Annotated in this window: 35 protein-coding genes and 1 pseudogene; 12 read left to right on the top strand and 24 right to left on the bottom strand. The window is 62.2% G+C overall.

What is annotated here, in order from left to right; all coding sequences use genetic code 11:
- Window positions 1-389: 389 nt before the first annotated feature.
- Window positions 390-1,031 (bottom strand): cold-shock protein, encoded by a 642-nt coding sequence (locus E4K09_RS30675; protein WP_134498479.1) that lies wholly within the window; start codon window positions 1,029-1,031, stop codon window positions 390-392.
- A gap of 333 nt (window positions 1,032-1,364) precedes the next feature.
- Between E4K09_RS30675 and rpsU the strand changes: the two are divergent.
- Window positions 1,365-1,523 (top strand): annotated as a pseudogene (gene rpsU / locus E4K09_RS15460) (30S ribosomal protein S21); the annotation flags it as partial.
- A 364-nt stretch (window positions 1,524-1,887) separates the two neighbouring features.
- Here rpsU and E4K09_RS15455 read toward each other — a convergent pair.
- The 13 genes from E4K09_RS15455 to E4K09_RS15395 form a co-directional block, all read right to left on the bottom strand.
- Entirely contained in the window at window positions 1,888-3,042 is a 1,155-nt protein-coding gene (locus E4K09_RS15455; protein WP_134498477.1) for an ABC transporter substrate-binding protein, read from the bottom strand.
- Between the two features lie 34 nt (window positions 3,043-3,076).
- Window positions 3,077-3,433 carry a PaaI family thioesterase gene (locus E4K09_RS15450; RefSeq protein WP_244610516.1) on the bottom strand — a complete coding sequence of 119 codons (357 nt, stop codon included), beginning with the start codon at window positions 3,431-3,433 and terminating at the stop codon, window positions 3,077-3,079.
- A 157-nt stretch (window positions 3,434-3,590) separates the two neighbouring features.
- Window positions 3,591-4,775 (bottom strand): CaiB/BaiF CoA transferase family protein, encoded by a 1,185-nt coding sequence (locus tag E4K09_RS15445; protein WP_134498475.1) that lies wholly within the window; start codon window positions 4,773-4,775, stop codon window positions 3,591-3,593.
- A gap of 9 nt (window positions 4,776-4,784) precedes the next feature.
- A complete protein-coding gene (locus tag E4K09_RS15440) occupies window positions 4,785-5,603 on the bottom strand; it encodes an SDR family NAD(P)-dependent oxidoreductase (RefSeq protein WP_134498473.1) in 819 nt (272 codons plus the stop codon).
- 14 nt (window positions 5,604-5,617) lie between these two features.
- The gene (locus E4K09_RS15435; RefSeq protein ID WP_134498471.1) at window positions 5,618-6,700 is read right to left on the bottom strand and encodes a CoA transferase; all 1,083 of its coding nucleotides are present in this window, start codon (window positions 6,698-6,700) and stop codon (window positions 5,618-5,620) included.
- 5 nt (window positions 6,701-6,705) lie between these two features.
- Window positions 6,706-8,040, bottom strand: coding sequence for a phenylacetate--CoA ligase family protein (locus tag E4K09_RS15430; protein WP_134498469.1), 1,335 nt, complete (start codon window positions 8,038-8,040; stop codon window positions 6,706-6,708).
- Window positions 8,037-8,684, bottom strand: a complete 648-nt coding sequence (locus E4K09_RS15425; protein WP_134498467.1) for a TetR/AcrR family transcriptional regulator — start codon at window positions 8,682-8,684, stop codon at window positions 8,037-8,039. Before E4K09_RS15425 ends, E4K09_RS15430 begins: the two co-directional genes overlap by 4 nt.
- Window positions 8,684-9,883 (bottom strand): acyl-CoA dehydrogenase family protein, encoded by a 1,200-nt coding sequence (locus E4K09_RS15420; protein WP_134498465.1) that lies wholly within the window; start codon window positions 9,881-9,883, stop codon window positions 8,684-8,686. Before E4K09_RS15420 ends, E4K09_RS15425 begins: the two co-directional genes overlap by 1 nt.
- 3 nt (window positions 9,884-9,886) lie before the next feature.
- A complete protein-coding gene (locus E4K09_RS15415; protein WP_204985737.1) occupies window positions 9,887-10,879 on the bottom strand; it encodes a branched-chain amino acid ABC transporter permease in 993 nt (330 codons plus the stop codon).
- On the bottom strand, window positions 10,876-11,742 hold the full coding sequence (locus tag E4K09_RS15410; protein ID WP_134498463.1) for a branched-chain amino acid ABC transporter permease: 867 nt from the start codon (window positions 11,740-11,742) through the stop codon (window positions 10,876-10,878). The genes E4K09_RS15415 and E4K09_RS15410 overlap by 4 nt, the downstream gene beginning before the upstream one ends.
- Complete coding sequence (locus E4K09_RS15405) at window positions 11,739-12,479, bottom strand: ABC transporter ATP-binding protein (protein ID WP_134498461.1); 741 nt, start codon at window positions 12,477-12,479, stop codon at window positions 11,739-11,741. The genes E4K09_RS15410 and E4K09_RS15405 overlap by 4 nt, the downstream gene beginning before the upstream one ends.
- On the bottom strand, window positions 12,476-13,252 hold the full coding sequence (locus tag E4K09_RS15400) for an ABC transporter ATP-binding protein (RefSeq protein WP_134498459.1): 777 nt from the start codon (window positions 13,250-13,252) through the stop codon (window positions 12,476-12,478). The genes E4K09_RS15405 and E4K09_RS15400 overlap by 4 nt, the downstream gene beginning before the upstream one ends.
- A gap of 10 nt (window positions 13,253-13,262) precedes the next feature.
- Entirely contained in the window at window positions 13,263-14,423 is a 1,161-nt protein-coding gene (locus E4K09_RS15395; RefSeq protein ID WP_134498457.1) for an ABC transporter substrate-binding protein, read from the bottom strand.
- A gap of 210 nt (window positions 14,424-14,633) precedes the next feature.
- On the opposite strand from E4K09_RS15395, the gene E4K09_RS15390 reads away from it, so the two are divergent.
- Genes E4K09_RS15390 through E4K09_RS15350 form a run of 9 tightly spaced genes read left to right on the top strand, consistent with a single transcriptional unit; the run spans window position 14,634 to window position 22,701 of the window.
- Entirely contained in the window at window positions 14,634-15,416 is a 783-nt protein-coding gene (locus E4K09_RS15390) for an enoyl-CoA hydratase/isomerase family protein (protein WP_204985736.1), read from the top strand.
- A complete protein-coding gene (locus tag E4K09_RS15385; RefSeq protein WP_134498455.1) occupies window positions 15,417-16,007 on the top strand; it encodes a hypothetical protein in 591 nt (196 codons plus the stop codon). It begins immediately after the preceding gene.
- Window positions 16,004-16,393: a Zn-ribbon domain-containing OB-fold protein gene (locus E4K09_RS15380; protein WP_134498453.1), complete on the top strand. Its 390-nt coding sequence runs from the start codon at window positions 16,004-16,006 to the stop codon at window positions 16,391-16,393. Before E4K09_RS15385 ends, E4K09_RS15380 begins: the two co-directional genes overlap by 4 nt.
- A complete protein-coding gene (locus E4K09_RS15375; protein ID WP_134498451.1) occupies window positions 16,390-17,541 on the top strand; it encodes a thiolase in 1,152 nt (383 codons plus the stop codon). Before E4K09_RS15380 ends, E4K09_RS15375 begins: the two co-directional genes overlap by 4 nt.
- 20 nt (window positions 17,542-17,561) lie before the next feature.
- Window positions 17,562-18,476 (top strand): SDR family NAD(P)-dependent oxidoreductase, encoded by a 915-nt coding sequence (locus E4K09_RS15370; RefSeq protein ID WP_134498449.1) that lies wholly within the window; start codon window positions 17,562-17,564, stop codon window positions 18,474-18,476.
- 3 nt (window positions 18,477-18,479) lie between these two features.
- Window positions 18,480-19,343, top strand: coding sequence for a MaoC/PaaZ C-terminal domain-containing protein (locus E4K09_RS15365; protein ID WP_134498447.1), 864 nt, complete (start codon window positions 18,480-18,482; stop codon window positions 19,341-19,343).
- Window positions 19,344-19,356: 13 nt separating this feature from the next.
- On the top strand, window positions 19,357-20,517 hold the full coding sequence (locus E4K09_RS15360) for an acyl-CoA dehydrogenase family protein (protein WP_134498445.1): 1,161 nt from the start codon (window positions 19,357-19,359) through the stop codon (window positions 20,515-20,517).
- An 8-nt stretch (window positions 20,518-20,525) separates the two neighbouring features.
- The gene (locus E4K09_RS15355) at window positions 20,526-21,647 is read left to right on the top strand and encodes an SDR family oxidoreductase (protein ID WP_134498443.1); all 1,122 of its coding nucleotides are present in this window, start codon (window positions 20,526-20,528) and stop codon (window positions 21,645-21,647) included.
- 31 nt (window positions 21,648-21,678) lie between these two features.
- A complete protein-coding gene (locus E4K09_RS15350) occupies window positions 21,679-22,701 on the top strand; it encodes a cyclase family protein (RefSeq protein WP_134498441.1) in 1,023 nt (340 codons plus the stop codon).
- 316 nt (window positions 22,702-23,017) lie between these two features.
- Here the strand turns inward: E4K09_RS15350 and E4K09_RS15345 are convergent, their stop codons facing one another.
- Both E4K09_RS15345 and E4K09_RS15340 read right to left on the bottom strand, forming a co-directional pair.
- The gene (locus tag E4K09_RS15345) at window positions 23,018-23,449 is read right to left on the bottom strand and encodes a hypothetical protein (RefSeq protein ID WP_134498439.1); all 432 of its coding nucleotides are present in this window, start codon (window positions 23,447-23,449) and stop codon (window positions 23,018-23,020) included.
- Window positions 23,446-23,658, bottom strand: a complete 213-nt coding sequence (locus tag E4K09_RS15340) for a hypothetical protein (RefSeq protein ID WP_134498437.1) — start codon at window positions 23,656-23,658, stop codon at window positions 23,446-23,448. The genes E4K09_RS15345 and E4K09_RS15340 overlap by 4 nt, the downstream gene beginning before the upstream one ends.
- 332 nt (window positions 23,659-23,990) lie before the next feature.
- Between E4K09_RS15340 and E4K09_RS15335 the strand changes: the two genes are divergently transcribed.
- Window positions 23,991-24,986: a phasin family protein gene (locus tag E4K09_RS15335; protein WP_134498435.1), complete on the top strand. Its 996-nt coding sequence runs from the start codon at window positions 23,991-23,993 to the stop codon at window positions 24,984-24,986.
- A 115-nt stretch (window positions 24,987-25,101) separates the two neighbouring features.
- On the opposite strand, the gene E4K09_RS29815 is transcribed toward E4K09_RS15335, so the two are convergent.
- The 3 genes from E4K09_RS29815 to E4K09_RS15320 all read right to left on the bottom strand — a co-directional run bounded on the left by E4K09_RS29815 (window position 25,102) and on the right by E4K09_RS15320 (window position 29,047).
- Entirely contained in the window at window positions 25,102-27,051 is a 1,950-nt protein-coding gene (locus E4K09_RS29815; protein ID WP_204985735.1) for a PAS domain-containing protein, read from the bottom strand.
- Between the two features lie 698 nt (window positions 27,052-27,749).
- Complete coding sequence (locus E4K09_RS15325; protein WP_134498430.1) at window positions 27,750-28,181, bottom strand: anthrone oxygenase family protein; 432 nt, start codon at window positions 28,179-28,181, stop codon at window positions 27,750-27,752.
- Between the two features lie 410 nt (window positions 28,182-28,591).
- Window positions 28,592-29,047: a carboxymuconolactone decarboxylase family protein gene (locus E4K09_RS15320; RefSeq protein WP_134498428.1), complete on the bottom strand. Its 456-nt coding sequence runs from the start codon at window positions 29,045-29,047 to the stop codon at window positions 28,592-28,594.
- Between the two features lie 175 nt (window positions 29,048-29,222).
- Between E4K09_RS15320 and sigJ the strand changes: the two genes are divergently transcribed.
- Window positions 29,223-30,158: an RNA polymerase sigma factor SigJ gene (gene sigJ, locus E4K09_RS15315; protein ID WP_134498426.1), complete on the top strand. Its 936-nt coding sequence runs from the start codon at window positions 29,223-29,225 to the stop codon at window positions 30,156-30,158.
- Between the two features lie 583 nt (window positions 30,159-30,741).
- On the opposite strand, the gene E4K09_RS15310 is transcribed toward sigJ, so the two are convergent.
- The 5 genes from E4K09_RS15310 to E4K09_RS15290 form a co-directional block, all read right to left on the bottom strand.
- The gene (locus E4K09_RS15310; RefSeq protein WP_166802343.1) at window positions 30,742-31,944 is read right to left on the bottom strand and encodes a TolC family protein; all 1,203 of its coding nucleotides are present in this window, start codon (window positions 31,942-31,944) and stop codon (window positions 30,742-30,744) included.
- 157 nt (window positions 31,945-32,101) lie between these two features.
- Window positions 32,102-32,494, bottom strand: coding sequence for a hypothetical protein (locus tag E4K09_RS15305; protein WP_134498422.1), 393 nt, complete (start codon window positions 32,492-32,494; stop codon window positions 32,102-32,104).
- A 113-nt stretch (window positions 32,495-32,607) separates the two neighbouring features.
- Complete coding sequence (locus tag E4K09_RS15300; RefSeq protein ID WP_134498420.1) at window positions 32,608-33,786, bottom strand: beta-barrel domain-containing protein; 1,179 nt, start codon at window positions 33,784-33,786, stop codon at window positions 32,608-32,610.
- Window positions 33,783-35,924: a type I secretion system permease/ATPase gene (locus E4K09_RS15295; RefSeq protein WP_425293851.1), complete on the bottom strand. Its 2,142-nt coding sequence runs from the start codon at window positions 35,922-35,924 to the stop codon at window positions 33,783-33,785. Before E4K09_RS15295 ends, E4K09_RS15300 begins: the two co-directional genes overlap by 4 nt.
- Before the next feature lies 1 nt (window position 35,925).
- On the bottom strand, window positions 35,926-43,351 hold a 7,426-nt coding region (locus E4K09_RS15290; RefSeq protein ID WP_166802342.1), incomplete at its 5' end, for a beta strand repeat-containing protein.

Here is a 43,351-nt window from a genome sequence, read left to right as displayed (position 1 = left end):
ACCTGCGCGAGCGGCCTGAGGTAAGCACTACCGCAAGCCCCGGCTGTGCCTTGAGGGCCTGGTGGGCGAGATCGCATCCATCCCGCCCTCCTAAGTCAATGTCCGAGAACATCCTCCGCGCCCGCACACGATTATGTCCGGAAAGGGTCAAGGTGTAACGTTGGGCTGACTAAATCAAGGTTCGCTTGTCGCACCTTTACTGAAATTTGGCTTACTTTCGGGATGTGCCGTTTCCAGACCTTCGTCGGCAAAGATCAGCACGTCTTTCTCGCCAGCGTCAGGACGAAGCCGGACAGGTGGTGATGCGGGGCGCTCTCTCGCTGGTCGTGCAGAACCGGTGCAAACCTCATGATTGAGGCTGCTTCCGGTCCGCGCGACCTAGCTCGCTCTCAAGCGAGTTCGATGGCCCCGACTTCACGGCCCTTGCGCCCCTCCACGATCGCGACGCGAACCGTCTGCCCTTGATCCAATCGGGCCAGGCCAGCGCGTTGCAGAACCGAGACGTGAACGAACAGGTCCTTGCTCTCGCCCTCCACAGCGACAAAGCCGAAGCCCTTCACCTCGTCGTACCACTTCACCGTCCCCAAAGCGTCTGGCGAAGCGACGGGTGCCCCTGCCGGGCGGGGGTGACCCGGACGTCCTGCCGGACGTGGCCCACGCCGCGGTGGCTCAGGCTCTGCCGTGCTGGTGTCGACATGCAGGATCTCGTTAACCTGAGGGCCCTTCTGGCCTGGTCCAACCTGGACAGCCAGGGTCGTGCCGGAGGGCAGATTGCCATGGCCCGCGGCCTCAACCTGCCTGATGTGCAGAAAGGCCTCGCCCGAGCCATCCGTCAGCTCGACGAAGCCAAACCCCTTCTCGGGGTTGAACCACTTCACCCGCGCCTGGGTCTCGCGGCTGGACGATGCGCGTGAGGTCTGTGGGCGCGGCGTCCGGTCATGGGACGGTGGCGGGGCATAATCGCCCCAAGGATCGGCTGGTTGAGCGCCGAATTGGCGCTGGCGGCTGCGGTGCTCGTTACCCCGGCCCATTGGTCTGCCTTCTGACGTCTATTGTTGGTTTCCACCTAGAGGCGTAGCGCTTCAGCCACGTCAGGGCAAGATGCTTGCCGGCCCACGATGAGGTCTCGGATGAGGTATCCAGAGATCGGTGTCCCTATGCCGCGTCGCGGTTGTCTCTTAAACTGTTGGGTAGGGATTGCTTTTTGCTCGTCTTGGACGAGGAAATCCATCACACGGCGTAACATCATGCCAAGGTCGGGCCTCGCCAGGAGGGCGAAAGCCCCCTCTTTCCAGCCGACCACCATCGCCCGCAGCATGCGCCAGGTCCGCCGGCCCGTTCACAGCAAGAGATTGGACGCCGTTTTGCAGGTATTGGTACGCGATAACTATGTCGATCAGGCACTCAGGGCGCTCAAGAGGAAGATGCAGCGCGAAGGCATCTTCCGTGAGATGAAGCAGCGCAAAGCCTACGAGAAGCCCTCCGAGCGCAAGACCCGTGAAAAGGCGGAAGCAGTTCGGCGCAACGTACAGTCGTGATGCACGATCTCCACCAGCGACGGTCAGCTCGGACTCCGCCTCTGAAGCCCCCCTGCCCATTCTGAAGGTCTGCTGAGGCGCGGCGAGCGGACCAAAGCATTACTTCGGCGCCGTGCCAGGAGCCGACATAGCCCACCGGCAGGTCAGCGGACTTTGGCGGAGCGACCTATAACAGAACGGGCCTCGACCCCACCCTGACATACCGGAGGTTGGAGGTTCAGTATGTTGGAGGCAGCCCCTGTCTGACGATGCTGCTGTCGCTGTGCAGCGATACGTTTCATCCGCGCCGGAGCTCGACGTTGATCGGCGGCATCGTGTGGACGTCGAGGCCGGCGCGGAGCGCATTGAACTAATTGCTTTGAGCCAGATCCACTACGATCTTCTGTTCCTGAACGGAGAAGGTATAGATCCGGGATTTGAGCTGCCCATTAGTCTCGAACGTTGCATCGCCAAAGATCGTGTTCTTGAGGCTTCCGCCGCGGATGCGCTTAGCGAGAGGCTCCTTATCGAGGGTCTTCAGCTCATTCGCCGCCATAGCCCAGACCTGCAACGCAAAGGCTCCCACCGCCATGAACTTGTCGGGAGTATAATTGAACAATTCTCTCGTCTTTGCTACGAACTTCCTATTCACCTCATTCGAGGCGAATGGCTCCACGTCGGGAAAGTATATATCGGTTCCCATCAGGCCATTGGCCGCATCGCCAGCAACAGAGATGACGCTTGGCGCAACAGTGCCTAACGCTGCCAGGAGCTGACCCGGCAATCGGATCTGGCGCGATTGGCGGATGAGGGCTGGCATCCCTAAACCTTCATTCGCGTTGATGGCGACAGTGACATCAGGGTTCGCGGCCTTGACGTTAGTCAGAGCCACCCGAAAGTCCGATTGGGTGAAGGGAAATTTCTCCTCTGCCACTTTTTCATACGCGTATCCAAGCCGCTTCAACTCAGCTTCAATAGAAGCCTGGGTGCCATTCCCATAAGCGTCGTTCTGAGTCAAAAATGCGACGCGCTTTGCCTTTAACTTGTTAGCTATGACAGCAGCAACGGCAGCTCCACCCTGAGAGTTCGAGGCATTGAGCCGTATCGCAAGAGGATTCCCTTCACCGGAAAGAATGGCATCCGCACTTGCAAACGCTGTGATATCAAGAATGCCTGCACGGCTGATGACGGGCTGCATGGCTAGCGCCACCGGGCTGTTCCACCCCTCGATAATCACCGAGACACCTTGGGTGAGCAACTCATTCGCTCGAGAGACACCGATCGCCGGCGTCGATTCATCGTCTCGGCTCAGGATCTCGATTGGTCTGCCCATAACGCCGCCGGACTCGTTGATGATCGCCGCCATAGCCTGAATGGCTTGGGTCACATGCTGGCCTTGAGGTCCTGCTCCGCCACTCAGCGGCAGGATCACGCCGACTTTGACCGGGCTTTGCTGGGCATGCGCGCTAGCCCCCGCGAATGCGCTTAATGCAGCTAACGCAAGTGCTTTTAGAGTGGTCTTCATGGCTTCCTCCCTGGGATTCCCTTGCTGGATCAACTCAGTCTTTCGAGAGCACCTTCCATATCCCTTGCGAGGAGGCGACAGAGCGCTCGCCGACTCGCAGCGTCCCGCGCATGAACAGGATCGAGCGCGTGCGCCGGACAACCTCGGCCTTAACGCTGATAAACTCTCCGGCAACGGCCGGAGCGATAAAGTGCGTATCGAGCTGGATCGTTGCCTGGGGTAAGCCGCCTGTGAGCTCTCTGGCAGTAAGCCCGAGCGCCTGATCGGCGAATGCCATCAGCATGCCGCCATGCACCACACCCCGTCTGTTGAGGTGCTTGTCCTCCGCAAGGAAGCCAAAGGTGAGATCCTGTCCGTCGCCCTGCTGCCACAAAGGGCCGATCAGCACCATGAAACCGGGCTCGTCCTCCCGGATGATCCAACCCTCTCGAGCAGGATCGAAGACACTAGGAGATCCAGGCTCCGAGAATGTGGAAGGCATACCGTTCACCCATCTTTCCTAGCGCGATGTCCCTGATCACTGTCGAGTTGTAAGATCTTTTGAATCCTTAGGTTGGCGCTTTGATCCGTCTGATTTCCTCTTCGCTCATCCCGAGCTCTCGCTTGAGGACCTGGCCGGTATGCTCTCCGAGCCGCGGAGGTGCTGCCGGCGGCCGCACAGGCGTTCCTGAGAACCGCAGGGGCGAAGCGGTCATTCGCAAAGTTCCGTGCCGCTCATCCGGCACCTCAGCCACGATCTCGCGTTCCGCCACTTCGGGGCTGGAGAAGACTTCGGACACTTTTCGAACCTGCCCCGCAGGAACGCCAGCCTGCTTGAGCAGCGTAATCCAATCTGCCGTGCCGCGTGTGCGGAACACCTCCGCAAGGGCCGGGATCAGGTCACTCCGGTTCAGAACGCGATCACGGTTCTTCTTATATCGTTCGTCGGACCAGAGATCAGGACGTTCGAGAACTAGAAGGCACAAGTTCTTGAACTGAAGGTCATTGCCGACCGCAAGCGCCAGCACTCCATCGGCGGTGTCGAAGAGTTGATAAGGCACGACCGTTGCATGCGCGTTGCCGTACCGCCTGGGCTCGCTTCCCGTTGCCAGGTACCCTGAGCCGACATTGGCCAGAAGGGCGACGGCGGAGTCGAACAGGGAGACGTCGATGAGTTGCCCCCGCCCGGTCTTTTCGCGCGCAAGGAGCGCCGCCAGAATCGCCTGCGTGGCGTTCATACCAGTCACGATATCGGTAATCGCAACACCGTGCTTCATCGGCGAGCCATCCGGTTCGCCTGTGATGGCCATGAGGCCGCTTTCCGCCTGGATCGCGAAGTCGTAACCAGCCTCCTCGGCGCGGGAGCCGGTGCGGCCATAACCCGAGATGGAGCAATAGATCAGGCGCGGATTGACCGCCGCGAGTTGCTCATAACCGAGCCCAAAGCGGTCGAGCGCCCCTGTCCGGAAATTCTCCACCAGTACATCCGCCTTCTCGGCCAAGCGGCGCACCGTGGCCCGTCCTTCAGGGCCCTTCATGTCGATGGCTACCGATTGCTTCGAACGGTTGCAGCACAGGAAATAAGTGGACTCGCCGTTGATCTCGGGCGGCATCCAGCTTCGCGTGTCGTCACCCTTGGTCGGCTCCTCGATCTTCCATACATCGGCCCCGAGGTCGGCGAGAGTCTGTGTGCACCATGGTCCCGCAAGCACCCGCGACAGATCGAGAACCTTTATTCCCTCTAAGGCCAGCATAGTGCGTTCCTACTCGGCAGCGATCATGTGAAGGCCAGGTCCAAGATGTGCGGCGCCGTCGATCTGGATGAGTTGGCCGGTCATCAAGCGTCCGGCGGGGCTTGCGAGGTAAGCGACGAGTTCCGCCACCTCCTCGACCGAAGTTGGAATGCCCATGGGCGTGGCTTCCACCAGCCGCTCAAGCATGGGACGCGCTGCCTCTCCGGCGAGACCTTCCGTGACCACCGTGCCGGGTGCGATGCAGTTGAGCCGGATGCCGTCCTTCGCCCATTCGAGCGCGAGCGACCGCGTCATGCCGAGAACGCCCGCGCGCGCGGCGATGGAATGCGCGAGCCCCATGGACCCTCGGTCGACGCCTGAGAGCGAGATGCTTGCCACGCTGCCGCGGCTGACCTTGAGGTAAGGATAAGCCGCCTTCGTGACGGTGAAAACCGCACTCAGATTCAGGTCGATCACCGCGTCCCAGCCCTTACGGCTGATCGCGGTAGCAGGCGCGAAGAACTGCCCGCCCGCATTGTTGACCAGAAGGTCGATCCCCCGGCTCTCGCCGGCCTCACGGACAAGCGCCTCGACGGCGTCCGTGTCGCGAACATTGCAAGGCTTGTAGGTGAACTGCCCGGCCATGCCTTTCGTGAGGCCCGCCGTCTCCTCCAGCATCTCGACGCGGCGGCCTGTGCCGAAGACGTGCATGCCGAGCTGCACGAGGCGAAGCACGATGGCGCGGCCAATGCCGGAGCCTGCACCGGACACGAAGGCCGAGCGGTTCACGAGAAGACCCTCGCGGAGCACGGAGGCGTCATAAGGATCGTTGAAGGAGGTTGAGGACATAGCGTTGCTCCGGGTCAATCGGCTCGGCGGCTGCCGCCGAGCGTTGGGGCTGGCGAACGGTGGACACGTTCGCCGTCGAACAGGGCGGGAAAGCTGGGCACGTGCTCGCCGGTCTCGAGCCGGCGACTCACCGCGCCGTCGCGCAAGTTGCGGATCATCTCCACGGCGTTCATGGGGTCGCGCACGGAGCCTGCCGGAATGGCGAGTTCATTCATGACGGAGAGCACGGCCTCGCGGGTATACTGCGATGTCCATGCGCTGACTTGCCGGTCGAATTCCTCCGCCTGGGCGAGACGTTCGCCTGCAGGCGCGTCGCTTCCGCCGACGATGCCTTTCAGCTTTGCCCAATAAGGGTCGAGCCCCCCATAGATGTAGACGTAGCCGTCCTGGCACGGATAGATGCCCGAAGGAGCCGAGGCGCGGTCGCGGTTGCCGGTGCCGGGCGCAGGCGTACCGCCTTCAGAAACCAGAAGGGCTGCGGGCCCGAGCAGCATGGCGGCGGCGATCTCCATCATGGAGATGTCGATGATGCAGCCCTCGGTGCGGTTGGTCTCCGCCAGAGCCATGGCGGTGGAGAGGGCCGCGTAGAGACCTGAGAAAAAGTCGGCGGGCCAGCTCGTGGAGATGCGCGGACTGCCGTCCTCGGCTCCATTGAGCCATGCGAAGCCGCTCTCGCATTGAGCGATGGTGTCCATGCAGGTCCGGTCGTCCTGTTGGCCGTAGCCGGACACGAGCGTGGCGATCAGGCGGGGGAACCGGTGGCGAATGGATACCGCGTCCAGTTCGAGGCGCCTCAGGGCACCCGGCGCGAGGTTACAGACGAGTGCGTCCGCATTGTTCAAAAGGTCGAACAGCTTTGTGCGATCCGCCTCCTGGCGCGTGTCGATGATGAGGCTCTCCTTCGACGTGTTGAAGCTGCGCGTATAGACGCTGCCGAACGCGGTGCCCGGAAGCCCGCGCGACCCGTCGCCGGCCGGAGCCTCGATCTTGATGACCTCGGCCCCGAAGTCCGCCAGAAGTTGCGCCGCTGTCGGTCCGGCAATGAACTGCGACAACTCGATAACGCGTTTACCTTCAAGCGGACGCGGCGCTGCCATGATGCCTACTCCGTGATAACGCGCTTGGCCTTGTGGACCGTGCGAGGCAGGGAACCTGCCGGCAAAACCTCGACTACGAAGCGGACCTGCAGGCGCTCGCGCAGCCGGTATGAGAGCTTCTCGCCCAAATCCTCGGGCGCATCATCCGTGCGCTCGACGCGCAGCTTCACGCCCGTAAGAAAGCCGGACTTCGGATCCTTCACGGAATCGTCGATAACGAGGACGTATTCGTTGGTCGTGCCCGGGAAAGCGCGCACGATGTCCTCGACGGCGCTCGGAAACAGATTGACGCCCCGAACGATGAGCATGTCGTCCGCGCGGCCCAGAACGCCGCCTCTCAGGGTCGCGTGGGTACGTCCGTCCGGTGTCGGCGCGCGGTCGCGGACGACCACGTCGCCCGTCCACCAGCGCACGAGCGGACAGGCCTCCTTGTCGAGGTGGGTAAGCACGAGAACGCCGCGCTCGCCGTCCTCGACGGGTTCCAGAGTATCCGGGTCGAGAATCTCCACATAGATGAAGTCCTCGGCGATCTGAGGCCCGAGCTGCAGGGCGGTGTCCCAGCCGATGGGCTGGCACTCTAGCGCGCCGTAGCAATCGAACATCTTCGCGCCCCACATGCGCTCCAGACGCTCGCGGGTGCCGGGGATGCTCGCGCCGGGCTCGCCACCGACGCACACCATACTGACCGTAGAGGACGCGAGATCGACGCCCATCTCCTCGGCTGCTTCCGCCACATGGGCCATGAAGGACGGCGTGCCGATGACGCACTTGGTGCGGTATTCCTTGATGGTTTCGATCTGCCGCTTGGTGTCCACCGAGCCGCCGGGGATCACCAGCGCGCCGATATGTTGCGCGGCAAGCGTCGCACCCAATCCCCCAACGAACCACGAGTAGTTGAACATGCACTGGAACACGTCGCCGGCGCGCAGCCCCTGGGCGTAGAGATAGCGGGCATAGAGATCGGCCCAACGTTCGATGTCGCGCTTCGACCACAGCACCGGCGACGGACGCCCGGTCGTGCCCGACGAGAAGTGCACGCGCACCGCCTCGTTCAGCTCCACGGCGCGCATGGTCCCGAAAGGCGGATCCTCCTGAAGGCCCGCCACGTAGTCGGCCTTGCGGGTGATTGGCAAACGGCGCAGATCCTCAAAACTCTTGAAGTCCCCAGCCGAGAACCCGACCTGCTTGAAGACCTTCTGGTAATAGGCGCTCTTGGCTTCAACGCGGGCGAGCTGCGTCTTCAGGGCATTGAGCTGCAACTCCTCGATCCGATCCCGGGACCATGTCTCGACGGGATCCCAGACGTCATTGGAATACGGTCGGATAATTTGAGCATTCAAGGGTGAGCTCCTTTAAGAATTCCGCGCATGGCGCATCCGGTCAGGGTACGGGCAATCTCGGCAATGTCCTCCACCGTCTGCAGACGGCGCGGCACGTACCAAACCGTGAGCCAGTTCAGGGCTCCGAAGAACGGCTTGGTCGCAAGGCGCGGCGGAAGATCCACGAACAGACCGTCGCGTATCCCGTCGTCGATGACCTCGGCGAAGATCTGCTCGTAGTCGTCGCGCAGGCGGATGATTGAGCGCAGGGTCTTGGCATGCCGTGCGGCGACTGCGCCGAGAAGCTCCCGCTCCAGACCCCGAACGGCGACCTTCTGCATCGAGAGATCTTCCATGAGGATCGTCGTGTGACGCAACGCCATCGCCTCGAGGCGCTCAGCGGCGTTGCCCGACCCTTTGGCGATTGGCTCGATCTCACGGATCAGCTTTTCCATAGCGGCAATCTGCACGTCGAAGTATAGCTCCGCCTTGCTGCCGTAATAGTGATAGATCCGTCCCTTGGTCGCTCCCAGCCGCTCGGCCACGGCGTCGATGGACGTAGCCGCGAAGCCGAACTCCATGAAAACTTCGGCTGCGGCGCGGACGATTTCGTCCCGCGCCTCGTTGCCGGTCAGCGATAGAAGGGAAGAAGTATTTGCCTCCATCAGGCGCTCCGTCTCTGCGAGGTTTCCCACTGCCCTGCGGCAGCGGCATCCTCGACTTCCTTGCGCACTGCGCGCGCCAGCACAAGACGCTGGACCTCGGACGTGCCCTCATAGATTTCCAGAACGCGCTGGTCGCGATAGAGCCGCTCGGCTACGTTTGGCTTGCAGTAACCGAAGCCGCCCCAGATCTGCACCGCGGCGTCGGCCGCCCTGTGTGCCACTTCCGATGCATAGAGCTTGGCCATTGCTCCGAGATTGGCGACGTCCCGTCCCTCGTCATAAGCCTTGGCGGCCTCGTAGAGCATCATGCGGGCTGCGGAGATCTCGACAGCCATGTCCGCGAGCTTGAAGCCAATACCCTGGTTATCGATGATCACCTGCCCGAAGGCCTTGCGTTCGACGGCCCGCCGCGAGGCCTCGCGATAAGCGGCGAGCGCCAGCCCGAGGGATTGAGCGGCCACCATAACGCGGCCTACATTGAGAGTCTGGAAGGCCAGGCGCAGGGCCCGATTGACCTCACCGATCCGCGCCTCGTCCGGCACGACGATGTCGAGCTTCAGGTTCGATGTCTGGGTGCCGCGAATTCCCATCTTGTCGGAGAGTTCGTCGACGACTGCGCCTTCCTGCTCCTTGTCAACCATGAACGCCGAGATGCCCCGGCCGCCCGCGGCCGGGTCGGTCTTGGCGAAAACCACGTAGTAACGAGACGCGCCGCCGTTGCCTATCCAGTACTTCTCGCCCTTGATACGCCAGCCGTCGCCTTCGCGAACGGCGGTCGCCGCAATGGCGGCGGCATCCGATCCCGCCTCGCGCTCCGACAGGGCGAAACTGGTAGCGACGCCCCTGGTCATCTCGCCCAGATAGAGCTGCTTCTGGTCCTCGCGGCCTGCGAGCAGAACCGGGAAGGCTCCGAGCTGATATGCGCATAGGATGGCGGCCGTGGACGAGCAGCCCGACCCGACGCGCTCGACCACTGCGACCGTCGATGTCAGGCTCGCGCCCTCGCCGCCGTAAGCCTTCGGAATGAAGAGACCGGCCAGCTTGTTGTCGACGAGCCGGCGCACGTTCTCCCACGGGTAGCGCTGCTCCCGATCGAGTTCCTCCGTCAAAGGAGCGAAATGTTCGTCGGACAACTGCGCGGCCAGAGATTGCCAGCGTTGGGCTTCAGCGTCCAAAGCAGGCTGCCAGATGACCGTCATGACTTAGCTCCTTTCAGGAATGGTTTTGCCGACCGGAGTGGCGCGGCGGATGAAAAGATTCCGCAACGGCGCAACAACTCCGAAAAGGCCGTTGGGCAGGAAGGCGAGCGTGAGAATGAGGACACTGCCGAGGATGATCTTGTCCACGTAGCCGCCGAAGGAGAAGAACTTTTCCTGAATCTGGATCAGCGCGACGCCGAGCAGCGGTCCGAGCAGAAGACGGCGGCCCATCACCACGACAGCCGTAAGCATCAAGATGAGGAAGTAGGTCTCGAGCACGTCCGCGCTGATATAGGCCCGCTGGTAGGCATAGAGCCACCCGGCCGATGCGGTGATCGGGGCGGAGACCAGGAAGACCTGAAGCCTGATGCGTTGCGGGTCGACACCGGACGTAACCGCGAGGCGCTGGTTGAGATGCACCATCATGGCTGCCTGCCCCAGCTTCGAGCGACGGAAGGCAGACACGAGATAGATCGCAACGAGCAGCAGCAGATAGGCGACGGGCCAGAGCTCCTGATCATTGCGGGCCTTGAAACCCAGCCACGATAGCTCGAAGGCCGGAATGCCACGCAGGCCGTCGGAGCCGCCAAGGAAATCCCAGTTCTGGGCGATGGTCGCCGCCACCACCGCGACCGCATAGGTCACGAGGGAAAACACAAATTCGCGAAGTTGCAGCGTCACGAATCCGAGCGCCGCCGCGACCAGCAGCACCATGAGGATCGCACCCGCAAGCGACAGGACGGGCCCAAGGCCTGCACTGACCGACAGCAATGCCGTCGTATAGGCCCCTACCGCGAAGAAGACCGTGTGAGCCAAGCTGACTTCGCCAAGGTCCGACACCACGATGTCGAGTCCATAGGACATGACCGCAAAGATCGCGATCAGCACGCAGGCTGCATAGACTGCGCCGGAGCCACCGAGCAGCGTCGGGACGAAGAAGCCGATGACGGCAAGCGCAGCGAACAGGACAGTCTTGATCCCGGAATTCATGCTCATCGTCCTCCTGGGCTGACGGCAAGGCCGCCAGGCCGGACCACCAGAACCGCGATCAGAACTGCGAAGGCGGCGGCGGTCGCGTAGGCGGGTGAAACGAAGGCTCCGAAGAAGGCCGTGAAGAGACCGAGCGCCAAACCCGCCACATAGCTGCCCGTGACGCTGCCGATGCCGCCGAGAACGACGACCACGAAGGTGATGATCACCTCGTCGAAGCCCATCGATGTGAGGATGGGCGTGCGGGGAGCCACGAGCGCGGCGGCCAGAGCGACTGCTGCGCCTTCGAAGGCGAAGACGCCCAGATACACGCGGCGCACATTGACGCCTGCGAGTTGGGCCAATTGCGGATCCTCGGCCACCATGCGGGCGAGCCTGCCGATCCGCGTCCGGTCGATCACATATTTCAGGACCGCGAAGAACAGGATTGCCACGATAACGATGGCGATATCCTGATAGGTGAACCAGAGATCGCCCCAATAGATGTCCTTGGTTGAGAACGGCGTCTCAAGGATCTGGCCGGTGGAGCCGAAGAACAGGGCTGCCGCGCCATGGAGCACATAGCCAAAGCCAAGGGTGACGATCATGATCGACACCAGATCCTGCTTCAGGGTGAGCTGGAGCATGACCCTCTGCATGACATAGCCGACCGCGACGCCGACCAGCATGGCCACAGGAATGGCCACGAAGTACGGAAGCCCGAGCCGGGAGACCCCATACCAGGTCACGAAGGCTCCCAGCATGTACATCTGGCCGTGGCCGAAATTGACCAGCCGAGCGACGCCCAGAAGCACAGTCCAGCCAATGGCGATGAGCGCATAGGCATGGCCGAGGACGATTCCGTTGACGAGTTGCTGCGTGAAATTCATGCCACATGCGCTCCGAGATAGGCTTCGGCAATCCGGGGATCGTCCCGCATCTCCGATGCCGGACCTTCGGCGATGATCCGTCCGCGTTCGAGCAGGACCAGACGGTCGACCACCTCGATCGCGGCCCTCACGTTCTGCTCGACGAGGAGCACGGTGAGGCCTGAATCGACCAGGGAACGAACGGTTTCAAGAACCGTAGAGACGAGCCGCGGCGCGAGGCCGATGGAGGGCTCGTCCAACAGCAGCGCTCTCGGCCCGAGCCTGAGCGCCCGCGCGATGCCGAGCATCTGGCGCTCACCACCGGAGAGCTGCGAGCCGAGATGGTGCCGGCGTTCGTAAAGGCGCGGGAAGAGCGTATAGACATCGTCGATGGAGTAATGACGCCGCCCCTGACCGTCATGAGGCGCATTCACGCTCGCCGCGAGATTTTCCTCGACGCTCATCTGGGTGAAGACGAGCTTGCCCTCGGGGATGAGAAGCAGTCCGGCCTTGACCCGCTCATGAGGCGGAAGACGGGACATGTCCTTCCCGTCCAGCATGACCTTGCCGGAGACTTTCGGCGAACCGCGCGACCAGCCCAGAAGACCGTTCACGAGGGTGGACTTGCCTGCCCCGTTTGCCCCGACGACGCCGACGAGTTCCCGCTCGCGGACCGCAATGCGCGGCACATCGAGGGCGATGTTGCCGCCATAGGCGACCCTGAGATTGGTGGCTTCCAGAACCGGACGGGTGTTCATTGCGCGCGCCCCAGATAAGCCTCGAGAACCCGTGGATCAGACTGGATCTGATGCGGCGCTCCGCTGGCGAGCAGCCTGCCCTGCTCCAGCACCACAAGCTGGTCCGCAACCGACATGATCAGATCCATGTGATGTTCGATGACGACCACAGCCAAACCTTCCTTCTTGAGTGAGATGAGAAGATTGATCAGGTGGGTCATGTCTGCGCCGCCGAGACCGGCGGCGGGCTCGTCGAGAAGCAGGGCCTTCGCCCCGCTCCCGTAAGCCAGCGCGATGGAGAGCATGCGCTGCGTGCCATAGGGAATGTTGGTCGGCTTGAGGTGGTGATAGGCCTCGGGAATGCCAAATCGGATAAGGCGCTGCCTGGCGTCCTCCACTGCGTCCGCCCTGCGGCGCACTTGCGTGAAGGGCAGCAGGGTCGTGGCCAGCAGGCCCGTCCCGTATTGGTCCTGGAGCACCGTGACCATATTCTCCAGAACCGTCAGTTCGTGGAAGAAGGCGTTCTGCTGGAAGGCCCTTTTCAGACCCCGCTCAGCGAGGAGATGAGGTGCGGTGTCTGTCACCTCCTCGCCGTTCAGAAACACACGTCCTCGCCGTCTGACGAGGTGGGTGACAGCATCGTAGCATGAGCTCTTTCCGGCGCCGTTGGGGCCAATGATCCCGAGGATCTCGCCTGCGCCGACACTCCAGGTAACCTCGTCGAGGGCGACCAAGGCGCCATAGGTGACGCCAAGACCCTCGACGCGAAGAACCGGACTCAAACCGCCGGACATCTCACCACCCTCAGTTCGAAACCGGACGGACGACGATCTTCTGGTTCTCGATCGTGAAGAGCTTATGGTTCGACTCGAGCTGACCGTTCGCCGCAAAGGTAACATCGCCGAAAATGGTTCCCTTGAAGCTGCCGCCGCGGATGCGCTTGGCGACCGGTTCCTTGTCGAGGCTTTTCACCTCGTTGGCCGCCATGGCCCAGACCTGGAGCGAGGTCGCACCGAGTGCCATGTACTTGTCGGGCGTGTACTTGAACATCTCCTGGGTCTTGGCGACGAACTTCTTGTTCGCCTCGTTCGACGCGAAGGGCTCCACATCCGGGAAGTAGATGTCAGCGCCGATCACGCCGTTGGCCGCCTCGCCCGCTACGGAGATCACGCTCGGCGCGACGGTGCCGACTGCGGTCACGAGCTGCCCTGGAAGACGGCTCTGCTTCGCTTGGCGAATGAGCGCCGGCATGCCGAGACCCTCATTGGCATTGATGGCGATCGTCACCTCGGGATTGGCGGCGCGCACATTGGTCAGCGCGACGCGGAAGTCGGCCTGGTTGAACGGGAACTTCTCCTCTGCCACCTTGTCATAGGCGTAGTTAAGCTTCTTGAGCTCGGCCTCGATGGATTCCTGCGCGCCGTTTCCATAGGCGTCGTTTTCCGTCATGAAGGCAATGCGCTTGGCCTTGGTGCCAGCGATGTATTTGGCGATCACCGCGCCGTCCTGCGAGTTCGAGCTGTTGAGGCGCACCGCCAGAGGATTGCCTTCGCCCGACAGGATCGGGTCCGCCTTCGAGATCGCCGTAATATCGAGAATATTGGCGCGGCTGATCACCGGCTGCATGGCGAGCGTCACTGGGCTGTTCCAGCCTTCGATGATGAGCGAGACACCCGACGAGATGAGCTCGTTGGCGCGCGACACGCCGACGGCGGGCGTTGATTCGTCGTCCCGGGAGAGGATTTCGATCTGGCGCCCCATGACGCCACCCGCTTCGTTGATGATCGCCGCCATGGCCTGGATGGCCTGGGTGACGTGCTGCCCCTGGGGGCCCGCGCCTCCACTGAGCGGAAAGATCACGCCGACCTTGATGGGCTGCTGGGCTTGGGCATGTCCCTGAGCGGAAAGGGCGAGCGCGCCAAGCGACGCGATAGCGAGAGTCTTAAGGGTCTTGGTAGCCTTCATGAACCTTCCTCCTGATTGTGCGCCGTTACCGGTCTTCTGGTTATGGAAGGTAAGATACCGACGGGTATGTCTGAATGTCAACCAAGCAATCTTGTATCTCATTAGCTAGTATAAAATCCGCGTCCGAGGCATTTCCGAAGCAAAGTTCAAGACCTACTTGCGAACATACCACTGAGTATGTAACCTTCCGTTCAACCTTCGGGAGCTGCCATGACATCAAACGAACCCTCTTTCGTGAAGGCAGAGCGCAGGGGCACTGTCATGCTCCTCGTCATTGATCGCCCAGCCGCGCGCAATGCGCTCAATCCGGCCATCCTCACGAAGATTGCGGAAGAGCTGACAGCGGCCGATCGGGATCCGGCGATTCACGCGGTGGCGCTGACCGGCGGACCGAAGAACTTCTCGGCGGGCGCCGATATCGACACGCTTTCGGGCCATTCCCCTGCAAGCTACCTCGCCTCCCCGACCCGCCGAGCCTTCGAGAGCATTTACGGCACTTCGAAACCCATCGTGGCCGGCGTAGCGGGCTTCTGCCTCGGCGGCGGATGCGAACTTGCCCTTTCGTGCGACCTGATTGTCGCAGGCGACAATGCGGTCTTCGGGCAGCCCGAGATCAATCTCGGCATCATTCCAGGCGCCGGCGGCACGCAGCTCTGGCGGGAGCGCACGGGCGCTGGCCCGCAGGTGGAAGCCGCCCTGCTCGGCCATCTCGTCGACGCATGGACGGCCCGGCGCATGGGGTTGGCGGACGAAATCGTTCCTGCAGAGCGGATAATAGAGGCCACTCTCGACAAGGCCTTGGCCATCGCATCGAAAGCGCCGCTTGCCAGCCGCACGGCGAAAGCCGCCTTGCGCGGCGCCGGAGCCATGAACCTGCACGCGGCGCTCGCCCATGAGGTCGGCCTCATGGCGGGGCTTCTCGGAACCGAGGATGCGCAGGAGGGCACGCGGGCCTTCCTCGAAAAGCGCCGCCCTCGATATCAGGGGCGTTAAATGAGCACAGCACTCCACAGGCTAGAATTGCCAGACCGGACAACGGATGCGGATATCCTTGCCCAGGTGAAGCGCAGCCTGCGCGAAGCGGAGCAAGCCACGGCACTTGTCATCTCCGGCTCGTTCGCCGGGGAGGTGACGGACGCCAAAGCCCATAGCGATATGATCGGCCTTCTACTCGATGCCCCGCTCCCCGTCTTTGCCCTGCCCTCCGGCCCCATCGGCTCACGCGGTCTTGCGCTCCTGCTCGCGGCGGACCGCACCGTCCTCGGGCCTGAGGCGAAGACGGGCGGCGATTGGCGCACGAGCCCCGGGCTTGCCCCCCTTCTCCGTCACAGACTCGGCTCCACGTTGACGGGTGCAATCATCTTCGATCCATCGGCGGACCTCCTCGCGCGTGTCGTGGACTATGGACTCGCGGTTCGCGTGAGCAATCCTGACGCCCATGTTGAGGAGATTGCGGCCATCCTTGGAGACGGCATCGGACGGCGCCTCAAGCGCGCCCTCAAGGCCTCGGGCGAACTGCCCCTGAAAGAGGCCATCGGCTTCGACCTCTGGTTTGCCAAGCCCCAACCCATGAGCGCTCCATGAGCACGGATTCCCGCTTCGACGGTCCCGGACCGGATGAGATCTGGCACTCCTCCCTGGCGGAAGGCCGTTTCATGCTACAGCAATGCCGCCGATGCGGGACCTGCCGCTTTCCTCCTGCTCTCGTCTGCCGCGAATGCGGCTCGGCGGATCTCGCCTGGAAGGAGGCGACCGGACAAGGCACGGTTTATTCCGCCACTACCGTGCGCGAGCGCGAGGGCAACTACAGCGTCGCCCTTATCGATCTCGCAGAGGGCGCGCGCATGATGAGCCGCGTAGAGGGAATCGCTCCCGATGCGGTTCATATCGACTTGAAGGTCGAGGCGCGGATTGTCGATGGCCCAGAGCCAATGGTCGTGTTCGTTCCCACTAAGGGAGACGCCTCATGAGCCATCCGCTTCGCGGCAGCGCCGCCATCGTCGGCATCGGCAACACCAAGCGCTGGAAGGCACCCGGGCGCACACCCTTCGACCAGTTGCAGGAAGCAGCGATCCTTGCGCTGGAGGATTGCGGACTCGGCCTGAAGGATGTGGACGGCCTCTTCTGCGCCATATCTTCCTCGGGCCTGCCAGTTCTCAATGTGGCCGAGCGTCTTGGAATTTCCGTCCGGCATGCGGACGGCACCATGGTGGGGGGCGCCTCGTTTCTGTTCCACCTGCAGAGCGCCGTCGCCGCCCTGGAGAACGGTTTGTGCGATGTGGCGCTGATCTGCTACGGCTCCAATCAGCTCAGCGCGGGCGGGCGGCTCGTCTCCATGCCCGATCCGCAGCCTTATGAGGCTCCCTACAAGCCCCGCTACCCGATTTCGAGCTATGCGCTCGCAGCCGCGCGGCACATGCACGAGTTCGGGACCACCCGCGAGAACCTCGCCGACGTGGCGCTCGCTGCCCGGGCCTGGGCCAATCTCAACCCGGATGCATTCGCTCGAGGGCCTTTGACCCGCGATGAAATCCTGTCCTCTCGCATGGTGAGCGATCCCATCACGCGGGCGGATTGCTGCCTTGTCACCGATGGCGGCGCAGCCCTTGTCGTGACTCGAGCCGACCGGGCGCGCGACCTTGCCAAGCCGCCCGCCTATGTTCTGGGCACCGGCGTCGCCGTCAGCCACAGACAGATCGCCGCCATGCCGGACCTCACCACCACGGCGGCCGTGGAATCGAGCCGCAGGGCCTATGCGATGGCGGGCGTCAGCCCGACTGATATCGACCATGTGATGGTTTATGACGCCTTCACGATTACAACGCTTCTGTTTCTCGAAGACCTAGGCTTCTGCCCCAAAGGCGAAGGCGGAGCCTTCGTTTCGAGCGGAGCCATCGCGCCCGGCGGCCGTCTGCCGGTGAACACGAATGGCGGGGGTCTCTCCTGCAATCATCCGGGAATGTACGGCTTGTTTACGATCATCGAAGCCGTGGAGCAGTTACGCGGCGCCTGCGGCGCACGGCAGGTTCAGGGAGCCGAGATCGCTCTTGCCCATGCCAATGGAGGCGTTCTCTCCAGCCAGGCGACAGCGATCCTCGGCTCGGCAGCAACACTTTGAGACAAAGGGAGGAAACCACCATGCCAGGAATGCTGGAGGGCAAGGTTGCCATCGTCACAGGCGCAGGCCAGGGTGTCGGGCGCGCGATCGCGGAAGGGCTCGCCAAGTCAGGCGCCAGCGTTGTCATCAACGATGTGGGCGTCACGCTCACTGGAGAGACCGAGAACGCCTCCGCAGCGGAAGAAGCAGCGGCCGCCATCCGCGATGCCGGAGGTCAGGCCGCGGCCAATCGCGAGTCCGTAGCGGACTGGGCGAGCGCCCAACGCATCGTGCAGACGGCACTCGACAACTTCGGGCGCGTCGACATCGTCGTGAACAATGCCGGCATCCTGCGGGATGCGATCTTCCACCGCATGGATCCGGATGAGTGGCGGGCCGTGATCGACGTGCATCTCCACGGCAGCTTCAACATCAGCCGTGCGGCCGCCACTCATTTCCGACAACAGCAGTCGGGCTCCTACATCCATATGACCTCGACTGCGGGCCTCGTGGGCAATTTTGGTCAGGCGAACTACATGGCCGCCAAGCTCGGGATCGTCGGCCTCTCTCGCGCCATCGCCATGGACATGCAGCGCTTCAACGTTCGCTCCAATTGCATCGCACCCTTCGCATGGAGCCGCATGGTCAGCTCCATTCCGACCGAGACCGAAGCCGACAAGGTGCGCGTTGCGAAACTCAAGCAGATGACGCCCGAGAAGATCGCCCCCATGGTGGCCTTCCTGGGTTCTGATGCGGCCAAGAATATTTCGGGACAGATCTTTGCGGTGCGCAACAATGAGATCTTCCTCATGAGTCAGCCGCGCCCGGTTCGGTCGCTTCATCGCGGTGAGGGCTGGACTCCCGAGGCGCTGGCAGAACAACTGCCCGGTGCTTTCGGTCCGTCGCTCACACCACTTGAGCGCTCCGCAGATGTTTTCTCCTGGGACCCGGTCTGAGCCATGCCAATCGATCCTGAAAAGCTCTTTGCTCTGCAGTTCCCCGAAATTCGTCAGACATACACTTGGCGCGACAGCGTCCTCTACGCCCTGGGCACCGGATACGGTGTCGACCCCTTGGACGAGCGGCAGCTTCGCTTCGTCGACGAGGCGAAGCTTAAGGCGGTGCCGACCATGGCGAATGTGCTGGCCTATCCGGGCTTCTGGATGCGCGATCTCGACACCGGGATCGACTGGGTGAAGGTGGTGCATGGCGAGCAGGCCATGCGCCTTCACCGCCCTCTGCCGCCCGAAGGCGAGGTCGTTGGACGCACCCGCATCGTCGATCTCGTCGACAAGGGACCGGGCAAAGGCGCGCTCGTCTATGCGGAGCGTGTGATCTCCGATGCGGCGACGGGCGAAAGGATGGCAACCCTGCTCCAGACCGTCTTCTGCCGTGGGGATGGCGGGTTCGGCGGCAAGATCGAGGCTCCGCGCACGCCTCACCCCGTTCCGGAGCGCGAGCCCGACCTGACCATCGATATACCGACCCATTCCCAGATGGCCCTGATCTACCGCCTCTCCGGCGACCTCAACCCGCTGCATGCCGATCCGGGCTTCGCGAAGAAGGCTGGATACGACCGTCCGATCCTGCACGGCCTGGCAACGTATGGAGTGGCAGGCCATGGCCTCATGGCGGCACTCTGCGATTATGTGCCAGAGCGCGTGATCGCGCTCGAAGGACGCTTCTCCGCGCCTGTTTTTCCGGGCGAGACGATCAGTATTGACATCTGGCGAGAGGAGCCGGGCCGGGCGGCCTTCCGCGCCCGCATCTCAGCCCGCAATGCCGTCGTGTTCAACAACGGCCTTTTCGAATACGCGGCTTAAGGAGAGACGAGCCATGGACTTCCGCCTCACCGAGGACCAGCGCGCCCTGCAGGAAAGCGCCCGCCGCTTCGCACAGAACGAGCTGCCGAAGCTCGCCGCTGAGATCGAAGAAACCTCGCATCCGGTGCCCCACGGCTGGTTGAAGCGCTATGCCGAAATGGGATTTCTCGGCGTCAACGCCGATCCAGACCTGGGCGGCCTCGGCCTCTCCCATCTCGACGCGTTCTTGGTGATGGAGGAGTTCGCGAAGGTTTCCGTCGGCGTCGCCTTCCCGATCTTCGAGTGCTGCGCGGGCCCGGTTCGAATCGTCGAGCGCCTCGGCCACCCGTCCCTGCGCGAGCGCGTGGTGCCCAAGGTCGTTTCAGGCGACATGCTGGTGGCGATTTCCATGTCCGAGCCTGATGCGGGTACCGCGCTCACGGATCTTCGCACCCGCGCGCGCATCGACGGCGATACGATCGTGATCGACGGATCCAAGCGCTGGTGCTCCGGCGCGGGGCACTCGGAAGGCTATGTGGTGTTCTGCCGGTTCGACGGTACGCCCGGCGCGAAGGGCATCGGGGCGGTGTTCGTGGACAAGGACACGCCCGGACTTACCTTCGGGCCGCAGGAGCAGCTCATGGGCTTCCGCGGTGTACCGTCCGCCGATATGACTTTCGAGAACGTGCGGGTTCCGCGCGAGCATCTGCTCGTCGGTCCGGGGGGCTTTTCGAGCCTGATGGGCCTCTTCAACATCGAGAGGCTAGGCAACGCCACCATGGCGCTCGGCGTCGCGGCGGGCGCGCTGGAATACGTGGCCGCCTATGTCCAGGAGCGCAGGCAGTTCGGCAAGCCGATCGTGGACTTCCAGGCCGTGCAGATCCGTCTGGCCGAAATGGCCATCAAGGTGGAAGCCTCGCGCCTCCTGATTCATCGCGCGGCCGCCAATGCGGAACAGGGCCTGCCCAATGCGCGCGAGGCCTCCATCGCCAAATGCTACGCCAACGAGATCACCCGAGAGGTCACCGCAGCCGCGCTTCAGCTCATGGGCGGTTATGGCTATGCCAAGGAATATGGCATGGAGCGGCGACTGCGTGACTCCTTCGGCTGGGGCATCGCAGGCGGAGCCATCGACATCCAGAAGGTCAACATCGCGGCCGAACTCGTCGGCCGCCGTTTCGATCAGAGAAAGTGAGGCACGCGATGGCGGCCAAGACCGTTCTGATCGCCGGAGCCTCGGGCGTTGTGGGACACGCCGCCGTGGAGCATTTCACCGGCCTCGGCGGATGGAACACCCTTGCCCTCTCCCGCCGCCGTCCCGAGATTTCGTCGGATCGTACCTGCCAGCATATTCCGCTCGATCTGCAGGATGCCGAGGCCTGCCGCGCCGCCGTCGCGGCGATGCCGGAGGTCACCCATCTCGTCTACACGGCTCTGTATGAAAAGCCGGGTCTGGTCGAAGGCTGGCGCGACCCGAAGCAGATGGCCACCAACCTCGCCATGCTGCGCAATCTGCTCGAACCGCTCATGGAGAGATCCGGCAGCCTGCAACATGTGAGCCTTCTGCAGGGCACGAAGGCCTACGGCGTCCACATCCATCGGATCGCTGTTCCGGCCCGCGAGCGCTGGCCGCGCGACCCCCACGAAAATTTCTACTGGCTGCAGGAGGATTATCTGCGCGAGGCGTCGTCCAGGCATGGCTTCGGCATCACGGTCTTCCGACCGCAGGTGGTTTTCGGCGACGTGGTCGGAGTTGCGATGAATCTCACGCCCGTCATTGGAGCCTATGCGGCGATCTGCCGGGAAGAGGGCCTGCCCTTCTCCTTTCCAGGTGGACCGGCTTATGTGCTCGAGGCCGTTGACGCCCGCCTCATCGCGAAGGCCCTTGCCTGGGCGGCCGAAGCGCCGAGCGCCCGGAACGAGACCTTCAACATCACCAACGGCGACGTCTTCGTGTGGCAAAATGTGTGGCCCGCCATCGCCGCCGAACTCGGCATGGAAGCGGGACCGGACGAGCCGCGCTCCATGGGTGAGTTCCTGCCCGCGAAGGCGAAGACCTGGGACCGCATCGTCGAGAAATATGGCCTGAAACCCATCCCGCTTCCGGCGCTGCTTGGCGAATCCCATCACTATGCCGATTTCACCTTCGCCTATGGTGCGCAACACAGACCGCCGCCTGCCCTGGTGAGCACCATCAAACTCCGGCAGGCCGGTTTTGGCGATTGCATCGACACTGAGGACATGTTCCGCGACCTGTTCCGCAGCCTCGAGGCCAAACGCATCCTGCCACCCACGCGCGGCATGCAGGTACTGTCTGCCCGCTGATAAAACAATGTGAGCAACGAGGGAGGGAAGCATGACGGAGAAGCGCTGGGTTCGACGGCCCGAGGGCTCCAACTGGGGTGATTTCGGACCTGACGATCAGGTCGGACGCATGAACCTCCTGACCCCCGAGCGTCGCCTGCGGGCGATCCGCGAGGTTACGCATGGCCAGACCTTCACCTTGAGTCTCCCGCTCGACTACCCGGGCGGCAATGCGCTGTTCGAGTTCCGCAAGGAGCCGCGCTTCTTCTACGAGCGCCGTGGGCCAGGGCATAACTACAATTTCCGCCTCAGCAATGTCTGTGGCTGCTTCTCCGACATCGTGTCCGACGATGCGGTGCTGCTCTACACTCAATATTCCACACAATGGGACGGCCTGAGCCACGTAGGCCAGCTCTTCGACGCTGACGGCGACGGGATGGTTGAGAAAGTCTATTACAATGGTTACCGCGGCGGAATTGACATCGTCGGACCGGACGATGCGGCGGAGGCCTCCGGCGCGAAAGCCCTCGGTATCGAACATCTTGCCACCAGCGGGGTTCAGGGCCGCGGCGTTCTCGTCGATCTCGAATCCCGCCACGGCCGCAGCCGCGCCGTTGTCGGTTACGACGAGCTGATGCGAATTCTCGATGAACAGCGCTCGCCCGTGGAGCCTGGGGACTTTCTCTGTCTCTATACCGGATTTGCCGACCTAATCCTCGAAATGGGCAAGAAGCCCGACGGGCAAGTTCTCCTGTCGTCCTGCTCCGTGCTTGACGGCCGCGATGAACGCTTGCTCAACTGGATCACGGATTCAAAGATCGTGGCGATCTGCGCCGACAACTTCGCGGTGGAGGCCTATCCGGCCAAGCCCGGTCCCGGCGACACCTATGCCGGCCTGCCCTTGCATAACCACTGCCTCTTCAAATTAGGCGTCCATCTAGGAGAGCTCTGGTACTTTGCCGATTTGGCCCGCTGGCTCCGCAGCAATGGACGCTGGAGCTTCCTCCTTACGGCCCCACCGCTGAGGCTGCCAGGTGCCGTTGGATCCCCGGCAACGCCGATTGCCACCGTGTGAACGCGGCGGCTCACGCCGGCCTAGAGCATCGTGCAGAGAAGTGGACCCGGTTTCACGGACGTGGCCCTTCGGGTCTGCGTCGAATGATGCGCTCTCCCATGGTGGAGCATCGGATTGGATCCCAAACGTGGATCCACTTGTGGGTCCGATGCTCTAGTGTCCCTCTCAGATGCTCGATTGGTATTCTAAGTTCGTTCAGTCGCGTGCTGATCTGCTTGGAACTCACGTCATACTGATCTCGAACGTACTTCCCAGATGTGCCAAATCCGGTCGTTCGCTGCGGTTACCGAGGCATCCTATGCCCGGCTAGACGACCTCAACTCTTTCGAGATGTCTCATCCTCTGGTGGCACTTGAAGTGTCTCGGTTGAAATCCACCCGATGCAGGTTCTCAGGATCGGCGCCAGATAGGCTTGGCTGCCTCGAATTTCCACCACCCGACACGCATAGGCTCGCTGGTCGCCGGCGGGCCGGTAGATCACCGTTGCTCCAGGTCGGAGGTCAGGGACTGCATCAGCCAGGGAGAAGTTATCAACCTTGCGGTTCTCATCCAACGTGGGATCCGGACAGACGGCGGCCTCGGTGCCGGCTCGCATGCGCTCAAGGGCTGCAATGACAACACGGGCCTGCTCCCGATAGCGCTCTGTCACCTCCCTCAGGAGCGCCCCCTGCTGGCGCCCCGGATACCAAGCCGTCCCGCCAATCTTCGCCAGTTCCTCAGCGACGAGCTCGACTTCCACCTCACTCATGCCGCTCTGTTCCTGGTGGTGTTGCGGGTCTGCCCAAGCTCATGCATCGTGCGCAGTCTCTGGAACAGGTAAAAGCCATTCAACCGAATACCGGTGACAGCAGCATGCTCACGGAAACCCGGCGGCGCAGGATCTGAAGGACCCAGCGAGCCTTCAAGCAGCCACTGCTCCGGCAGCAGAAATCCAGGCAGCGGGCGCTCTGTCGCCACGGCACAGATCAATTGAGGCCGCTGCTGATTGCGGAAGAGACGATAAGTGCACTCGCGCTTGGTGCCGCCTGGCTCCTGAGTCCTTGGCAAGGTTCTTCCCCATGGCTGATGCTCTTTAAGCTTGGCAAGTCGCCGCTGAGCAGCATGCACCACCCCGGCCAGATGTCATGGCGGAACATCCCGACGTAGAAACCCGATGCCCTTGTCCCATCCAGGCCGTTAACACAGGTTAATCCGACCGGATCGAGTTAGCTCCGGCATCACCAGTACTCAGTTCATGTTGTTACGGACGCCCCGCATCGGGGCGCCATTTTGATGAATTGCGAGACACAATGGCAAGCAAGGGACGATTCAACCTAACGCCACCTGACAGGGCGAATGAGCTCTTCGAGAGGCTGCTCGCCACCTCGGACAATGCCGTCAAGAGCCGCGAGCGGCTGTTGGCCGACCTGAAGGTGGAGCTGGAGCTCCTTGCGTCTCTCCAGGAGGAGCATCTCTTCCCGATCCTGACACGGCATGGGATGCACGATCTTGTGCGAGACGCTGCCCGTGACAACGAGGAGACCAGTGCCCTCCTGACGAAACTGGAGCGCATGCCGAAGAATGCTGCTGGATTCATCGGTCAGGTAACCGAGCTCAGGCGAACGTTCCAGCAGCACATCCGCGACGACAGGAAGGAGCTGCTTCCGGCTGTGCTCAAGGTCCTGAGCGACGAGGAAGTCAACGCAGTCATCGAGAAAGTGGAGGATGAAATGGCAACCATTGACGAGACCAAGCGAGCCGATGCCCGGCGTGCCCGTGAGCAGGGTGAAGCCGTCCAACGGGTGACGGAAGGCGTCGCGGACACCATGAAGGCAGGAGTGGAAGGCGCTCAAACCATGGCGAAGACCATGCAGGAGACTGTGGGGAACAGCCTTGGCACCCTCTCGGAGATGGCGCGTCGCTCGACTGAACAGGCTGTACGGCTCTTTGGTCTTCCATCCGGGAATGCCGAGGACCTGACTAACCAGACCTCGGAGAACCTCCGCGCTGTGACCCAATCCGGCACCGCTCTGGCGCGTGCTTTGCAGGATGTCTCCCGCGAGGTGTTCGAACTGAGCCAAAAGCGCCTGCAACGGAACCTTGATGGTCTCAACCAGATCGCCCGCTGCCGGTCAGTCGCCGATTTGGTGGCGGCTCAGAGTTCTCTCCTTCGCGACAACCTGGAACAGACCCTCGACAACAGCCGCCGGATAGCTGAGCTCACGATCCAGGTGACCGAGGAGGCGACCAGAAGCGCGACGGTGCAGACCCAGCAAACAGCCCAGCGCTCCAGCCGCGCGGCGTAAGCCTCTATCGGCGTGGTGATGATGTGCTCCTGGCTCGCGGCCAGGAGCACATGTTTTCCGAGATGCCACGGCTGAACATCACCGCACAGCTCACTGCGCTCAGCTTAGCGCCGGTTCACCGCACGGGCGGTTTGGCTTGCTGACCGGCCATAACAGCAATCTGCACCAGTTCCGGCAAACTTTGGGCCCCCAGCCGCTCCATGATGCGGGCGCGGTGCGCCTCGACCGTGCGTGGGCTGAGGCCAAGGTCCCGGGCAATTGTCTTGTTGGTGCCCCCGGCCAGAAGTCCGTCCAGCACCTCCCGCTCACGGGGCGGCAACGCCGCAATGAGCGCCTTCACCCGCTCGGTGGCTTGATCCTGCTCGGCCCTCTCGCGGATGGTCGCCTGGGCTGAGGCGAGCGCATCCAGCACCTGTTCGGGTTGAAGGGGCATATCGAGGAAATCAACGGCCCCGGCCTTCATTGCCTGGACCCCGACGGCAACATTCCCGCCACTGTCGCCCAGCACAATGACTGGCAGCCCGGCCCGGCGCGCCTTCAGCTCCCTCGGGATCGTCAGTCCGCCGGCTCCGGGGCTGCGCGTATTGAGCAGCACACAGCCGGGCACCAGCACCGGCGCCACCTCCAGGAAGGATTGCGCCGAGGCAAAGGATTTCACCTCGTAGCCGACACCTTGGAGCACAAGGCATAGGTTCCGACGGGAGGCCTCATCGCCATCCACCACATAGACGATTGAGCCGTCGTGCTGAGTAATATCCTGGGCGATGCCGCCCACCCGCCGGATCCGTCCCTGCTCATCGCGGATCGGAAAGAACGTGTCCCGAATCCAGCGCACGCCGCCGTCAGGCCGGATGATGTGGTACTCGTGCGTGCCCTCCTCCCCGCGTTGGACGCGCTCGAGGGTGGTGCTCGCCCGGTCACGGTCATCGGGGTGAAGGGCCTTGGCCCAGTGACCCGGATCGCGTAACGCGGCCTCCACAGGCTCGCCCCAGATCGCCTCGTAAGCCGGGCTGACGTACTCCATCTTGAGGGTGTCGAGATCCTGGATCCACAACACCGTGGAGGAGTGCTCGGCAAACTGCCGGAAACGCTCCTCACTATCCCGGAGCGCCGTCTCAGCCCGGGCGCGCAGGATCGAGGTCCAAGTGCGCTCCGCCACTTCTTGGACCAGCGAAACCTCGTCATCGCGCCAATGGCGCGGCTCGGTCTGATGAACATAGAGGGCTGCGACCAGCCGACCGTCCCTGATCAGGGGCGCAATGATGGTGGAGCGCTTTCCCGCCCGGAGGAACTCGGCGGCGCCGGGATTGTCCGCGGTGAGCGGATGCGTCAAGGCATCATCGATGCGCACGGTGCGACCCGCCTTCAATTCATGATCGATCAGGGGGCCAAAGTCACTGATGCGGTGCTCGCCGGCAAAGCTGGGCGTCGTGGCATCGGTCCAGTCGCGCTCAACCGCAAAGGACTCACCGCTTTCGCCTAGTTCATAGTACCCGGCGCGGTTCGCCCTCAGGTGGCGTCCCAGCATCTCCGCGGCCGTGGCCATGACCTCGCGCGCCTCGGCCACCCTACGTAGGCGTGTGCTCAGATCGACCAGAAACCGAAGTCGCTGCTCGGTGAGCACACGCTCTGTCGTCTCCTGCAAGATAATCAGAACACCACCAAGCTGGTCAGTCCCATCCATGACAGGGCTGATTGAGCCGGTCCACCAGGTCTGCTCGGGGTAGCCTCGTCGCTGCACGATGTCGATGGGCACATCTTGAACATAGGTCGTCTCGCCACGAAGCGCTCGCGTGACCATCGGCGACACGATTTCCCAGATCTCGGTCCACGCCTGTGGCAGAGGCTGTCCAAGTGCCTCTGGCCGCTGCCCACGTAGCTTGAGGGCGGGATCATTGTAGAAGGTGATGAGGTCCGCTCCCCATGCGAGATAGGTCGCGAATGCGGAGTGGAGCAGGTTGCCGAGCGTGACCCGGAGCGCTTCCGGCCACGTGTCGATGGGACCAAGCGGCGAGCCTGACCAGTCGTACGCTTGGATGCGGGTCCCCATGGTGCTGCCCTTCAAGAATCGCATCGTGTGCAAGCCGCCGTATCCCCGTCGTTCACCTGTGATCACGACTGGTCAATCTTGGCTATAATAGGTCTGCACCTCAACCCAGGCGCATCAGTCGTGCTCATTGACCATTCTGCTCCATCCGAGACGCCGTATTATCATGACGCAGGTTCACATTGAGCGGCTGGAGGGTATTTCTCCGTCGTAGTGTGCCGACATGACAACGCGGATGCGCCCGAATAGATAAACCATACCGGCACCGATACTTTTGCCCCTACGGGCCGGACCTTGGAGCGCCCCCTGGAACAGAGGGCGCTTTCTCTTTTTAGGGGCGGGATCTTCAGGAAACTTGTCTCGCAGAACGCTAGGCTCCGCTAGGAGCCGGACCTCAGAAGCAAACGCCGGTCCAAGCAGCCTTTGCCGCCTTTGCCCATCACTGCTGTCATCGTCCCGAACGGCAACGCCGACCTGGTTAATTAGCATGTCGAGTGGTGTGCTTTTTCCAGGCTGCGTGCACGGGAAGGGCTGCTCTGGGTCAGGCAACGAAATTCGCGGTCGTCGAGGAACGTCCGGCTACGTGAGGATTGCTGCCCTCAAGCTCTGGTCGCCGGGGGTGCCAGAAGGCGACGTTCCAGGTTAGGGAATTTCGCGCAAGGCCGTTTATGGCACAGCACCCCAGCGGGATCGGGTTTCTTCAGCCGGGCGCATGCTCAGGAGAGGGAGGCCCACAGGAACGCAAGGGATGCCGTAAAGCCGAGTGCGGTTCGCACCGCGTGAAGCGCCCCCCACCGCTTGATCATTGCTCGGCTCTCGGGACCAGCCGCCGCAGGATCGATTGCCATCAGCCTATTGTTTGTGGGCATGATGGCGAAGAACGTCACGGGCCAGTTCGCGACCATGAGCACCCCCCCAATGGCCCAGCCGACGTGTCCGGTCTGCCACCATGCGATGAGACCGAGCAGGAATCCCACGATCGCAAGCGGAGCCTGCATAGCCAAGCCATGCTTGTAAGATGGCTTCCATTCGGTCAGTAAGGATCGGTCGTCTAGCCCCAGGCGGGCGGGCTGCTCGGCCACGTTGATGTAGAGGGCTGCGCCAGAGAAAACGGCGGCGACAAAGAGTGCAAGTTGACCAGTGAGCATGTCCGTTTCCCCTCAGGCGTCGCTCATCATAAAGGCTCCCAGCAGATTGAGCATAGGTCGCACGCCTGTGCGACTATCGCCCGGGAAATTCGCAGGGGCCGTTTATGGAACCGCTCGCTCTATATGACGGGGTCGCCGCCTCATCGGTCCATTTGGACAGGCTCTATCGGAACAGAGCGGCCAGTGCGCCCGATGCCGACGGCAGCTATGGGTGGAATGCGGACTGTCGACTTTCGGGTCTGAGCGGCCTCGCAACGGACGCTGGTCCCGTCTGTGTAGCCAGCTGCGAGGTGTGGACTGAAGGACTGGGCCAGTGTCTCGCAACGCGATGCTCACAGCCATGGGCTGGATCCGGAATGGTGGAAACGGAACGGCGCCGGGGCCGTTCCGTGACGATGCGAAGAAGAGGATCAGGCCTCGGCCTTGACCGGGAGCCGAAAGGGCGCGCCCAGCCGGTTGAACGCGTTCATGGCCGCAATCGTAATCGTCAGGTCCACGAGATCCTTGGGCGCGAAAGCCGCGCTTGCGGCCGCATAGGCATCGTCGGAGGCGTGCGTCTCGCTGACGAGCGTGACTTCCTCCGCCCACGCGAGCGCGGCGCGGTACTTGTCGGGAAACAGGTGAGGCACCTCGGCCCAGACCGGAACGAGGGCGACCTTCTCGAACGGCATCGTGTCCAGGAGGTCCCGGGTGTGCAGGTCGATGCAATGCGCGCAGCCGTTGATCTGCGAAACCCGCAGGAAGACGAGGTGGATCAGTTCATGGGGTAGGTTGGTGCCCGTGGTGATGTAGTGGTGGATGCCGAAAAGGGCCTTCGCACCCTGTGGCGCCACCTCGTTCCAGACCAGCCGTTTGTTCTCGCTCATGATACGTCTCTATGTTCGGAACGCCGGAGATCGACGTTCGAAGCCATGACGGGCCAAGCGGTCAGGGTGTGACATGCCACTCAGCATTTCCGCTCGAAGCGGCCGATGTCACATCCGGGCACGTCCGATCGTCTTATCCTCGGGTTCGGGATGCGCGAGCGATGGGAAAGCGGATATGGTCGGCGAGGAAACGGGGCGGATGGAGGCGATGGACGATCGGCGGACCACCGAATTCGAGGCGGAGCGCAGGCGCCTGACACGCCTGGCCTATCGGATGATGGGCTCGCTCACCGAGGCGGAGGACGTCGTGCAGGACGCATGGCTGCGGTGGGTTGGGGTGGAGGGTGGCATCGATTCGCCTCCCGCCTATCTAACCCGCATCGTCACACGCCTGTGCCTCGACCGACGCCGCTCCGCGCGGGCCCGGCGGGAAACCTACGTTGGACCCTGGCTGCCAGATCCTCTCGTGGGTTCCGTGGAGCCGGACGAGACGGTCGCCGACGACGTCACGGTCACGTTGATGCTAGCCCTCGAGCGTCTGTCGCCTCTAGAGCGGGCCGCTTTCCTTCTCCATGACGTCTTCGACGTGCCGCTGACCGAAGTGGCCATCACCCTCGACCGCGAGCCGGCCGCGGTTCGTCAGCTCGCGGCGCGCGCCCGCAAGCACGTGCAGGCCGCACGTCCCCGCTTCAACGTCGAACCCACGGATGCGGACCGGATCACCCGTGCCTTCTTCGCTGCGGCGCGCGACGGGGATGTGGCGGCGCTTTCGGCGCTGCTGGCAAGGAATGTCGAGATCCATACCGATGGCGGCGGCAAGGTCCTTGCCTTCCGCAATGTCATCCAGGGCGTCGAGCGGGCCCTGCGCCTTTTTGCCAGGCAGCGGCGCAAGGATGCCGTGCTGCCGACGCTGCTTCGTGTTGTCACCATTGACGGCCTACCAGGCTACATCAGCCTCGATCGAGACGGCATGCTTCAGACAACCGCGCTCGACATCCGCGAGGACGGGATCGCCGCGATCTACATCGTCAAAAACCCGGACAAGCTGTCTCACTTGGCGGCAGAAGTGGACTTTCCAAAACGCCTCTCGCCGATGCCACCAGCCTGGTGAGCCGTCTGAGTGACTGCGGAAACGCGGATAACCATTCGATAGGTGGCGCACGTTCCTCGTTCACGGTCGAACGTCCGCTCAGGGTCACATCCAGCCTTTAAGCACAACCACGTGAAGGTCCGCTCAGCCTGCAAATGCGGACCTTCGGCAAACGTCAGGAACGCACCAGGCGCAGGGGTCGCTCAGTTGTCCCCTAGCTTACCCCATTCCGCACTGACATCGCGCCGCGGTGGGGCACTTACAGATGGGCTGGCGCAGCTTCTGAAAGCAGAAGTCGTGACCTCCGCCGACGCTATTGACAGGAATAGACCCGTATGCAGCTGCTCGAAAAACTACTGAAACGAACAGTAGCGGCATTACCTGGACATGCCGATGCCGCACAGGCGGAGGGTCCGGCCGGGGCCGCTCCCATCCCGCCCTACCTGGAGCGTCTGCAGGTTGCTTATCGCGGTCCTTACTGTCCCCTTTAGGACGGCTCGACGCAAAGTCGACAACTCAGGGCAGAAGCATGCGCCGTCGCGTGAGCCGGTCAGGTAATCGCATTTATCTGAGTGCGCCCGATCTCAGTTAACGTGACAACATCTTAAATCAAGTCCGGCCCCAAGGGGAACCCGTAGATGCTGCTGCCCTCCAAGCCTAATTCCCGGCGTAAGACTCGGCTTCGGATCGCACATTTGAGGCGGTTCGTTGTGAGCTCCGAACGCAGTGCGACAAGTTCAGCCTGGCGGCCGTAATATTCCTCTTCGTTATCGAGGAGCTCGGATATTCGCCGCGTTCCCATATCGAAATACTGGCTGCGATAGAGTTCGCGTGTTTCCGACAGAAGGTCGATCTGCCGCCGCAGCATGGTAGTCTTTCGGCCGCCGGCGGAGAGCGAGCGAAGCAATCCATGTTCCGTGACGCTATCCTCTAGCCTGACGACCCCCAGCTTCGCCTCTGCGGCGGCAAGGTGGTTTCGTGCGGCATTGGCTTTCGCGGTGAGCGCGCCGCCCTGCAGAAGATCGGACTGAATGTCGAGATTGACACCGACCGGGAGCTTGTTGATGCCGAGTTCGCCCCCAAGTACCGGCTTTAGCAAAACCCGTGGGTTAAGCGCCGCGTTCTCGGCCCTTTCCAACGCAACGCGCGCACGCGCCAGCTCCAGCTGCGCCATGCGAAGGTTGTCGGTTTCACCGTTCGCCTTACAGCTTGCAGGGGATAATTGAATACGTCCGCCCTGCGACTGACCGCTCAACAGGGTTAGCCGGTCCCGTGCCTCGGCCAGCGCCAATTCCGTGTCGTTTACCAGGAACTCCGCGGACTGCAGCCGCTTGCGGGCTTCCAGCAGATCGGAGGACGAGACCGCTCCACTTTCGGCACGCGCAGCCACGAGAGATTCCAGTTCGCGCAATGCGTTACGCTGTTTCCTGTAAATGCCGAGCAGTTCATTCTGCGTCTGCACATTGTCATAAGCTTTCAGCAGCTCCACCATCGCGTCATCCACCGCCTTCTGGAAGGCGATGTAATTGATCTGCAGGTCGAAGTCGGCCACTTTGACCGCACGCTGGCTGTTGCCGCCATCGAACAGCAACTGCGACCCCGTCAGTTCCAGAGCCGGTTCTCCGCTGCGCGCCGAGCCGATCCCGCCGCCTGCAGACAGACCCAGACCAGGGAAGAGCGCTGCGCGCTGGACCCGAACCTCGTCGGCGCTGGCTGAAACAAGACTGGCGGCCTCGCGTACGGAGGGGCTGAGCAGCAAGCCATTCTGTGCGACGCTTTTTACGTCACTCCCGCGTGCCGGGGTCAACGTGGCGAGCTCTTCGGTTCTTTTAATGATTGCCGCTTCGAATCCGTCTGGTCCTGGCAGCCCTACGCACCCTGCAAGCAAGATGCAGGCGCCAAGGGCTGTAGCCCTGTGCAAGCAGTTTCTTTCCCGGGGCGGTCGTGCGTGGATCATGTGGAGATCAATTCGGTTGCCCGAGAACCAGCTCGGCGCATTGGGGGCGACGCCAGATAGCACGCTCGACCTTGCCCGCGCCATCGAAGAACACGCGATACTGGCAGATCAGCCGATCACGCCTGGTCAGCGGCAGGGACAAGTGAAATTCAAAGGAACCGTCGCCATAGCTAATCGCAGGGCGGCCAAGCAGCGCCTGGAGGTCACTTTGCGACTGACCGATCGCAATGCGGCGGACTTGGGCGATCGAATGCTCTGCGCCAACTCGGGCATAACGTGCGTTCATATCAGGGTAGGCGCGGGAAACCGACGAGAACTGCACCCCGGGATTCACTTCGTTGAGACGATTGATTTCCTGCCCGCCAGCAGAGCTGAAAGGAAGAAGGACCAGAAGCGCCATCGCGAGAAAGGTGCTTCGCCTACCGAAACCTCGTGTCATATCAGGAACCTTTTATCGATAATAGGGAATGATGTGGGAAACCACCGGCTGCGGGCTTGGCTTGGTCAGTGCGATCATCGTTCACGAAGCGCCTCTCCTGCCCGATTGAACGGTTTGACAAGATATTGCCAGACAGTCTTCTCGCCGGTCTGGATGTCGACAGTCGCGATCATGCCGGGCACGATTGGAAACCGGGTTCCGGCCTTGTTGACGAGGTAGTCCTCACGGGTCCTGATATAGACCCGGTAATAGACCTGATCGGGTTTGACTTCATCGCGCACGGTGTTCGGCGAAATCGTCACCACCTCGCCGGAAAGGCCACCGAAAATCGCGTAGTCATAGGCTGAGACCTTGACCAGCGCCTCCTGTCCTGGATGGATGAAGGCGATGTCACGGGGCGAGATGCGCGCTTCGATCAAGAGCTGGTCGTTCATCGGAACAAGGGTCATCAGCTGCCCCCCGGGCGGAACGACGCCACCGATGGTCGTCACGGCAACATCCTTGACGATGCCGCGCATCGGTGCGCGAAACACCAGACGATCGAGCTGGTCGGAGCGGCCGCGCATGATCGATGCCTGCACTTCGGCCTCGGCATTGACCTTCTGCAATCCCTCGCCGACTTGCACCCGCGAGTCCGCGCGTAGGCGGGCGATTTCTAGCTCCATTTGGGCGGCCTCCCGGCGCAGCCGGATCACTTCAACCCGACTGGTCGCACCGCGGCTTTGCAGTTGTTCGGCAATCTTTAGTTCTTGGCGGGTGAGCTCCAGCCCCTCGGTCAGTCCCGACAAGGCCTCGCGCAGGCTCGTACGCCGTGACTGAAACAAAGCCAGCTCGTTAGCCCGCAACTGGGCGAACTCATCACCGGCAAGCTCGTCGGGGAATATCACCGTCTCAAGATCGCTCAGCTCGGACCGCATCCGCGCTGCTGCCGCTAGGGAGGCATGATATTTTGCCGCCGCCTCTTCGACGTTCGAGGCGGAGCGTGTGGGATCAAGCCGAGCGATAATTTGGCCCTGTTCGACCAGATCGCCTTCCTTGACGGAAATCGACGCCACGATGCCGCCGTCGAGCGACTGGATTACCTGCTCGCGCGAACTGGGTACAACGGTGCCCTGACCGCTGGAAACCTCGACCAGCGGGAAAAACCATGCCCAGAAGAAGAACAATACGAGCATGGCAAAGACCAGCCAGACGAAGCGGCGTTCGGACTCCGCGTTCGAACGCTCGTCGGTGAATAACAGCGACGCAGTCATGCTGCCGCCTTTCCGGCACGCAACTGCTCCAGCACCTGATTCTTTGGTCCGTCCATGGCGATCGTGCCATTGCTGACTACGATCAGCCGGTCCACGATCCGCAGCATCGCTGGTCGATGGGTCGCAACGATCACCGAGACATTGCGCCCGAGACGTCCGAGCACGTCGATCACCGCAGCTTCGGATACCTCGTCAAAGGAGGCGGTCGGCTCGTCGAGCAGCAACACGCTTGGGCTGCGCAGCAGAAGTCGGGCCAGAAGCAAACCCTGCTTCTGCCCCCCCGATAAGCCTAGCCCGCCTTCCAGAATCATGTGATCCAGACCTTCGGGAAGCCGGTGGACGAAATCCACCAACCTCATCTGGCCAAGGGTCTCCAGAATGGCCTCGTCCGTCGCTAGCGGTGCGCCGAGTGTAAGATTCTCGCGTAGCGTGCCATGAAACAGGCGCGCGCCCTGCCCCATCAGGCCGATATCGCGCCTCACATCATTGGGATCGATCAGTCCCATGACCACGTCGTCGACGCGGATCTCTCCCGCCAGCGGTTCCAGCAGTCCGGCGAGTCCCGCCAGAAGCGTCGATTTCCCTGCCCCGTTGCGCCCGAGAATGGCAATGCGTTCACCCGGGGTGATCGTCATCTGCCCGATCTTCAGCACGGGGGTTTGCGGGCTATGGCCGAACACAACATCCTTCAGTCGGAAGTCGCCACGGATCGACGGCTTATGGATGCGTTGCTCTTCCTCTGGCGCATCGACCGGGAGAGCCATCAACCCGTCCAAAGCCTTGCGCGCGACTTGCGCCTGCTGCCAGCGGTTTAGAATCTGCGTGACTGAAGCGAGCGGCGCAAGCATGCGCGAAGACAGCATCGAAGCGGCGACGAGCACGCCCGTGCTCATTTCGCCTGCCATTACCATAGGCGCACCGAAGAAGAGTACCACGGCGAAGACGCCGCCCTGCACCGTTTGCGCCCAGGAGGACAGCCGGTTCACCAGATCGCGCAGCTCCATCGACGAGCCGGAAGTGGTTTCGTTGTAATGGTTCCACAGATTCTGGAACCGTGTCTCGGCCTGCATCGACTTGATGTCGTCAAGCCCCTGAATCGCCTCGACCAGCATCGCGCTGCGCAACGATGATTCGCGGGTGTTGGTTTCGGCCAGACGACGCAAACGCCTCTGCGCCAAAAGGCCAGGCACGATCAGCAGGATCATCGCCCCCAGCGGGATCCAGACCAGCGGCCCGGAGATGTAGAGGAACAATGCACAGAACAGTAGGAAGAACGGCACATCGGCAATGGCCGCCACTGTGGTGGAAGTCAGCATCTCGCGCACGTGCTCCAGCTCGCGAATCTGCGAGATGAACGTGCCGGTCGAGCGCGGGCGGGCGGTGTTGCGGATGCGAAGCGCGTGGCCGAAGACCCGGTCAGAAATACGTAAATCCGCCGACTTGCCCGCAACGTCCGTGATGCGGCTTCGCGCGGTGCGTATGGCCATGCCGAAGAAGGTGGCCATCATCACGCCAATGAACAGCACCCATAGCGTGCTCATCGATTGACCGGGCACCACACGGTCATAGACCTGCATCGAGAAAATTGTGCCAGCCAGCGCCAGCACGTTGGTGACCAGTGAGGCAACCATAACCGCCCGATAGGGCTTTAGGTCGGATAGAGCGATGCTACGCAGCCAATCGGGTCGCCAGGGTGCGATATAGTCATCGATCCGGCGATCTGGGCGGGATGAGATCGGGCGCAGCACAAACAGCCGGCGCAGGCATGCAGTCAATTCCTCTCGCGAGAAGGGGGTCATCAACCCTTTCTCACCCGCCAGAACGACGCCGAACCCGTCAGCGGTTTCCCGCTCGATCACCCCGACGTCGCCGTGGTCGAACTCGGCTACAAGCGGCAGACGCAGGCCTGAAATCACCTCAACGCCTCCTTCGGTTTCCCGAATGGAAAGCCCTGCCGACCGCGCAAGCGTACCCAGCCGGTCCTGGTCGGTGGACCAGGCCAGTTCGAGCTTCATCCGCTCCACCGAAATGGCCATGCGGTAATGCGCTGCCACGCGCAATACCGCTTCCATCCATCCCCTGTGGGTTAACGCCCCGCCCGAGGCAGGGCGGGGGTTGCTTGTTTCGCCTCTCACCACATCAGACCTCGTAGTGGACGCCCGAACGAAGTTCGTCTTCCAGCGGCGGCATGTGCGCCGGACCGCCCAGATCGACGAAATCGGTTTCACCTGCCGTGACTTCGAACCGCGCCGAATTGTCGTGATGTTCCTCAGGCAGGATCGCCGTCAGATCGTCGCCCCGGGTATCCGAGAACAGAACTTCGTCGGTCGAGATCGGATCGGCCTTGGGCGCGTCCGGCATCGGCGTCTCGTGTGGGCCGATAGAGGCAAGGCCGAAGCTTTCCGCGTGGTCAGAGATGTCGAAGGCCATTAGTGCGGGCGCTTCCGACAGAGCGGAGAACTCACCAGCCGGCGATCTCACTGTGACCCCCTCAACCTTCAGGGTCACCTCGGTACCCCCGTCTATCGTCCCGGTATAGGTGCCATCGTGATTGTCAGCCCAGTTGCCGGACAGCGATACTTCGTCCTCCGAAGACCCTTTGATGGTCATGAAGTGGTTGGCGTCTGTCATATCCCGGACCTGGTCCGGGGTCAGATCCGAGATCAAGTTGCGCCCGGTAACCGCCAGGTCAAGGACTTCAATATTGGTCAGGTTCTGCTTCAGACTCTCGCCACTCAGGTCCTCGCCGTAGCGCAGCGCTACTGTGTCGGTGCCCTCCCTGCCGTCGATTGCCTTTCCATTCCAGATGAAGCTGTCGTTACCGGTGGTCGCCAGTACCGGCGTAACGGACAGCGTCAGCGTATTGGACACAAAGGCAGATTGGGCGCCATTGCTGCTTTCCACCGTCCACGCTGTCACTTTCACTTGCGTTCCCGCGGTCGCTGCATCCTGATCGGTCAGCGCTGACGCCGCCTGCACGACGCCAAGATCGTCAAGATCGTCCTGTGACAGGCCCGTGATCGTGTAGGTGCCGGTGTCTTCGTTATAGCTGAATGAGGTGATCAGCTTATCGCCCACGTAGAAGGCCGCATGCTCGCCGACACCGGTGATTTGCAGCATCGTCGTTTCGGTGCTTCCATCCTCTACGGCCGCCGTCGCCTCGGTTGCGTCGACCATTGCCGCATTCAGGTTCAAGTCGATGACGTGGCCCTCCGTCCCAAAGGACAAGGTCGGATCGATGGTCAGGCCGTTGGCGACAGGTTCCACCGTCACCGGCTCCAATGGGACAGTATCTACCCTGGGCGTGGGCAGGCTGTTCTCACCCGATTCCACCACCAGCAACAGGTCGTTGAGTGTTCCGCTCCAGTTGGGTGCGGGCAGGATTGCCACATAAGCCGGCAGCGTGCCGTTCGTGGAGAGCACCCAGGTGTTGGTTGTGCCATCTCCGCCTGCGTTGGAGGTTTGCTTAGCCAGTGTGGCATCCCCTGCCGTGTCGCCGACATAGAGCAGGAATCCTACCGGCACGCCCGACAGCAGAATGGAGCGGATCGACTCCGACGCGTCACTGTCGTTGAGCACCACCGACAAGCCGCTTAGTTCAATGGCGTTGCTCTTGTCGGACGAAGCGGCTTCGCGGCCTGCCGTGGGCTGGCTTTCCACTGTGACGCCATTATTAGCGATCTCGATGTTGGCCGTTCCGGAAGCCGAGGCCGATTCCGTATTGGCGGCATCAGTCTCCCGCGTTTGAGCCCAGGCCGAGAAGGTAACATCGCCCGGCTCTAGCATGGTGCCGTCCGGTGCCGTGTAGGTCAGCTCGACGGAACCGCCAGTTTCACCAACTTCGATGACATAATAGTTGCCATCCGGTACGCCATCGACGCCGCTGACAGCCGTGAGCGTGAACATCTGGCCATTGCGGTCCGTCACCGTGCCGCCGTCATTGGCGTGGGTCGATACCTGCACATACAGCTTGCCATCGACGATCTTGCCGTCGGCACCATCTGCGAGGTTGAGGGCGGTGATGGTCGCAGTAACGCGGGTCTCACCTTCTGCCACATCGCTGGTTGTCACCGTGATGGTGGCCTCGTCAGACACCGGGATGACAGGCATATCGGCAGTGGTATTCTTCACCACACTAGTCCCGCCCACTGCCGCGGCTGTTAGCTTGGCGCCGAAGTTGAAGTCGGCATTATTATCGTTGGTGTTGTCGGGCGGCGTGATGGTGATGTTGGAAAGCAGATCGTTGAGAGCCGCCTGGCTGTCACCATTTGCTGACACCGTTACTGTAGCGGTCCAGGTGGGCACTCCGTCGATGGTGGTCAGTGTCATACCGTGGACGGTAGCGCCTGCCGGCAGATCAGTGATGGTGACGGTATAGCTGTAGGACGCCGAGGGATCGCTGGTGGAGACTGCTGCATCGATCACGCTGTCCAGCGTGAAGGCTGTGTCTTCCGTACCTGAACTGCCATTATAGCTCCACTCGCCGATGACTGGCGGTAAGTAGGGCGCGCCATCGGCCAGCTCCAGCACAAGGTTCCAGCGCACGGAGTCCGTCTCAATCGCAGCCGGTGTTGTCGCCGCCTCTCCGTCGTCCCGCGCCTGGACCGTCATGATGATGGCCGAGGTGCCGTCTCTGGCACCCACACCGACGACGAACTCCACGGGCACGTCAATGCCGCCGGGGTCAATCGCGAGCGCGTCGCTGCGATCATAGATGAGAACCCACGAGCCCGCGCCGATAAGGGATGCGCCATTCACGGTCACGCCGTCGGGCACGCCGTCGATCAGCACGCGGATCAGATGTTCGCTGCCATCAATGTCGGCCGAGTTAACGTGCAAGTTGACAGTGACCGTGCCGCTGCCGGTGACGGTAGCGGTGTCTGGCTCCGCGTCGTCACCCTGTATGTCATTCGCCGCGGTGCCAGTCGCCGATGTCATGGAGATGCCGGTTATCGAGGCCTCCACCGGATCGGTCACCGGGGTGGCTGCCAGCGCCAGCGTTCCCGGCTTGATCGCTGTCTCCGAAGCCAGTGTGCCGTCGCTGGGCGTGTCGGTGACTTCATACAGGAAGTTCAGCGAGCCCAAGTCGCCGTCCTTGTTGAGCGTGCCTCGGGCGCCAAGCTCGTCCACCTGGTCGGCCGGAATCACATAATAGTCCACTCCGTCGATGGTGGTGGTGTCGAGCCCGGCGGCCGACAGTTCGGCTTCGCCAAGGTAGAGCTGATAAGTGCTGGTGTCATAATCCACTGGCACATAGATCTTGCCCAGCGTCTCATCGCCGTCGCCATTCTGGCGGACGATTGCAAGGTTCAGCAGCGTGACCTCGTCCTCGACCAAGGTGGCGCTGGTGGTGATCGTGGCCTCCGGCGACGGCGTAACAGTAAAGCTTACGTCGATCGGATCCCCGGTGGACGAGTCGCCATCATTATCCGTGGTGACGCCGACCACCTTCAGGTTCACCGTACCGCTATAGTTTTCGGGCACGACGATGGACACGTTGAGCAGGTTGTTGGCCGACACCAGCCACACGCGCTCGGTGCCGGTACCGGATACGACCGCCGTTGCGCCGGTCACCGAGAAGCCCTCAGCCAGTCCCGTGATACGCAGGGTTGTGGCTTCCGAACCATCATTATCGGAAGAAACGACGCCAGCGACTAGATTGGACAACGCGATTTTGTGGTCGCCTGAATCCAGCGAGGCTTCCGTCGTGGTGTAGCGGAGGGCCGGCAGCGTGACCACGGCTGCATCAGCGACGCCGGTTACCGAAACATCAATCGTGCGCGACGCAACGGGAGCGGACGTGGCGGTGCCGTCGACGGATACTGCGCTCACCGTCAGCTTGAAATCATCATTGCTGTTGAGCGGCGGCGTGATCGTCAGCGGCGCGGTGTTGCTGAAGTTCGGAATCACAAAGCTGGTATCACCTGTACCCGCCGTGAAAGTCAGAGCCGAGCCGCCCGTGCCATACGTGATCGTTGCGCCAACCGGAATACCCGAGATGGTGACATTGAACGTTTCCGAAGCGTCAGAGCTGGTGGTCTTGATCGACAGCGGAATAGCACTGTCTTCAAGGCCGGATGCGCGGCCGTTCAGCGCCATCGTCACCGCATCTGCGACGGGATCGAACTTGATCGGGGAAAGCGTAGCCGAACCGGTCACGTCCACATTCACGCCCGCTCCACTGGTGTGAGGCGGGTCGAGAGGCAATGTCGAGACCTCGTCGTCGTCGTCGTAATCCACGGTGCCAGCTTGAACGCCGATTGTCAGCATGCCCGACACATCTGTCGGGAGCTTCACCTGCAGTGTATCCAGATACTTGGCAGGCACCCAGATCGGCTCGCCGACAAAGGTCCGGATCTCCCATGTCGCGCCGCCGTCGGTGGAATAGCGGAACTGCGTGCCAGTAACCGTGTCGCTCGGGGTATCGGATGCCAGCGTGGGCGTGAGCACGGCGTAGGTGAACTCGTCCGTGTCAGCATTGGACCAGGGTGCCGCTAACTGGGCGTTGCCATCGCCTATGTTGGAGGCATCCGTATAGTTTGTGCCCAGCGCGTACCACGTATCTTCCTTGCCAGCGGTCGAATAGGTGTGATCGCTGTTCATAGTCACGTCGTTATTCGCGCCAGCGCCAGCGCTGTCGCCGCCGACCTCCTCGGCTATGGGGGTGACGGTGATTTTTACGTCGCGAATGACTGTCTTCGTGTCGCTGACGGAGGTGCCGTCCCTCCAATTGCTATCGGTGGTCTTAATCGACAGCGTGATCGTCTCGTCTGCGCTGCTGTGCGCGGGAGGTCTGATCGCGAAGGCATCAAGGATGGTCTCGCGATCCGCTTCGTTCAGCGTGTTGTCGAAAGTGATCGTGGCCGTGTTGCCAGCGAGAACATATGTCCAGCCCGACGGCGAGGGTGGTGCCGTGACAACCCAGCCTGCCGGCACCTCGAACGATATCGATTCGATGACTTCCGTCCCGGTCGCGCCAGTCCCTGTATCAGTGACAGTGACGCCTCTTAGGAAGTCCACTGCCCTGTCTTCATACGTGCTCACGTCGCTCGCGCTTACATCACCTGCCACCGGGTTGACGTGCAGATTCAGGGTCACGGAACTGCTGATGGTGGTAGGAGTGCCGCTTGAATCGCTGTCAGTGTCCCTCGAGTTCAGCGTGATCGTGACGCTGGCCATGTCGCCACTGAAATCAGCCGGAGGCGTGATGGTAATGCTCGGTGCGGCCGTAAAGGTGCTGCTTACCGCAGATGTCACTGTACCGGCGGGGCTTGCCGTGTAGTCGACCCCATTGATGCTGACGACCGTGTCGGGCGGCAGGCCAGTGATGGTGTACCAGTAGTCCTCGCTACCGTCGGCGTCCGTGCTGCCGTTGCCGTCGGCATTGTTCCGCTCAGCTCTTAGATAGCCCGATAGGTCGAGCGAGCTGTCTTCGGCGAAGGTCACGCTGGTCTCGCTGCTGGTCCTGGTCAGTGACGCTCCATCAGTTACCGCCTGCACATCGACATCGATGACCTGGGTGCTGGTGGCTCCGTCCACGCGGGGGAGGATCATGCCGCCAGCGTCCACCTCATAGCTAGTCGCGCTGACGGCGACGGTAAAGTCCCGGCCGCTTTCAGCACTTGGATGGACCCTCAGTGCCTCGTACTGGGCCTTGGTTAGATGATAGACGCCATTGGCATTGTCTTCGTTCGGCACGCTTGTGACGTGAGCCACGTCGGTCAGCACAATCGTGATCTTGCCGCCGATGGGCGTCAGTACTGTCCCGCCGGTGGAGAGGGTAACACCGCTCGCGCTCGCACCACCGATTGTCAGCGTGATCTCGCCGAGGCGCTCAGGATAATCGTTATTGTTGGTGCCTGTGCCGGTATCGGTGATTTCTGGTGCTTTCAGGCCAAGCGAATCGGCGGCGTCTTCGTTGGTGTTAATGGTCTTGTCAGCCTCGAGACGAGGTGCATCGGCCACCTTGGTGATCTCAAAGTCGAGCGTCTGCGTTACTGCCTTGCTACCGTTCGCTTCCGTCATCGTGTAGGTAACGGTCGGCACATCGCCGGCATACTCGGAGGCAGGAATGAAGCTGTAACCGCCGTTCTCCTCTATGGTCAGTGTACCCAGAACGTTGCCGAGTCCGTCCTTGAGGGTGACGGTAGCGCCAGGATCATAGCTTTCGTCGGTGCCATCGCCATCGGCATCGACACTGAAGCTCGTCAGTTTGATGACGTCATCCGGATCGGAGACGTAGTCCTGCAGCGTGCCGCTGGCGCGGCCGTGTTCCGCGAGAGACACGATTTCATTGCCGGAGCCTGCGAGGTCGTCATTGGAGCCGCGGACGGTGACCGTGACGACTTCGTCGCGATAGGCACCATGTTCGTCGGTCACGCGCGCGGTGAACGTTTCCGTTTTGGGTTCGTCATCGTCGTTCAGCGCCTGGGTGGCAGACCGCGTGTTGTCGAGCGTATAAGTCCACTGGCCGGTCGCCGGATCGATGGCGAACGTGCCGTAGGTTCCGTTGTTAGTGTTGACGATGCTCCACGTCTGCGTCGCATCAGCATCGACATCGGAGGCTGTCAATGTGCCGGAGACGGTATTGGGCGCGGCGGGATTGGCCGTCCCCTGTTCGATCACTTCACCCGTTGCATCGGCAGACGTCGAGGTAATGACCGGCCGATCGTTGGCGCCTGTTACGGTGATAGTGAGCGTGCTTGTGCTGGTCGCGCCATTGGCATCGACAACCGTATAGGTGAACACCTCAGTGCCGCTTTGGCCCTGCTTCAACGCCTGCGTATCGGCATCGCCGTTGGCAAGCGTGTAGGTGTAGGTGCCATTGCCGTTAAGCACCAGCGAACCATAGGCGCCCATCAGCGCCGAACCGATCGTCCCTACTGAGCCGCCGAAGTTCACGCCACTGACGGTGAGCGTGGCCTTTTCGCCATCGTCCACGTCGGTGTCGTTGGTCAGTACATTGCCCGTTGCGGAAGGAATACCCGCCGATGCGGTGTTGCCTCCGTCCTCGACGCCTGCCTCCGTGGCCGCGCCCGCATCGGCACTCGCCACAGGCGAATCGTTGGTGCCGGTGATGGTGATGGTGACGGTCCGTGTCGCGGTGCCGCCTGCACCATCATCCACTTGCACCTCATAGGTCAAGGGGACACTATCGCCTTCGTTCAGGGCTTGTGTGGCCGTCAACGTATTGTCGAGTGTATAGGTCCACGCCCCAGTCGCCGGATCAATGCTGAATTCGCCATAGGTCGAATCCGGTGTGCCAACTAATGTCCAGGTTAGGGCATTGCTGTCAGCGTCGGCCGCGGTAAAGCTGCCGGAGGCGCTGGGCTCGCCAGCGACCGCTACACCGTTGTCGAGATTGCCTGCCTCGACGACTGCCCCGGATTGATCACCCCCGGCGATCACCGGCGCGTCGTTGACCGGAGTGACGGTGATGACGAGGCTGGCTGTGTCCGAGCCGCCTTCCCCATCGCCGATCATGTAGGTGACGGTCGGGACCGTGCCGTTCCAGCTGGCGACTGGCGTGAAGCTGTAAGCGCCATCGCTGCCGAGCGTGAACGTG

It is taken from the genome of Microvirga pakistanensis, assembly GCF_004458765.1.
Classification (GTDB): Bacteria; Pseudomonadota; Alphaproteobacteria; order Rhizobiales; family Beijerinckiaceae; genus Microvirga; species Microvirga pakistanensis.
This window is presented reverse-complemented; position numbering and strand designations above follow the sequence as displayed.

Coding starts and splice junctions, on each gene's coding strand:
- E4K09_RS15425 (WP_134498467.1), bottom strand. CDS start 8,684: ATGGAGGCAAATACTTCTTCCCTTCTATCGCTGACCGGCAACGAGGCG.
- E4K09_RS15455 (WP_134498477.1), bottom strand. CDS start 3,042: ATGAAGACCACTCTAAAAGCACTTGCGTTAGCTGCATTAAGCGCATTC.
- E4K09_RS15440 (WP_134498473.1), bottom strand. CDS start 5,603: ATGTCCTCAACCTCCTTCAACGATCCTTATGACGCCTCCGTGCTCCGC.
- E4K09_RS15410 (WP_134498463.1), bottom strand. CDS start 11,742: ATGAATTTCACGCAGCAACTCGTCAACGGAATCGTCCTCGGCCATGCC.
- E4K09_RS15365 (WP_134498447.1), top strand. CDS start 18,480: ATGCCAATCGATCCTGAAAAGCTCTTTGCTCTGCAGTTCCCCGAAATT.
- E4K09_RS15375 (WP_134498451.1), top strand. CDS start 16,390: ATGAGCCATCCGCTTCGCGGCAGCGCCGCCATCGTCGGCATCGGCAAC.
- E4K09_RS15355 (WP_134498443.1), top strand. CDS start 20,526: ATGGCGGCCAAGACCGTTCTGATCGCCGGAGCCTCGGGCGTTGTGGGA.
- E4K09_RS15380 (WP_134498453.1), top strand. CDS start 16,004: ATGAGCACGGATTCCCGCTTCGACGGTCCCGGACCGGATGAGATCTGG.
- E4K09_RS15395 (WP_134498457.1), bottom strand. CDS start 14,423: ATGAAGGCTACCAAGACCCTTAAGACTCTCGCTATCGCGTCGCTTGGC.
- E4K09_RS15370 (WP_134498449.1), top strand. CDS start 17,562: ATGCCAGGAATGCTGGAGGGCAAGGTTGCCATCGTCACAGGCGCAGGC.
- E4K09_RS15420 (WP_134498465.1), bottom strand. CDS start 9,883: ATGACGGTCATCTGGCAGCCTGCTTTGGACGCTGAAGCCCAACGCTGG.
- E4K09_RS15400 (WP_134498459.1), bottom strand. CDS start 13,252: ATGTCCGGCGGTTTGAGTCCGGTTCTTCGCGTCGAGGGTCTTGGCGTC.
- E4K09_RS15325 (WP_134498430.1), bottom strand. CDS start 28,181: ATGCTCACTGGTCAACTTGCACTCTTTGTCGCCGCCGTTTTCTCTGGC.
- E4K09_RS15415 (WP_204985737.1), bottom strand. CDS start 10,879: ATGAGCATGAATTCCGGGATCAAGACTGTCCTGTTCGCTGCGCTTGCC.
- E4K09_RS15350 (WP_134498441.1), top strand. CDS start 21,679: ATGACGGAGAAGCGCTGGGTTCGACGGCCCGAGGGCTCCAACTGGGGT.
- E4K09_RS15345 (WP_134498439.1), bottom strand. CDS start 23,449: ATGAGTGAGGTGGAAGTCGAGCTCGTCGCTGAGGAACTGGCGAAGATT.
- E4K09_RS15360 (WP_134498445.1), top strand. CDS start 19,357: ATGGACTTCCGCCTCACCGAGGACCAGCGCGCCCTGCAGGAAAGCGCC.
- E4K09_RS15445 (WP_134498475.1), bottom strand. CDS start 4,775: ATGCTGGCCTTAGAGGGAATAAAGGTTCTCGATCTGTCGCGGGTGCTT.
- E4K09_RS15385 (WP_134498455.1), top strand. CDS start 15,417: ATGAGCACAGCACTCCACAGGCTAGAATTGCCAGACCGGACAACGGAT.
- E4K09_RS15450 (WP_244610516.1), bottom strand. CDS start 3,433: ATGGTGCTGATCGGCCCTTTGTGGCAGCAGGGCGACGGACAGGATCTC.
- E4K09_RS15435 (WP_134498471.1), bottom strand. CDS start 6,700: ATGGCAGCGCCGCGTCCGCTTGAAGGTAAACGCGTTATCGAGTTGTCG.
- E4K09_RS15300 (WP_134498420.1), bottom strand. CDS start 33,786: ATGACTGCGTCGCTGTTATTCACCGACGAGCGTTCGAACGCGGAGTCC.
- E4K09_RS30675 (WP_134498479.1), bottom strand. CDS start 1,031: ATGGGCCGGGGTAACGAGCACCGCAGCCGCCAGCGCCAATTCGGCGCT.
- E4K09_RS15305 (WP_134498422.1), bottom strand. CDS start 32,494: ATGGCGCTTCTGGTCCTTCTTCCTTTCAGCTCTGCTGGCGGGCAGGAA.
- sigJ (WP_134498426.1), top strand. CDS start 29,223: ATGGTCGGCGAGGAAACGGGGCGGATGGAGGCGATGGACGATCGGCGG.
- E4K09_RS15335 (WP_134498435.1), top strand. CDS start 23,991: ATGGCAAGCAAGGGACGATTCAACCTAACGCCACCTGACAGGGCGAAT.
- E4K09_RS15390 (WP_204985736.1), top strand. CDS start 14,634: ATGACATCAAACGAACCCTCTTTCGTGAAGGCAGAGCGCAGGGGCACT.
- E4K09_RS15405 (WP_134498461.1), bottom strand. CDS start 12,479: ATGAACACCCGTCCGGTTCTGGAAGCCACCAATCTCAGGGTCGCCTAT.
- E4K09_RS15320 (WP_134498428.1), bottom strand. CDS start 29,047: ATGAGCGAGAACAAACGGCTGGTCTGGAACGAGGTGGCGCCACAGGGT.